General features: G+C 33.8%; 41 protein-coding genes, 2 tRNA genes and 3 rRNA genes (2 of these 46 cut by a window edge). 34 read left to right on the forward strand and 12 right to left on the reverse strand.

Annotated features, from left to right (window positions below):
- From C8C88_RS07950 to queA, 12 genes are all read left to right on the forward strand, one after another.
- Nucleotides 1–679, forward strand: partial view of a prephenate dehydratase gene (locus tag C8C88_RS07950; protein WP_121337592.1) — the 3' portion only. Its footprint begins 149 nt before the window's first position; the window shows 679 of its 828 coding nt (coding positions 150–828); its start codon lies off the left edge, out of view; the stop codon is at nucleotides 677–679.
- Between the two features lie 50 nt (nucleotides 680–729).
- Nucleotides 730–1,875, forward strand: a complete 1,146-nt coding sequence (locus C8C88_RS07955) for an aminotransferase class I/II-fold pyridoxal phosphate-dependent enzyme (RefSeq protein WP_121337593.1) — start codon at nucleotides 730–732, stop codon at nucleotides 1,873–1,875.
- A 49-nt stretch (nucleotides 1,876–1,924) separates the two neighbouring features.
- Nucleotides 1,925–2,782, forward strand: coding sequence for a prephenate dehydrogenase (locus C8C88_RS07960; RefSeq protein WP_121337594.1), 858 nt, complete (start codon nucleotides 1,925–1,927; stop codon nucleotides 2,780–2,782).
- A 9-nt stretch (nucleotides 2,783–2,791) separates the two neighbouring features.
- Nucleotides 2,792–3,874: a bifunctional 3-deoxy-7-phosphoheptulonate synthase/chorismate mutase type II gene (locus tag C8C88_RS07965; protein WP_121337595.1), complete on the forward strand. Its 1,083-nt coding sequence runs from the start codon at nucleotides 2,792–2,794 to the stop codon at nucleotides 3,872–3,874.
- 108 nt (nucleotides 3,875–3,982) lie between these two features.
- A complete protein-coding gene (locus C8C88_RS07970; RefSeq protein WP_121337596.1) occupies nucleotides 3,983–4,654 on the forward strand; it encodes a hypothetical protein in 672 nt (223 codons plus the stop codon).
- 198 nt (nucleotides 4,655–4,852) lie between these two features.
- Nucleotides 4,853–5,830 (forward strand): ribosome small subunit-dependent GTPase A, encoded by a 978-nt coding sequence (rsgA, locus tag C8C88_RS07975; RefSeq protein ID WP_121337597.1) that lies wholly within the window; start codon nucleotides 4,853–4,855, stop codon nucleotides 5,828–5,830.
- Between the two features lie 19 nt (nucleotides 5,831–5,849).
- Nucleotides 5,850–6,302, forward strand: coding sequence for a D-aminoacyl-tRNA deacylase (gene dtd, locus C8C88_RS07980; RefSeq protein ID WP_121337598.1), 453 nt, complete (start codon nucleotides 5,850–5,852; stop codon nucleotides 6,300–6,302).
- A gap of 52 nt (nucleotides 6,303–6,354) precedes the next feature.
- Nucleotides 6,355–8,262 (forward strand): DUF3857 domain-containing transglutaminase family protein, encoded by a 1,908-nt coding sequence (locus tag C8C88_RS07985; RefSeq protein ID WP_121338615.1) that lies wholly within the window; start codon nucleotides 6,355–6,357, stop codon nucleotides 8,260–8,262.
- An 8-nt stretch (nucleotides 8,263–8,270) separates the two neighbouring features.
- Complete coding sequence (locus C8C88_RS07990) at nucleotides 8,271–10,292, forward strand: DUF3857 domain-containing protein (RefSeq protein ID WP_121337599.1); 2,022 nt, start codon at nucleotides 8,271–8,273, stop codon at nucleotides 10,290–10,292.
- Between the two features lie 57 nt (nucleotides 10,293–10,349).
- Complete coding sequence (locus tag C8C88_RS07995; RefSeq protein WP_121337600.1) at nucleotides 10,350–10,676, forward strand: nucleotide pyrophosphohydrolase; 327 nt, start codon at nucleotides 10,350–10,352, stop codon at nucleotides 10,674–10,676.
- A gap of 114 nt (nucleotides 10,677–10,790) precedes the next feature.
- A complete protein-coding gene (locus tag C8C88_RS08000) occupies nucleotides 10,791–12,014 on the forward strand; it encodes a 3-phosphoshikimate 1-carboxyvinyltransferase (RefSeq protein ID WP_121337601.1) in 1,224 nt (407 codons plus the stop codon).
- Nucleotides 12,015–12,119: 105 nt separating this feature from the next.
- On the forward strand, nucleotides 12,120–13,169 hold the full coding sequence (gene queA / locus C8C88_RS08005) for a tRNA preQ1(34) S-adenosylmethionine ribosyltransferase-isomerase QueA (RefSeq protein ID WP_121337602.1): 1,050 nt from the start codon (nucleotides 12,120–12,122) through the stop codon (nucleotides 13,167–13,169).
- A 264-nt stretch (nucleotides 13,170–13,433) separates the two neighbouring features.
- On the opposite strand, the gene C8C88_RS08010 is transcribed toward queA, so the two are convergent.
- Nucleotides 13,434–15,251, reverse strand: coding sequence for a hypothetical protein (locus tag C8C88_RS08010; protein WP_121337603.1), 1,818 nt, complete (start codon nucleotides 15,249–15,251; stop codon nucleotides 13,434–13,436).
- Between the two features lie 121 nt (nucleotides 15,252–15,372).
- The gene (locus C8C88_RS08015; protein WP_121337604.1) at nucleotides 15,373–16,008 is read right to left on the reverse strand and encodes a flavin reductase family protein; all 636 of its coding nucleotides are present in this window, start codon (nucleotides 16,006–16,008) and stop codon (nucleotides 15,373–15,375) included.
- A 170-nt stretch (nucleotides 16,009–16,178) separates the two neighbouring features.
- On the opposite strand from C8C88_RS08015, the gene C8C88_RS08020 reads away from it, so the two are divergent.
- The 8 genes from C8C88_RS08020 to C8C88_RS08060 all read left to right on the forward strand — a co-directional run bounded on the left by C8C88_RS08020 (nucleotide 16,179) and on the right by C8C88_RS08060 (nucleotide 25,501).
- Nucleotides 16,179–18,563 (forward strand): penicillin acylase family protein, encoded by a 2,385-nt coding sequence (locus C8C88_RS08020; protein WP_121337605.1) that lies wholly within the window; start codon nucleotides 16,179–16,181, stop codon nucleotides 18,561–18,563.
- 377 nt (nucleotides 18,564–18,940) lie between these two features.
- Nucleotides 18,941–19,759, forward strand: coding sequence for a MotA/TolQ/ExbB proton channel family protein (locus C8C88_RS08025; RefSeq protein WP_121337606.1), 819 nt, complete (start codon nucleotides 18,941–18,943; stop codon nucleotides 19,757–19,759).
- A 73-nt stretch (nucleotides 19,760–19,832) separates the two neighbouring features.
- Entirely contained in the window at nucleotides 19,833–20,450 is a 618-nt protein-coding gene (locus tag C8C88_RS08030; protein WP_121337607.1) for a biopolymer transporter ExbD, read from the forward strand.
- Nucleotides 20,451–20,469: 19 nt separating this feature from the next.
- Complete coding sequence (locus tag C8C88_RS08035; RefSeq protein WP_121337608.1) at nucleotides 20,470–21,033, forward strand: biopolymer transporter ExbD; 564 nt, start codon at nucleotides 20,470–20,472, stop codon at nucleotides 21,031–21,033.
- Nucleotides 21,034–21,072: 39 nt separating this feature from the next.
- Nucleotides 21,073–21,870: an energy transducer TonB gene (locus C8C88_RS08040; RefSeq protein WP_121337609.1), complete on the forward strand. Its 798-nt coding sequence runs from the start codon at nucleotides 21,073–21,075 to the stop codon at nucleotides 21,868–21,870.
- Nucleotides 21,871–22,103: 233 nt separating this feature from the next.
- Nucleotides 22,104–23,033 carry a PstS family phosphate ABC transporter substrate-binding protein gene (locus C8C88_RS08050; protein ID WP_121337611.1) on the forward strand — a complete coding sequence of 310 codons (930 nt, stop codon included), beginning with the start codon at nucleotides 22,104–22,106 and terminating at the stop codon, nucleotides 23,031–23,033.
- A gap of 16 nt (nucleotides 23,034–23,049) precedes the next feature.
- Nucleotides 23,050–24,717: a tetratricopeptide repeat protein gene (locus C8C88_RS08055; protein ID WP_121337612.1), complete on the forward strand. Its 1,668-nt coding sequence runs from the start codon at nucleotides 23,050–23,052 to the stop codon at nucleotides 24,715–24,717.
- Nucleotides 24,718–24,868: 151 nt separating this feature from the next.
- On the forward strand, nucleotides 24,869–25,501 hold the full coding sequence (locus C8C88_RS08060) for a 7-carboxy-7-deazaguanine synthase QueE (protein ID WP_121337613.1): 633 nt from the start codon (nucleotides 24,869–24,871) through the stop codon (nucleotides 25,499–25,501).
- A 53-nt stretch (nucleotides 25,502–25,554) separates the two neighbouring features.
- Here the strand turns inward: C8C88_RS08060 and C8C88_RS08065 are convergent, their stop codons facing one another.
- The gene (locus tag C8C88_RS08065) at nucleotides 25,555–26,097 is read right to left on the reverse strand and encodes a YfiT family bacillithiol transferase (protein ID WP_121337614.1); all 543 of its coding nucleotides are present in this window, start codon (nucleotides 26,095–26,097) and stop codon (nucleotides 25,555–25,557) included.
- 33 nt (nucleotides 26,098–26,130) lie between these two features.
- Nucleotides 26,131–26,835: a bifunctional 2-polyprenyl-6-hydroxyphenol methylase/3-demethylubiquinol 3-O-methyltransferase UbiG gene (locus C8C88_RS08070; RefSeq protein ID WP_121337615.1), complete on the reverse strand. Its 705-nt coding sequence runs from the start codon at nucleotides 26,833–26,835 to the stop codon at nucleotides 26,131–26,133.
- Between the two features lie 89 nt (nucleotides 26,836–26,924).
- Between C8C88_RS08070 and C8C88_RS08075 the strand changes: the two genes are divergently transcribed.
- On the forward strand, nucleotides 26,925–27,419 hold the full coding sequence (locus C8C88_RS08075) for a YkgJ family cysteine cluster protein (protein ID WP_121337616.1): 495 nt from the start codon (nucleotides 26,925–26,927) through the stop codon (nucleotides 27,417–27,419).
- Between the two features lie 32 nt (nucleotides 27,420–27,451).
- Here C8C88_RS08075 and C8C88_RS08080 read toward each other — a convergent pair whose 3' ends face one another.
- Nucleotides 27,452–28,753 carry an exo-beta-N-acetylmuramidase NamZ domain-containing protein gene (locus C8C88_RS08080; protein WP_121337617.1) on the reverse strand — a complete coding sequence of 434 codons (1,302 nt, stop codon included), beginning with the start codon at nucleotides 28,751–28,753 and terminating at the stop codon, nucleotides 27,452–27,454.
- A 98-nt stretch (nucleotides 28,754–28,851) separates the two neighbouring features.
- On the opposite strand from C8C88_RS08080, the gene C8C88_RS08085 reads away from it, so the two are divergent.
- From C8C88_RS08085 to C8C88_RS12980, 10 genes are all read left to right on the forward strand, one after another.
- Nucleotides 28,852–30,087, forward strand: a complete 1,236-nt coding sequence (locus C8C88_RS08085; RefSeq protein WP_121337618.1) for an ABC transporter permease — start codon at nucleotides 28,852–28,854, stop codon at nucleotides 30,085–30,087.
- A 916-nt stretch (nucleotides 30,088–31,003) separates the two neighbouring features.
- A 16S ribosomal RNA gene (locus C8C88_RS08090) occupies nucleotides 31,004–32,517 on the forward strand.
- A 128-nt stretch (nucleotides 32,518–32,645) separates the two neighbouring features.
- Nucleotides 32,646–32,719: transfer RNA gene (locus tag C8C88_RS08095), tRNA-Ile, on the forward strand.
- A 92-nt stretch (nucleotides 32,720–32,811) separates the two neighbouring features.
- Nucleotides 32,812–32,885, forward strand: a tRNA-Ala gene (locus C8C88_RS08100).
- Nucleotides 32,886–33,074: 189 nt separating this feature from the next.
- Nucleotides 33,075–35,956: ribosomal RNA gene (locus tag C8C88_RS08105) — 23S ribosomal RNA — on the forward strand.
- Nucleotides 35,957–36,095: 139 nt separating this feature from the next.
- Nucleotides 36,096–36,205 (forward strand): 5S ribosomal RNA (gene rrf / locus C8C88_RS08110).
- Together the 16S, 23S and 5S rRNA genes with 2 tRNA genes alongside form the textbook arrangement of a ribosomal RNA operon.
- 392 nt (nucleotides 36,206–36,597) lie before the next feature.
- Nucleotides 36,598–40,734, forward strand: coding sequence for a gliding motility-associated C-terminal domain-containing protein (locus C8C88_RS08115; protein WP_121337619.1), 4,137 nt, complete (start codon nucleotides 36,598–36,600; stop codon nucleotides 40,732–40,734).
- Between the two features lie 60 nt (nucleotides 40,735–40,794).
- Complete coding sequence (locus C8C88_RS08120) at nucleotides 40,795–41,712, forward strand: type IX secretion system membrane protein PorP/SprF (protein ID WP_121337620.1); 918 nt, start codon at nucleotides 40,795–40,797, stop codon at nucleotides 41,710–41,712.
- Nucleotides 41,713–41,731: 19 nt separating this feature from the next.
- Nucleotides 41,732–42,481: a tol-pal system YbgF family protein gene (locus C8C88_RS12975; RefSeq protein ID WP_233549320.1), complete on the forward strand. Its 750-nt coding sequence runs from the start codon at nucleotides 41,732–41,734 to the stop codon at nucleotides 42,479–42,481.
- A 56-nt stretch (nucleotides 42,482–42,537) separates the two neighbouring features.
- Nucleotides 42,538–43,608 (forward strand): OmpA family protein, encoded by a 1,071-nt coding sequence (locus C8C88_RS12980; RefSeq protein WP_233549321.1) that lies wholly within the window; start codon nucleotides 42,538–42,540, stop codon nucleotides 43,606–43,608.
- 89 nt (nucleotides 43,609–43,697) lie between these two features.
- Here C8C88_RS12980 and C8C88_RS08130 read toward each other — a convergent pair whose 3' ends face one another.
- Nucleotides 43,698–44,279 carry a tRNA-(ms[2]io[6]A)-hydroxylase gene (locus C8C88_RS08130; RefSeq protein ID WP_121337621.1) on the reverse strand — a complete coding sequence of 194 codons (582 nt, stop codon included), beginning with the start codon at nucleotides 44,277–44,279 and terminating at the stop codon, nucleotides 43,698–43,700.
- Between the two features lie 111 nt (nucleotides 44,280–44,390).
- Between C8C88_RS08130 and C8C88_RS08135 the strand changes: the two genes are divergently transcribed.
- Nucleotides 44,391–45,635 (forward strand): glycosyltransferase, encoded by a 1,245-nt coding sequence (locus C8C88_RS08135; RefSeq protein WP_121338616.1) that lies wholly within the window; start codon nucleotides 44,391–44,393, stop codon nucleotides 45,633–45,635.
- 54 nt (nucleotides 45,636–45,689) lie between these two features.
- Here C8C88_RS08135 and C8C88_RS08140 read toward each other — a convergent pair whose 3' ends face one another.
- The 5 genes from C8C88_RS08140 to porU form a co-directional block, all read right to left on the reverse strand.
- On the reverse strand, nucleotides 45,690–47,312 hold the full coding sequence (locus tag C8C88_RS08140) for a pyruvate dehydrogenase complex dihydrolipoamide acetyltransferase (RefSeq protein ID WP_121337622.1): 1,623 nt from the start codon (nucleotides 47,310–47,312) through the stop codon (nucleotides 45,690–45,692).
- Between the two features lie 6 nt (nucleotides 47,313–47,318).
- The gene (gene pdhA, locus C8C88_RS08145; RefSeq protein ID WP_121337623.1) at nucleotides 47,319–48,317 is read right to left on the reverse strand and encodes a pyruvate dehydrogenase (acetyl-transferring) E1 component subunit alpha; all 999 of its coding nucleotides are present in this window, start codon (nucleotides 48,315–48,317) and stop codon (nucleotides 47,319–47,321) included.
- Nucleotides 48,318–48,460: 143 nt separating this feature from the next.
- Complete coding sequence (gene cdd, locus C8C88_RS08150) at nucleotides 48,461–48,943, reverse strand: cytidine deaminase (protein ID WP_121337624.1); 483 nt, start codon at nucleotides 48,941–48,943, stop codon at nucleotides 48,461–48,463.
- Between the two features lie 84 nt (nucleotides 48,944–49,027).
- On the reverse strand, nucleotides 49,028–50,215 hold the full coding sequence (porV, locus tag C8C88_RS08155; protein WP_121337625.1) for a type IX secretion system outer membrane channel protein PorV: 1,188 nt from the start codon (nucleotides 50,213–50,215) through the stop codon (nucleotides 49,028–49,030).
- A 39-nt stretch (nucleotides 50,216–50,254) separates the two neighbouring features.
- Nucleotides 50,255–54,085: a type IX secretion system sortase PorU gene (gene porU, locus C8C88_RS08160; protein WP_121337626.1), complete on the reverse strand. Its 3,831-nt coding sequence runs from the start codon at nucleotides 54,083–54,085 to the stop codon at nucleotides 50,255–50,257.
- Nucleotides 54,086–54,293: 208 nt separating this feature from the next.
- Here porU and gldJ point away from each other — a divergent pair, with 208 nt between their 5' ends.
- Complete coding sequence (gene gldJ / locus C8C88_RS08165) at nucleotides 54,294–55,979, forward strand: gliding motility lipoprotein GldJ (protein WP_121337627.1); 1,686 nt, start codon at nucleotides 54,294–54,296, stop codon at nucleotides 55,977–55,979.
- A gap of 68 nt (nucleotides 55,980–56,047) precedes the next feature.
- Nucleotides 56,048–57,328 (forward strand): UDP-N-acetylmuramoyl-tripeptide--D-alanyl-D-alanine ligase, encoded by a 1,281-nt coding sequence (murF, locus tag C8C88_RS08170; RefSeq protein ID WP_121337628.1) that lies wholly within the window; start codon nucleotides 56,048–56,050, stop codon nucleotides 57,326–57,328.
- Between the two features lie 57 nt (nucleotides 57,329–57,385).
- On the opposite strand, the gene C8C88_RS08175 is transcribed toward murF, so the two are convergent.
- Nucleotides 57,386–57,671 carry the end of a triple tyrosine motif-containing protein gene (locus C8C88_RS08175; protein WP_121337629.1) on the reverse strand. 2,576 nt of this gene lie beyond the right edge of the window, so only the last 286 of its 2,862 coding nucleotides appear in the window; its start codon lies beyond the right edge, outside the window — the gene reads right to left on this strand; it ends in the stop codon at nucleotides 57,386–57,388.

Consider the following 57,671-nt stretch of genomic DNA (forward strand, 5'->3'; position numbering starts at 1 on the left):
GGTTATGGCAATTGAGAATTCTATTGCTGGTCCAATTATCCCTAATTATGCCTTAATTGATAAGAATAATTTACATATAATTGGAGAGCATTACATGGATATTCATCAAAATTTAATGGCTCTGAAAGGTCAAAAAATAGAGGATATTTTAGAAGTTCATTCTCATCCAATGGCATTATTGCAATGTATGGAGTTCTTGAAAAAATATCCAAATATTAAAATAGTTGAGGATAAAGACACTGCTGAAACAGCAAGAAGAATACATGAAAAGCAATTAAAGGGTATTGCTGCAATTGCTAGCAAAACGGCTTCGGAAATGTATGATTTAGAAATTTTGGCGCCAGAAATTCAGACGATTAATAATAATATGACACGATTTGTTATTATTAATAAAGAAGATAATTTTGTTTCAAAAGAAGAGATAAACAGAGCTTCTATCAAGTTTGAATTGGATCATAAACGCGGAAGTTTAGCAGCCGTATTAAATGTAATGAGTGATTGCAAATTGAATTTAACTAAGATTCAGTCCTTGCCGAAAATAGAAACGCCTTGGAAATATTCGTTTTTTGTGGATGTTACTTTCGATAAATATGAAGATTATGCTAAAGCAAAATCATTGTTAGAGATTATGGCAGAGTATTTTAAAGTATTAGGAGAATATAAAAATACAAAGCCGTAAGGAAATCAAAAGTTGGGAGATAAAAACCGCAAGAATTTTAAAATAAAAAAATGATTACAACAGCAAAACGTCTGGATATAATTGAAGAATACTATTTTTCATCAAAACTTAGAGAAGTGAGACAACTGGCTTCTGAGGGAAAACCAATCATTAATATGGGAATTGGTAGTCCAGATTTGAAGCCTTCTCAAGAGGTAATTGATGCGATAGTTTCGGCTATGCAAGATGAAAATGCACATCAATATCAGAGTTATCAAGGATTGCCAGAATTAAGAAAGGGAATGGCTGATTTTTATCAAAATAACTTTGATGTTCAGTTGAATCCGAATACTGAAATTTTGCCTTTGATGGGTTCTAAAGAAGGAATTATGCATATTTCATTGGCTTTCTTGAATGAAGGGGACCAAGTTTTGATTCCAAATCCAGGATATCCAACCTATACTTCGGTGACGAATTTAGTAGGAGCGGTGCCCGTTTATTACGATTTGAAAGAAGTTAATAATTGGGAGCCTGATTTTGAAGCTTTGGAAAAATTAGATTTATCTAAAGTTAAAATTATGTGGATTGGTTATCCACACATGCCAACAGGCGCAAGAGGAAGTTTACAATTGTTCGAAAAATTAGTGGCTTTCGCCAAAAAACATAACATTTTGTTAGTTAATGACAATCCATATAGTTTTGTTTTGAATGACAATCCGATGAGCTTGTTACAAGTTGAAGGAGCAAAAGAGGTAGCTTTAGAATTGAATTCTTTGTCTAAAACCTTCAATATGGCAGGTTGGAGAGTTGGAATGGTTTTAGGAAATGCAGCTTGTATTGATGCCGTTTTGAAAGTAAAAAGCAACATGGACAGCGGAATGTTTTATGGAATTCAAAAAGGAGCAATCGAAGCTTTAAAAAGTGAGCAATCTTGGTTTGATTCTATGAATGCCGTTTACCAAAAAAGAAGAATTTTAACGGAGCAATTGGCCGAGAAATTAGGTTGTGAAGTTTATAGAGAAGGAGTTGGATTATTTGTATGGGCGAAATTGCCAGAAGGAGTAACTTCAGCAGAAGATTTTATTGATAAAATATTATACGAAAAATCGATTTTTATCACGCCAGGTACAATTTTTGGTAGTAATGGAGAAGGATATATTCGATTTGCACTTTGTGTGAAAGAAGAAAAAGTTCAAGAAGCAATAGAAAGGTTTTAGATTATAATTGTCATTGATTTTTGCAATTGACATTGATATTGAATGAAATATGAATATACACGTAATAGGAATAGGATTGATAGGAGGTTCAATGGTATTGGACATAAAAGGTCTGTATCCTGAAGCTAAAATATATGGAATTGATAGTAATGAAAATCATTTACAACAAGCCATTGCTATAGGCGTGATTGATGCAGGAGCTACTTTTGAAAATTTGGCGGAAGCCGATTTTGTAATAGTTTCAGTTCCTGTAGATGTGGCTTTAACAGTTTTGCCAAAAGTGTTGGATGTAATCGGAGAAAAAACAATTGTTTTTGAAGTAGGTTCAACAAAAACACCTATTTGTGAAGCAGTTGCAAATCATCCTAGAAGAAGGAATTTTATTGCTACACATCCTATTGCAGGGACAGAGTTTTCAGGGCCTTCAGCAGCAATAAAAGGATTGTTTCAAGGTAAAACAAATATTATTTGTGAAGTAGAAAAAACGACTTTCAAATTACAAGAAAAAGCATTGCAGCTTTTTACAGCCATGGGAATGAGAATCCGATATATGGATCCAAAATCACATGACAAGCACATAGCTTATGTTTCACATTTGTCTCATATTAGTGCTTTCATGCTTGGGAAAACTGTAATTGATAAAGAAAAAGACGAGCAGGATATATTTGATATGGCAGGTTCTGGTTTTGAAAGTACGGTGCGTTTGGCCAAAAGTTCACCAGCTATGTGGACACCAATTTTTAAACAGAACAAAAAACAAGTTGTAAAAACATTAGAAGAATATATCTCTAATTTGTCCAAATTTAAAGAGTTATTAGAGAACGAAGATTACGATGCTATTTACAACGAAATGCAAAGTGTGAATAAAATAAAAGAAATATTAAACGGAATAAACATTAAAAAATAATTAGAAAAGATGGAAAACAAGAAAGAAATGAGAAATTGGTTGAATGAATTCAATTTGACTCATCCATTTGTGATTGCAGGACCTTGTAGTGCTGAAACAGAAGAACAAGTATTGAAAATAGCTCATGAGTTAAAAGATTCAGATGTAAGTGTATTTAGAGCAGGAATCTGGAAACCAAGAACACGTCCAGGAGGATTTGAAGGTGTAGGTGAAATTGGTTTGAAATGGTTGAAAAAAGCAAAAGCTGAAACAGGATTGCTAATGGGAACGGAAGTTGCTACAGCTGCACACTGTAAATTAGCTTTAGAAAATGATATTGATGTATTATGGGTTGGTGCTCGTACAACTGCAAATCCATTTGCGGTTCAAGAGATTGCTGATACGCTAAAAGGTACAGATAAAATTGTATTGATCAAAAACCCAGTAAATCCTGATATGGCTTTATGGTTAGGTGGTGTGGAACGTTTGTATGCTGCTGGAATCAAAAACTTAGGAGTGATTCACAGAGGTTTTTCTACTTATGAAAAAACTAAATACAGAAATATTCCAGAATGGCAAATTGCTATTGAGTTGCAAAATAAATTCCCTGATTTACCATTAATCATTGATCCATCTCACATTACAGGAAACCGTGATATGATTCTTGAAGTAACGCAAGAGGCATTAGATTTGAATTATGATGGTATGATTATCGAAACACATAATGATCCTGATAATGCATGGTCTGACGCTGCTCAACAAGTAACTCCAGATGCATTGAAACAAATTTTCAAAGATTTGAAAGTTAGAAAAGTAAGTGGTGATACAGCTGATTTTGATCAAAAAATGACAAAATTAAGAGCTAATATCGACGTGTTAGACGCTAATTTATTAGAGTTGCTAGGAAAACGTATGAAAGTAGCTGACGAAATTGGTCAAGTTAAAAAAGAAGCTAATGTTGCAGTTCTTCAAAACAACCGTTGGAATGAAATCCAAGAAAAAATGGTTATTGAAGGTGCTAAAAAAGGATTAACAGAAGAATTTATCGTAAAATTATTCAAAGGAATCCATCAAGAAAGTATTGAACACCAAGAGAAAATATTAAACTCTTAATTCTTATTTTTTATAAAATCAATCTCCACAGTTTTCTAATTGTGGGGATTTTTTTGTGTATTATTGCATCATAACAATAAAACAGTATTAATTTTTACACTAAACTTAATGAAAAAACAATTGTCATTTACTTCTAAAAATAATTTTAAAGGAATTTTAAGTGTGCTTTTTTTAATGTTTTTCTTTTTGGGAAAAGCTCAAGATAAGCAAATATTTGAATCTCCAAATTTGAAAGAAATTATTAAAACTCATAAAACAGTTGCGATATTACCTTTTAATGCAACCATAAGTTATAGAAAACAACCAAAAGACTTTGATGCTGCAGCAAATAAAGAAGCAGAACTGAAGTTAGGTACTGACATGCAAACTGGAATGTACACTTTTCTCCTAAGAAAATCTTCTGATTACTCAGTAGTGGTTCAAGATGTTGAAAAAACAAATGCACTTTTGAAAAAGAACGATTTAATAGATAAATTATCCGAAACTTCACCAGAAGAATTAGCTAAACTATTAGGGGTGGATGCGGTAATAAAATGTTCTTATTCTTACCAAAAAACTAAAAGTGAAGGAGGGGCAATAGTACTTACATTATTAGTAGGTTTTGGCACAGGCAGTGTTGCAACAGGTGCTTTAACTATGCAAATAAACGATGGGAAAGATGGTAGTTTGGTATGGAGGTTTTACAAACAAATGGCTGAAGATGTTATGAGTTCTCCTAGTGCGATGATGGAAAGAATGATGAGAAAAGTAGGTAGAAATTTTCCATATGAAAAAGAATAATTAGTCTGTTAGGAATTCAAAAACATTTTAGAATACATAGTGTTTTTTGATGTTTCTAAATTCTTTTTTTAAATAATAATCCTCAAGGCTTCTATCGTGAAGTCATGAGGATTTTTTTATTTAACAGTATTTTTAAAAAAATTAAACTTTATACCGAAGTGTCAGGATAAACTTAAAACAAAATTTTACCTTTGCAGTATGACAGGACTAGTTTACAAATCTACAGGGAGTTGGTACACCGTAAAATCTGAAAGTGGCGATTTTATAGAGTGTCGTATGAAAGGGAAGTTTAGGATGAAGGGCATTAAAAGCACAAATCCAATAGCTGTCGGCGATGTTGTGGATTATGAATTGGAGGAAACATCAGATGCTATTACTGGAACTATTAATAAAATTCATGATAGAAAGAATTATATTGTTCGAAAATCAGTGAATTTATCGCATCAGATGCACATTATTGCTTCAAATATTGATTGCGTTTTTTTGTTAGTTACCATTAATAATCCTCCAACAACTTTTAATTTTATTGATCGATTTCTGGTAACAGCAGAAGCATACGGCATAGAAACTATTTTGGTTTTTAATAAAATAGATACTTTTGATGATGCTACTTTAGATGAACAATTGTATATGCAGCATGTGTATCAAGAAATTGGATATAAATGTCTGCGCGTTTCATCAACTGAAATGAAAGGAGTTGATACCTTGAAAGAAATGATGGTTGGAAAAGTAAGTATGTTTTCTGGACATTCAGGTGTGGGAAAATCTACTTTGGTCAATGCGATGGAACCTACTTTGCATTTAAAAACAAAAACAATTTCTGAGGCCAGTAAGCAAGGGCAACATACTACAACTTTTGCAGAAATGTATGATTTGTCTTTTGACGCTAAAATTATTGATACTCCTGGAATTAAAGGTTTTGGAATTGTTGATATGGAAAAAGAAGAGATAAGTGGCTATTTTCCTGAATTTTTCAAGTTGAAAGGCCAATGTAAATTCAACAATTGTTTGCATAAAGATGAGCCACATTGTGCTATAAAAGCAGCATTGGAAAAAGACGAAATTGCTTGGTCGCGCTACAGAAGTTACCTTAAAATCCTAGAAGGTGATGATGAACATTACCGTACCGATATTCATAATGAAGACCGAATAATTAGCGATAAAACTAGGGAGTAATTTATAATTTATAATTATTTTGAAAACTGTAATTCAAAGAGTTTCTTCTGCCTCTGTAACTATTGATAATAAAATTGTAGCTAATATTCAAAAAGGATTACTAGTTTTAGTCGGAATTGAAGATGCTGATGATCAAGAAGATATTAATTGGCTTTGCCCCAAAATAGCAAATCTTCGTATTTTTGGCGATGAAAACGAGGTGATGAATCTTTCGGTAAAAGATATTGATGGCGAAATCATTGTTGTTTCACAATTTACACTTCAAGCTTCGACCAAAAAAGGCAATCGACCATCCTATATAAAGGCTTCTAAGCCTGAAGTTGCTATTCCACTTTATGAGAATTTTGTAAAAACATTAGAAAAGGAACTTGACATAAATGTTCAGACTGGTGTTTTTGGTGCTGACATGAAAGTTGCATTAGTCAATGATGGACCAGTAACTATACTAATTGATACTAAAAATAGAGATTAACTTTTATTTAGCAAAAATTTTCTTGTATTTTTACTTAAAAAAAGAAGGTTTTATGGGATTTAAATATGGTTATCTTATAATATTGTTATTCACAACTTTTGTTTTCTCACAAAAACTAGAATATTCAACTTTATCAATTCCAGACAGCTTAAAGCAAAATGCCAATTCTGTTGTCCGTTTGAACCAAATTGATATTGGTATTGTTTCACAAAGAAACATGACAGTCAAGACTAAAAGAGTTGTTACGGTCCTTAATGAAAAAGGACTCGGTGCTATAGATGCTGCCGAAAGTTATGACAAAAGAACAACTATTAAAGCTATTGAGGCAACGGTTTTTGACTCTGACGGAAAAGAAATTAAAAAAATTAAGCGAAAGGATTTTAAAGATCAAAGCGCTGCGGATGGTGCCACCATATTTTCGGATAATCGCTATCTGTATTTAGACTACACACCTATTCAGTATCCATTTACAATAGTTTATGATAGTGAAATTGAAACTTCTACAACTGCTTTTATACCACAATGGTTTCCTGTAACAGATTATTTTGTAACTGTTGAAAAAAGTGTTTTGAATGTCAATTATCCCGATAATTTGGGTTTTAGAAAAATGGAATTCAACTTTTCAAACTTTAAAATAAAAAAAACGACTGATACAGCTACACAACTATCTTACATAGCAACTAATATTCTAGCGCAGAAAAACGAAGACTACAGCCCTGCTTTTAGTACTATTTTTCCAAAAGTAATGATGGGACTTGAGCTTTTTCATCTAGAAGGAGTTGATGGAAAAGCAAAAACTTGGAAAGAATTTGGACAATGGTGGTTTGATGAAATTTTAGCAGGAACGGAAGTAATTCCTGAAGAAACTAAAGCCAAAATGAAACTTTTGGTAGGGGAAGAAAAAGATCCGATTAAAAAAGCAAAATTGATCTATGATTATGTTCAAAAGAAAGTTAGATATGTCAGTATTCAAGAAGGTATCGGAGGGTGGAAGCCAATGCCAGCAGCTGATGTAGATCGATTAGGGTATGGAGATTGCAAAGCTTTGACAAATTATACTAAGGCATTACTTACTGCTGTAGATGTGCCGTCTTATTATACTAAATTATACGGAAGTAATTATAAAACGGATATTATTTCTGATTTTGTTTCGCAACAAGGGAATCATATTATTTTGGCTATTCCTATAGGTAACGGATATACTTGGCTAGAATGTACGAGTCAAGATGACCCTTTTGGTTATCAAGGGACTTTTACAGACGACAGAACCGTTTTAGTAGTTAAGCCAAGCGGAGGAGAAATTGTTCGAACAAATGTATACCATGATGAAGGAAATACGCAACAAGATTGGGGTACCTATACTTTGTCTACAAATGGGGATTTGTCTGGAAAAATTACTATTGTTTCTCAAGGTTCACAATATAGCAGAAAAGCACCTATTCAAAATTGGAATCCAATAGAGAAAGAGTCTCATTATAAAGCTTATTGGGATAACATAAATAACTTGAAATTAGGAAAGATAATCTTTTCTGATGATAAGGAAAATATAAAATTAGCAGAAAATATTGAAATAAATGCGGTAAATTATGGAATAATTTCTAACGGAAAAATGATGTTTGCTGTAAATGTTTTTAATCAATATACAGGGAGTATAAAAAGAATTAGAAACCGTAAAAATCCTTTTGAAATACAAAGAGGTTATGTAGATACCGATGAGATAAATATTGTGCTTCCGCATGGATTTTCTATTGAATTTTTACCTGCTAATTTTGAACTTAACAGTAAATACGGAGCATATAAAACGGAGATTATAAAAAAAGACGCTTCCAATTTGATATACAAGAGGACTTTATTCGTAAAAAAGGGATTGTATTCAAACAAAGAATACGATGAATACCGCCTTTTTATGGAGCAAATTTCAAAAAACGACAATGCCAAAATTATTCTAACCTTAAATTAATTACAGATATGTCATTCAAAAAAACACTACTTTTTTTATTGCTATTCGTTACCTTTTTAAATAGTACAGCCCAAAATTTCGAATTGGGTAAAGTTTCAATTGATGAACTTCAACAAAAAGTGCATCCAACAGATACATCTGCTGTGGCTGCCATTTTATTTGAAAAAGGGAGGAATACTTATGAGTATTCTCAAGAAAATGGGTTTGTTATGATTACCGAAGTTAAAACTCGTATTAAAATATATAAAAAAGAAGGTTATGATTGGGCTAATAAAAAAGTGCAATACTACATAGGCGATAATTCAAAAGAGATTGTTTCTTATTCGGATGCGATAACCTATAATTTAGTGGGTGGGAAGATAGAAAAAACTAAATTGAAAAGTGATGGAGAATTCGATGAGAAGCTAAATAGATATTGGGGTCAAAAAAAGATAGTTATGCCAAATGTAAAAGAAGGATCGGTTATAGAGTTTAAATATGCAGTGCGATCCTTTAGCATAGGAAGTCCAAGAGGATGGAATTTTCAAACAAGTATTCCAGTAAATTATTCAGAATATAAAACTTTTGTTCCGGAGTATTTTGTTTATAATACAAATCAAAAAGGATATATTTTTCCTAAGATTACAGAAGAAAAAAAACAAAAAGTAGTTAGATTGTCAAGTTTAGAAAGGACTAATGGGACAGGGTTATCTGGTTCAACTAGTACATTTGTTCAAGATCAATTAGAGTATCAAGAAACGATAACTACATACATTGCTGAGAATTTGCCGGCAATGAAAGATGAATCTTATGTGAATAATGTTGATAATTATACTTGTAGTTTAGTACAGGAATTATCAATGACTAAATATCCGGGCAAACCTTATAAGACTTTCTCAACGGATTGGGGAGCAGTGGTGAAAACCATATATGACTATGATGATTTTGGACCTGAATTAAGCAAAACAGGCTATTTTGAAGAAGATTTAAAAGGAGTTCTTGCAGGACTTACTTCGCCAGAAGAAAAAATTAATGCAATATTTAATTTTGTTAAAACCAGAGTAAAATGGAACGATTATAATGGATACAGTTGTAATGACGGTGTAAAAAAAGCTTATAAAGATAAAACTGGAAATATTGCCGAAATTAATCTAATGCTTACCGCAATGTTGCGTTATGCAGGATTAACTGCGAACCCAGTTCTGGTAAGTACCCGATCTAACGGGGTAGCTATATTCCCTAATAGAAATGCATTTAATTATGTAATTGCAGCCGTTGAAAACGGAACCGATTTAACCTTATTAGATGCCTCAGATGCATACTCAACTCCAAATGTTTTGCCTTTTAGAGCCTTAAACTGGGTGGGAAGATTGATTCGAAAAGATGGCACTTCAATTGAAGTGGATTTAATGCCAAAAACATCTTCCAATGATTTGATTGCAATGAATTATGCGATTGATGGGACGGGATTGGTTTCTGGTAAATTGAGACGCCAAAGAACTGACCATAATGCTATGATTTTTAGAAAAAAAATTGAAGATATAAAAGAAGAATCGTACTTGGAAAAATTAGAAAATGATAATGATAAGATTGAAGTGAAAGAGTATTCCAGAACGAATGAGAAGGAGCTGAAATTACCAGCAATAGAAATATTTTCATTTATTGGTTCTAATTTAGTTGAGAATATCGGTGGAAAAATCTATGTGAATCCAATGTTGTTTTACACCGAAAAGCAAAATCCTTTTAAACAAGAAGTAAGAGAGTATCCAGTAGATTATGGATATCCGTTTATGGATAAATATTCTATAAATATTCAAATTCCTGAAGGATATAAGATAGAGACACTTCCTGAAACTACTATTTTATCGATGCAAGATAATTTGGGGATGTTTAAATATTTGACTAATACTTCAGGAAATGCAATACAAATATCGGCGGTTTACCAAATTAATGCGGCGATTATTTCATCGGAATATTATTCGATGCTAAAAGAGTTTTATCAAAAAATGATTGAAAAACAAAACGAGAAAATCATTTTAACGAAAATTTGATAACAGAATACAAATATTATATTTACAATCCTTGAAGGGTTAAATAAACAAAGAATAATGAACTTAAAAAATTCCCAGCTAGAAGTAGATACTTGGATTAAAGAACACGGTGTACGTTACTTTAATGAGTTGACTAACATGGCGCAACTTACAGAAGAAGTAGGTGAAGTGGCCCGAATTATAGCTCGCCGTTACGGAGAACAATCCGAAAAGGAAAGCGATAAAAACAAAGATTTAGGTGAAGAATTAGCAGATGTAGTTTTTGTGGTTTTATGCTTGGCTAACCAAACTGGAATTGATTTGCAAGCTGCTTTTGATAAAAAAATGGATCTGAAATCTGTTCGCGATAAAGACCGTCACAAAAACAACGAGAAACTTAAATAATTTATCAGTTATGAATTATGAATTGTGAAGGAGGAGTGGTAAATTGCGTCCCTAAATTATTTGAGTCAAAAGCCCAAGGCTATAACTCATAATTCATAACCGATATTTAAAAACATGAATTTACTGTTACAAACTTCCCAATCTAATTTACAAGCTCAAATTGCAGTTACTGGCTCTAAAAGCGAAACCAATAGGCTATTACTTTTGCAAGCTTTGTTTTCTAATATTACTCTTGCAAATACATCTAATTCTGATGATAGCGAAGTAATGCAAAAAGCTTTAAAAGGAAATGAAGAAGTTGTAGATATTCATCATGCAGGAACTGCAATGCGTTTTCTTACTGCCTATTTTGCGGTAAACGAAGGTAGAGAAGTTGTTTTGACGGGTTCGTCTAGAATGCAGGAACGTCCTATCAAAATTTTGGTAGAAGCCTTAGAACAATTAGGAGCAAAAATAACCTATGAAAAAGAAGTAGGCTATCCGCCAATTAGAATTAAAGGTCAAAAAATAACAGCTTCGAAAGTTACAATGGCTGCTAATGTGAGTAGCCAATATATTTCTGCATTGTTATTAGTGGCGCCAAAATTAGAGAATGGTTTAGAATTGACTTTAGAAGGAAGCATTACTTCTATTCCTTATATTAAAATGTCCTTGGCATTGCTAAATGATTTGAATATTCAAACTAGCTTTGAAGGCAATGTTATCAAAGTATATCCAAAGCCAGAAGTTGATTCAAAAGTAATGACGGTAGAGTCTGATTGGAGTTCGGCATCTTATTTTTTCAGTTTGGTAGCTTTAGCATCGCAAGCTTCAGTTTCTTTGACTAGTTACAAAGAGACAAGTTTGCAGGGTGATTCAGCCTTAGTCGAAATCTACGCAAAAATGGGAGTGGAAACTCATTTTGATGAAAATAAAATGACACTAACTAAAAAGGAAAATTTCAATTTTGAGGATGTGAAATTTGATCTAAATAACACACCAGATATTGCTCAAACTATTGTTGTAACTTGTTTTGGTTTAGGAATTGGTTGCCATCTGACAGGACTTCACACTTTAAAAATTAAAGAAACAGATAGATTGGAAGCTTTATATGTTGAAATGACTAAGTTAGGTGCTAATATTCAAGTGACTAACGATAGTTTAACGCTAGTTGCTTCAAATCAAATCAATTCTAATATTTCGATTGCTACTTACAACGATCACAGAATGGCGATGGCATTTGCACCATTAGCTTTAAGAGTTCCAATAATCATTGATAATGCGGAAGTGGTTTCTAAATCGTATCCTGATTTCTGGAAAGATTTAGAGCGCTTAGGGTTTAAAACTTTCGAGTTATAACATCATTAAAGAGCAGTGAATTAGCAGGTTTTGAAAATAATCATCAAAACACTTGACAACGCCTATCTCACAATCGTATATTTGCACCCTAAATAAATAGACTACATGAAATTATCTCATTTTCAATTCAATTTACCAAAAGAACTTCTTGCAGAATACCCAGCTGAAAACAGAGACGAATCTCGTCTTATGGTTATTGACCGTAAAAAACAAACAATAGAACATAAAATGTTCAAAGATGTTATCGATTATTTTGATGATGGAGATGTTTTAATTCTAAATAACACTAAGGTTTTCCCAGCTCGTTTGTACGGAAACAAAGAAAAGACTGGAGCAAGAATCGAGGTTTTTTTGCTTAGAGAATTAAACGCAGAACAAAGACTTTGGGATGTATTAGTTGATCCAGCTCGTAAAATCAGAATTGGTAACAAACTATATTTTGGTGATGACGATTCGTTAGTTGCTGAGGTAATTGATAATACAACTTCTCGTGGAAGAACATTGCGTTTCCTTTACGATGGTTCTTATGAAGAATTCAGAAACAAATTGACAGAACTTGGTGAAACACCAATTCCAAAATACATCAGTAGAGACGTGACTCCAGAAGATGCAGAACGTTACCAAACAATCTATGCAAAAGAAGAAGGGGCAGTAGCGGCACCAACAGCTGGTCTGCATTTCTCAAAACACTTGTTGAAAAAATTAGAAATTAAAGGAATTAAGTTTGCTGAAGTAACACTTCACGTAGGTTTAGGAACTTTTAATCCAGTTGAGGTTGAAGATTTATCGAAACACAAAATGGATTCTGAAGAACTAAAAATAACACAAGAAGCTTGTGATATTGTTAATGACGCAAAATTGAAAAAGAAACGTATTTGTGCAGTAGGAACAACTTCTATGCGTGCAATTGAAAGCTCAGTTTCTTCACAAAGAACTTTAAATCCGTTTGAAGGTTGGACTAATAAATTTGTTTTTCCACCTCACGATTTTAGTGTGGCTACATGTATGATTACAAATTTCCATACGCCAAAATCAACTTTATTAATGATGATTTCAGCTTTCTGTGGTCATGATTTAATGAAGAGAGCGTATGAAGAAGCAATCAAAGAACAATACAAATTCTATTCATATGGTGATGCTATGTTAATCATCTAATTATATTAGAATAAGCAAAAAAAATCTCGCTACTACTAGCGAGATTTTTTTTCGGTAATTATTAATGAATTATCTCATTTTGTTTCTCTTTATTTTAATGGATGGATCAACAACAAAACACAGTTTTGAGCAAAGACTAATTCAAAATTTTTGTGTTTCCTTAATAGCACTTAATATCTCAGATTTTACCACTATCATTACGAATTAAGTCTGTTAAGTTTTACTATGTTTTGTTGTTTACCAAATCTAAATTTAGGATTAATTTTATACCATTTGTAATTTTGGAACTTCAATTTCAGCTAATTCCATTTTATAAAGGTTTAAATAATTTTGTATTTCTTTTAATTTGTTTTCAAAATAGGAAGTTGATGAAAACAATGTTTGATAATATTCAATTCCTTCTAATAAATTATTTTTGAAAGCATTCAATTTTTTCATTTGTGGCGCTGTAATTTCATCTGCCACTTCTTTAATTTCATTTTTGAAATAATCCACATACATTTTCAATTCTTTTACAAACATATTAGGACGATCTGCAATGGTGAGTACCGAATAATTTCCGTAGATATGTTGCACCATTTCAGACAGTGAAACTTCTTGGTCAAAATAAGCCATATTAGGTCCTGGACAAATTACAACTCCTTGAGCTTGTCCTTTTATTTTAATGTCATTTTCTAAATAAGAGGCGTTCGCTAAACCAACACAAAGGCATGATTTTTCAGTAATGCTATCTTTTAACTTAGTGTAAGTCTCTGTTGAAACAGAGTCTTTTTTAGCTTCTAATTCTTCTAATTTTACATCTTGATATTTTTTAGAAGCTGTACAAATGGCATTACCATCAGCATCTTTATTCAAGGCAAGAAATTTCTTTGGACAAGAACTTCCAGCTTTGTTTTCATGAATTCTTCTTTGTTTCATAATCTCATTAGTCGTGCCTCTTAAGGTATTAAAAGGAACACCTAAAGGTGAAATATGGCTTAAGTACAAATCAGATTCTTTAGCGTTAGCTAATAATTTACGAGTAGCATGATCAACTGAAGTTGCTTCAGGAACTAAAAGAAATGGCGAACCCCAACCCACAGAATCCACTTTATATGATTCTAATAAAAAGTCGTGTTCTTCAGCAGTTCCAACACCACCTTGTACAGTGATTTTTAAATCTAAAGGTTTTTCTGGAACATGCATTCCTTTTTGCTCTAGTGCTTTTACCATTAAATTATGTGCTGACTCGATTAATTGGTCTTTTTTCTGTTTAAATTCTTCTAAAATAGGACCTAATAAAAAACCATCGGTAGCAAAAGCGTGTCCACCACAATTTAATCCAGATTCAATTCGGTATTCTGAAACCCAAAGTCCTTTTTTAGCTAGAAAATTTCCTTGAATCATTGCAGAACGGAAATCGCTTACTTTTAAAGTTATTTTCTTTTGTAATTTATTGGTTGTATCAGGATAAAAAACAGGAAAATTTTCGAAATAGCTGTACAATCTAGGATTCATTCCTGCCGAAAGTACCACTGAAGATTCTAATGTACTATTAGCAAATCCTCTAAGAGCTGCATGGGCATCATTGAACGCTACAGGTAATTGTTCTTCTTTTATGAAGTTATCCTTGTCTAATTTAGTCATGATATTGACGTCAATATCACCTGGAGTCAAATGACTTTCTAGATAATTTTTGATATTTTCTTTGAAAGCTATTCCATCTTCAACTAAACTTTGTAATCCTTTTTTAATTTCAGATTTATTAGGCAACATTGCAATATAGCTTTCTAATGCTAGTTTGCTTTCTGTTAATTCAGTTTTGAAACTTTCGAATTTTTCTTTTACAATTTTATCGACTAAATTTAAGTACGAAGTAATACGTTCAGCACGATAATCATGCATTTTTTGCGTTATTTCTTGATAAGGAATATCAAATTTTTGATGATAAAAAGTATTCATCTTTTCTATCAATTCATCATCGGCAATCGATATCACAGAAGATATGCCATATTTAGCCACACGAATTGGGCTATCTATCGTATACGCCAATCCCATAACCGGAATATGGAAAGTATGTATTGGTTTTGTGTTTGTTGTCATGTAAATGAATTCGTTTTTATAAGATGCAAAGGTTGAAATAAACATCCGTTTAAAACCTGATAAATGTCATGACCCATCTATCCTAAGGCAATTTTATTGAAGAATATGTAGTTTTATGCTTTTAGAAAAATGATTTAGTAGGAATTTCTTTTCTTGCATATTGAAAACGGTCCACTAATTTTGGTAAACAATATCCATCAAGGCCATTTAGTGCTATTACATTTCCTTTGTCAATTTGAAGCCAACCATCTTTGTGTTCTAAATCTTCATTAAAAAACAGATGCTCAATTGAGGCTATAATGTGGATGGTGTCGTTTTCTTTGATATAATATTCATTTATATGTTTACAGTATAATTGTACTGGACTCCCTTTTACAAAGGGCACGTCTATATTATTTTTATATTCTTCTTCAAGATTTGTTTTGTCAAATTCAGATACTCCAAGATCATAATTTGCAGAGGTATGATGGGCATCGGCTATCATATCAACGGTTATGTGATTCACTGTAAAATAACCTGTTTGTCTTATATTTTTATAGGTGTCTCTCGGAACAGTCGTTGGTCTCATAATAAATCCAATAAGAGCTGGATCACTACCTAAATGAGTAACACTACTAAAAATAGCAACATTGGATTTTCCATCAATTGATTTTGTGGCAATAAGGTTGGCTGATTTATAACCCGTACAAGAATTGATTAGGTTGAGTCTTTCCACTTTTTCCATTTGGGAAATTGCATCTTTTGAAATGTGTTTCATCTTTTTTAATTTTAAACAAAGGTATTTATTTTGTTTAATAAATTTATAAATTTATTAAACAAAATAGACGTATATTTCTCGGAAAGTTTTCTTCAGAAGTATTATCCAGAAAATGAATGATTTAAATAACTTCTAATTCTTATATATTTGTTAATCAAAATGTAATCAAAATGGGAAAAATCAAAAAAGTACTTCTAGTATTATTTTCAATAGTTATTCTTTTGTCTGTAGCATTAATTGCGTATGGTTTTTATTTAAAGCCAAAGTATGAAGGCGAAGTTGAACTTAAAAATATTCAGAATAAGACCACCGTTTATTTTGATGAATTTGGAGTTCCTCATATTTATGCAGATAATTCGAAAGATGCCATGGAAGCTTTGGGATATGTACATGCTCAGGATCGATTGTGGCAAATGGAATTAATGCGCCGAATAGCACCAGGAAGATTGTCAGAAATTTTTGGTTCGGTTGCTTTAAAAAACGACAAGTTTTTTGCGGGATTGGGTATCGAAGAAGCTTCGGAAAAAGCAATTGCAACTTTGGATAAAAATAGTCCCAGTTATCAATTGACTTTAGCATATTTAGACGGAATCAATCAATATATTGAAGAAGGGAAAACACCTGTCGAATTTCAATTAATTGGCATTAAGAAAGAGAAATTTACGATAAAAGATGTCTACAATATTTTTGGATACATGTCATTTAGTTTTGCGATGGCTCAGAAATCAGATCCCTTATTGACGGATATTCGGAATAAATATGGGATGGAGTATTTGAAAGATTTTGGAATTGACGGATCTTTTAATACGACCAGAATTAGAAATGCGAAACAACAACCGCAAGAATATGTAGCTATTGCTAAGTCTATAGCTTCACTTTTGGAGCAATCGCCAATTCCTCCATTTGTAGGAAGTAACAGTTGGGTAATTGCTCCTGAGAAAACTAAAAATGGCAAAGTGATTTTTGCAAACGACCCGCATATTGGATTTTCACAACCAGGAACATGGTATGAAGCTCATTTAGTAACACCTGATTTTGAGTTGTATGGTTCTTATTTGGCTGGAACTCCATTCCCTTTGTTAGGGCACAATAGGGAATATGCTTATGGTTTGACAATGTTCGAAAATGATGATATTGATTTGTATCAAGAGGAAAACGATCCTTCAAATGCTAAGAAATACAAAACCCCAACTGGTTTTAAAGAGTACCAGCAGATTCAAAAAATCATAAAGGTTAAAGATACTTCGGATGTAGTTTTAAATCTAAAAGTGAGTCGTCATGGTCCTATTATGAATGATTTGATAGAAGGATTAAATGTAGATAAACCAGTAGCACTTTCTTGGATATATACCCAACAACCAATTCAGATTTTGGATGCAGTTTATATTCTTTCTCACTCAAAAAAAATGGAAGATTTTCAGCGAGGAGTTTCCCTTATTGCTGCGCCAGGATTAAATGTTATGTATGGTGATGCTAATGGGAATGTAGCTTGGTGGGCAACAGGAAAATTGTATAAGCATAATACAGACGTGAATACTAATTTTATTTTGAATGGAGCGAGTGGGGAAGATGATATTAAAGAATATTTGGATTTCTCCAAAAATCCGTCGGCAGTAAATCCAAAATGGAATTATGTTTATTCTGCAAATAATCAACCGGAACCTATAGATGGGTATTTGTATCCAGGATATTATCTGCCAGAGGACAGAGCAAAAAGAATTGATCAATTATTGGCTCCAAAATCCAATTGGGATAAAGAAGCAGTTAGTAAAATGATTTTTGATAATAGGTCATCAGTTGCTACAGATGTAGTTAGAAATTTGCTTTCAGAAGTTGATTATAAAACATTTTCAAAAAACGAAAAAGAAGCTTTGACGGTTCTAAAATCTTGGAATGGTTCCAATAATATAGAAGATATAGGCCCGACAATTTATAATAAATGGATTTATTTGTATTTGAAAAACACTTTTGAAGATGAGATGGGAGAGGCTAATTTCAAGCAATTTCTAGGAACACATATCATGAAGCAAATAATAGCTAAACAAATGGCTAATAAAGAATCGCTTTGGTGGGATAATGTTGAAACTAAAAATAAAAAAGAAACTAGGAATCAAATTCTAACTATGTCTTTCAAACAAGCAATTCATAGTTTAGAAGATCAGCTTGGCAATTTGGTAACAGCGTGGACTTGGAGTAAAGTGCATACAGTAGAACATCAGCATCCTTTAGGAAAAATTGCGGTTTTAAAGCCATTTTTTAATTTAGGCCCTTTTGAAGTTTCAGGCTCAAATGAAGTGATTAACAACTTGTTTTTTGATTATACTAATGATCGAAGTTATATTGTAAAGGGAGGACCGTCAACAAGAAGAGTTATCGATTTTTCGGATATTGAAAACAGCTGGAGTGTTTTGCCAACAGGACAGTCAGGAAATCAAATGAGTGCACATTATAGTGATCAAGCGGTTCTTTATAATTCAGGAAAGTTTAGAAAGATGAAATTGAACAAACAAGAAATTATTAAAACATCAACAAAACTGATTTTTCTTCCGCATTAAATTTCTTGTTTTATAATTCGTCAAAACCCCTGTTAAACTTTCGGTTTTTAAATGCTTTTTTGTGATAATAACTAATTTTACATCGATTTCTTTAGAACAAATAAAAATATTTTATTTCTACTCTTTGTGTCGGTTTATTGTACTATTATTCTAATTAGAGTATAAAGTATGTGTTTTTTTCATTAAATAATTAATTTGTTTGTTTTTTTTTGAAACAAATGAGATGTAAAAAAAAAATGTTTTATTCCTTGAATAAAATTAACTATAATTAAATTAAAAAAAGTTTTTTTATTTGAACTAAAAATATAAATTTGCTCCACTACAAGTTTATTTAAACATAAAATTAAAATTATTTAAAACTATTAAAATTAAAAAAAATGGCAAACGTTAAAAAAGAAAGCAGTTCAAACGGAGGAGGAATGATTTCAGGAATCATCATTGTAGCATGTATTACAGTTGGATGGGTAATTTGGAATTTCATCATGGGTGCAGGGTCTAATTTTGAAGGCGGAGTAAATACAGGTCACCCACTACCAGGAAACTATTTAGCAATGGTATACAAAGGAGGACCAATCGTACCAATATTATTAGGATGTTTATTAATGGTAATTGTTTTTTCTTTCGAAAGATATTTTGTTATCTCTAAAGCTTCTGGAAAAGGAAATTTAGATGTTTTCATGAAAAAAGTACAAGGAAGTATCAATGGTGGTCATATTGACGAAGCTATTGAAGCTTGTGACAAACAACAAGGATCAGTTGCAAACGCAATTAAATCTGCTCTTGTAAAATACCAAGATGTGAAAAAAGAAGGTTTTGATAGCGAACAAGCTTCAGAAATGATTCACAAAGAAATCGAAGAGGCAACTTCATTAGAAATGCCAATGTTAGAAAAACACATGACTATTCTTTCTACTTTAGTTTCTTTAGGAACTCTTGCAGGATTATTAGGAACAGTAACAGGTATGATTAAAGCGTTTGGTGCATTAGCATCTTCTGGAACTCCAGATCAAGCGATGCTTGCAAATGGTATCTCTGAAGCACTTATTAATACAGCTACAGGTATCTCTACTTCTGCTTTAGCTATCATCATGTACAACTTATTTACTTCAAAAATCGATACTTTAACTTATTCTATCGACGAAGCTGGTACAGCAATTGTAAATACTTACAGAAGATACAGAGGAAGTTTAAAATAATTAATAATAGTTTGTTAGTCAATCAATACTCTTAAAGGGTATGATTGCTTAATGAATATTAAAAAAACAATAAATGGCTAAAATAAAAATGTCCAAAAAGGCAGCGTCAATTGATATGACTGCCATGTGTGATGTAGCTTTTCTATTGCTTACTTTCTTTATTTTGACTGCGACAGCTAAAATACCTGAAGCATTGCCGGTAGATACGCCGCAATCTACAAATAGTGCAAAATTGCCAACCTCAGATTTGGCTATTATCACTATTGGTAAAGGAAAAGGGGTAGTGTTTTATGATGTAAAAGGAAGAGAAGTTCGTAAAAGAGCTCTTGAATTGATGGGTCAAAAATATGGAGTTACTTTTTCAGAAGATGAGTCAACTAAATTTGCGTTAATGGATGATTTTGGTGTTCCTGTGGAAAGCCTAAAAATCATTATTGCAATGAAAGCTGCAGATAGAAGTAAAGCAAATCAACCTGGTATTCCAAAAGATTCATTAAATAATCAATTGGCAGACTGGATTCAGAATTCTCGTATTGCAAATATTGAGTTGAACGATAAAGAATTGCAAATTGCCATCAAAGGTGACGCTAAAGAAGAATATCCAGCAATCAAAAAAGTGATGGATATTTTGCAAAATCAAAAAATCAATAACTTTAATCTGGTTACTGGTTTAAGATCTAAGAATTTTTAATTAAAAAAAATACACTAAAATGGCTGAATTAAATACCGGCGACGGTGGTGGTGGCAAAGGTGGAAAAGTAAGAAGTAAAAAGCAAAATTCAAAAGTAGATTTAACTGCTATGGTGGATTTGGCATTCTTATTGATCACATTCTTTATGCTTACTACTACGTTGTCTAAACCTCAATCCATGGATTTAGCTTTACCAGATAAAGAAGATAATCCTACGGCTAAAAATGACGTTAAAGTTGATGAAAATCGTACGATGACTATTTTGATGGGTGCTAATAATAAATTGATTCGATACGTAGGTATATTGGCTACTCCTGTTGCAGGAGGAGCTCCTAAAGATTTTGCTTATGGTAAAGAAGGGATTCGTAAAGAATTAATTTCAAGAAAGAAATTAGTTTTGGAATACTCTGCTGCTAAAGGAAAACCAAAAAATGGAATCATTGTAATTATCAAACCAAGTAAGAAATCAAACTATCGTAACTTGGTAGATGTATTAGATGAAATGGCAATTGTTGGAGTTGATACTTATGCAATTGTTAATGAAATTACACCAGAAGAACAGAAATTGTTAGAAGGAAAATAAGAGCAATCTTATGACTCAATAACCTAATAACTAATAAAAATGAAATTAGATATATATAAAAAGCAGTGGCTTGATATCGTATTTGACGGACGTAATAAACTTTACGGAGCTTATGAGTTGCGAAAATCAAATCCAAAAACGATGTGGAGATCACTTGCATTAGGGTCTTTGGTTTTTGCTCTTTCTGTAAGTGCGCCAATGATTGCTAGTTTAATTCCAGATTCATCTGCTGATGATGAGGCTTTAAATGTAAAATTAACTGCAATCAAATTGCCACCTAAGAAAGAAAAACCGAAAGAAAACCTTCCACCACCTCCACCACCTCCACCAAAAGTGGATCAAGTGAAATTTGTTAAGCCAGTAGTGGCTAAAGCTGAAGAGGTAACAGAAGATCCACCAAAAATTACTGAAATAAAAGACAAGAAAATTGGTAGTGAAACTATAAAAGGTGACCCAGATGCTGAATTAACTGTTGAACCAGTAGGTACTGGAACTGCAGCTGTAGTTGAAGAAGTTGATAACACTATTTATAATACTGCAGGTATTGAAGTGAAACCTGAATTTCCAGGTGGAATGGAAAAATTCTACTCGTATGTAGGTAAAAATTATCAGGCTCCAGAAGAAGAAGGTTTGAAAGGTAAAGTTTATGTGACTTTTGTTGTTGAAAAAGACGGGTCTTTAACAGATATTAAAGTAATCAGAGATATTGGTTATGGAACTGGAAAAGAAGCAATTCGTGTTTTAAACAAATGTCCAAGATGGAATCCAGGAGAACAAAATGGTAAAAAAGTTAGGGTTCTTTACTCTCTTCCTATTACTATACAATCTGCGGAATAATGATTAAAAACTTAATTGATAGTTTTCAGAAGAAATCGCTTAAAGAGCGATTTCTTCTCGTTATAGGAATTTTGTTTTTTCTTGTTTATTTAGTTTTAGGTTTATTTATTATCTTTATGAAGAATTTCCCTATTCAAATGCAATCTAGCTATAGAATTGCTTTTGGCGTTGTTCTTATTGTATATTCATTTATTAGGTTTGTACGAATTATTAATGATAATAATAATTAGACTATGAAAAATTTTGCAAAACTTCCGTATTTTATTTTTATTTCTTTTATCGTTTTATTTTTTGCTTGTAACCAATCTAATGGACCAAAAAGCAATAAAGAAACAATACTTAAAGGATCAACAACAATTTTGGTAGATGAAACATTGAAGCCAATTGTTGAAGATCAGATAGAAGTGTTTGAAAGTCGTTACGAGGCTAAAATTAAACTAGATGCTAAATCTGAAAGCGAAGTTATTCGTGCTTTTGTTAAAGATACTGCTAGTATAGCTGTTTTGTCGAGAACGTTGACTAATGAAGAAATGAAAGTTTTTGATAATAAAAAGATTGCTCCAAAAGTAACTAAGTTTGCTATTGATGCTATTGCATTTATTACCACTAAAAACGATAATGATACTTTAATTGCTTTACAGGATGTAATTGCATTCATGAATGGTAATTATAAAGGAACAGCTATCAAAGGATTAGTTTTTGATAATCCAAATTCAAGTACTGTTCGTTATATGAATACTCTAGCGGGACTAAAATCAATCCCTCAAAAAGGAGTTTTTTCATTTAAAACAAACGACGAAGTAATTAAATTTGTTTCTCAAAACGAAGGAATGGTTGGTATTGTTGGAGTTAACTGGTTGTCGCAACCTAGTCCAGCGATGCAAGAATTTGTTGAAAAAGTTACTATTTTAAGTGTGAAAGGTCTTTCGGACTCAAAATACTATTCGCCTACTCAGAATAATATTGCTGAGGGTAAATATGCTTTGGCACGTGATTTGTATATAATCAATTGTCAAGGATATTCTGGTTTAGGAATGGGGTTTGCATCTTTCGTAGCGGGTGATATTGGTCAAAGAATAGTTTTGAAATCAGGATTATTACCAGTTAAAATTCCTCCTAGAAAACTTAATATCAGAAAACAAATCAACAAGGATAAAAAATAAATTAATTATATTAAAGATGAATAAATTTAAAATTTTTGGGATAGCTCTAATAGCATCGGTTTCAATTAGCCATGCTCAGGATATAAACCAAGCAAAAAAAGCAATTGATGCCGAAAAATTTGAAGAGGCAAAGTCGATCTTAAAATCGATTATTCAAACAAAACCATCTAATGGAACGGCTTCGTTTATTTTGGGAAATATATATCTTACACAAAGTGTTGAGGATTCAGCATCAATCTACTTTCAAAAAGGATTGACTGGTAATGAAGGAGCTAAGCTAAATTATATTGGTTTGGCGCAAATGGATTTAGAAAAGAGTGACCTTGTTGGTGCTCAAGCTAAATTTGCTTTGGCAACAAAAGATATGCGTAAAAAAGACGTTGAAGAATATGTTTATATTGCTAGAGCTTATATGAATGTTTCTAAACCAGATTATAAAAGTGCTATTGCAACTTTAAATCGTGCGGTTATAAACAATCCACTAGATGCTCAAGTGCAATTAGCTTTAGGAGATGCTTACTATGGTGATAGCAAACAAAATGAGGCTTATGTTGCTTATAGAAATGCATTTCAAGCAGACAATTCATTGTTAAGAGCAAAAATGCAATTAGGTGTTTTGTTAAAAGGTGCTAAATCTTATGACGAAGCTTTAAAAGCTTATAACGAAGTTATTGCTATTAATCCTAACTACGGTCCTGTTTACAGAGAACTAGCTGAAACATATTATAAAATAGCAAGAAATAAGCCTTCAAAAGGACCTGAGAATTTAAAAACAGCTATTGGATATTACGAAAAATACATGAGTTTGACAGATTATTCTATTCATTCTAGAATGCGTCGTGCGGATTTCTTAATACTTGTTAAAGATTATGCTGCTCTTGAAGTTGAAGCAAACAAGATGAAAGAATTGGATAAAGTAAATCCTAGAATTTTCCGTTATTTAGGATATTCTGCTTATGAGAATGGTAATATTGATGTTGCTATTAATTCTTTGGAAACTTTTACAAGTAATCCAGCAAATAAAATAATTGCAAAAGATTTCTTATATCTAGGTTTGGCAAAAATTAAAAAAGGAACAAGTGCTGATGGTTTGTCTATAGATCCTATTGCATTTAATGCAGGTTTTGCTGATATCAAAAAAGCTATTGACATGGAGCCTTTAGCAGTTGAAGACTTAAATGAAATTGGTAAAAAATTATTTACTCAAAAACTATACAAAGAGGCTGCTTCAATTTTTGAATTAGGTACTGCTAATGTAGATTCTAAAAATTATTTAGATGACAATGTATATTTAGGATTAGCACTTTATTATGCAAACAACAAAAAAGATGTAAAACCAGATCCTATTGCTTTACAAAAAGCAGATGATGCTTTTGCTAAAGTTTTGGTTGCTTCTCCAACATATTATGAAGCATATCTTTTTAGAGCAAGAACTAATAGTTTGCTTGATAACGATCCATTAACTATAAAATTCTATGATGCTTATGTGGCAGCCGTTACTGAAAAAGGTGCTGATGAATTAGCTAAACCAGCGGTAACTAAAAAAGTTATAGAAAGCTATAATACTATTGGAGCTAGTTATGCTAATACTGATAAAGTTAAAGCAATTGAGTATTTCAATAAAACATTAACTATTGATCCTACTAATGCGTATGCAACTGCATCGTTGAAAACGTTGAAATAGTAATATTCAAAATTTTTTAATAAACCGATAGTCTTATGGCTATCGGTTTTTTTTATAGAAATAATCAAGAGTTATTATTCATTAGAATTATGTTTATTCATATTCCATAAGCATTTTGTAATTGACTATCTTTGCGCTTTAAATTATTAGAATGTTATCAAAAGAAATACAATTAGAGGTTAATAAAGGAGCTATGCTTCCTTTGATGGAAGAATTTTATACCATTCAAGGTGAAGGATTTCATACAGGAACAGCGGCTTATTTTATTCGTATCGGTGGTTGTGATGTAGGTTGTCATTGGTGTGATGTTAAGGAAAGTTGGAATGCAGAATTGCATCCTCCAACAAGTGTTGAAATGATTGTTGCTAATGCAGATAAGTATGCAGATACTATAGTTGTTACTGGTGGAGAACCTTTGACTTGGGATATGACGTTGCTTACGCAAAAATTAAAAGATAAGAATTTAAAAGTTCATATTGAAACTTCAGGAGCCTATCCGCTTTCTGGTACTTGGGATTGGATTTGTCTTTCGCCAAAGAAAAACAAATTACCAACACCTACTGTTTACGAAAATGCAGATGAATTGAAAGTGATTATTTATAATAAACATGATTTTATTTTTGCTGAGGAGCAAGCTGAAAAAGTCAACAAAAATGCTATTCTATTTCTGCAACCAGAATGGAGTAAAAAGGATGAGATGACTCCGTTAATTGTTGATTATGTAATGAATAATCCGAAATGGAGAGTGTCCTTGCAAACTCATAAATATTTGAATATTCCCTAATAAAAAATCCCAAACATTTGTTTGGGATTTTTTATATAAATCAGGATTGATAATTACCAGCCTTTTCTATTTTTTAATTCTGTAATATGAGCTAAATGATGGTTACCATGCCAAGCATAAGTACCAATAATTTCTTTTAATTGATATTCTTTGTTGTTTTCAGGATGAATAAAAGATCTGTTTAAGTCTGACTCAGAAAAGCTTTTCATTAAATAAGCCAATCTAAAATGCAATCCCTCCAAAAAAGATAATGTAGGTTCAATAGGCATAGTTAAATTGTCATGTAACTCAGCCCATAGATCTTCGTGATAAAATTTTATTACAGGTTTGTTTTCTGTCAATGCCCATTTAATTCTAATGAAGCAATTCATGTGGCTATCTGCACAATGATGAATTACTTGTCGAATAGTCCATCCATCTTCACGATATGGTGTTTCAAGTTGTTTAGGTGTTAATTGAAATACTTCTTTTTTTAGTCTTTCTGGAAAAGACTCGATTTCTGCTATTCTTTCCGATAAATAAGCTGTGGAATAATTTTCAGGTGCTATAAATTTTCCAATTGGGTATTTAAGTTTTTCTAATGCGGAATTTTCCATATTGATTTTTCTTAGGGTGTATTTAATAATTTTTTATAATGATAATTTAGCTAAATAATCATAATGTTCTCCTTCAAGAATTAATTCGCATTGTAAACCATTTGCAAAAGCAGCATTTTGTAATGTATTATAATCAAGATAAAGCCATGGAAATTCATCCTCAGTTTCGTTTTTGTAGCGTATTTTAAAAGTTAATTCTCCATAGTAATTGTCGCCTGGAATCCATTTTCCACCATCTTCATCATTGTCGAACATATAAATTATATCTGATGAGTCAATTAGTATTTGGCCATTTGGGTTCAATAGACTTTTTAGCTTTTGTAAGTAGTTGGCAGTTTCTTTTAAGGTACCAAAGATGCCTGTGCCATTCATTAACAATAAAATGGTGTCAAATTTTTCGTTTTCTAATGAAAGAATATTTTGAACTTTTACTTTTTCTAAACCTCTAAGGGTACAAGCTTCTATTGCATTTTTTGAAATGTCTATCGCTGTGACATCAATGTTTCGCTCATTTTGTAAATACAAGCTATGGCTTCCTGCTCCACAACCTACATCTAATGTTCTCCCTTTTGCAAGTTGCAATGCTTTTTGTTCCAATTTTGGCATTTCATTATAGGAACGAAATAAATAGGCTACTGACATTTCATCTTCTTCCGAAATAGAGGTTTCAGTAATTAAGTCTTCAGGAGAATTATTAGTTTGATAATCGAGTATGGCTTTTCCAAAAAGGTCTTTCATAATCATTGCGAGGAACGAAGCAATCGCTCCATATTTTAGTTATTAATATAGAAGTTGTTTACTTTTGCATAATATTTTAAACCTGAAACTTGAAACAAATTTTAAACAATCTTCCTAAAGAGGCCAAAGATAAGCATATCGAAAACAAAAAGTATTTTGATAAGTTAAAAAAGAAGACGCCTAAAAATATTGATTACGTTATGCAAGAATTGCATGAAGCAGAATTCAAAAAAACGGATTGTTTGAAATGTGCCAATTGTTGTAAAACAACGGGGCCATTATTTACTTCTGCAGATATCGAACGTATATCAAAACATTTGAGACAAAAACCGCAACAGTTTATTGCGCAGTATCTGCGTATTGATGAAGATAAAGATTATGTTTTACAATCTGTGCCTTGTACTTTTCTAGATGCAGATAATACTTGTTTTATTTACGATGTTCGCCCGAAAGCTTGTCGAGAATTTCCACATACGGATCGAAAAAAGTTTCAACAGATTACGGATATAACTTTGAAAAACGTAGCAATTTGTCCAGCTGCTTTTAATATTGTAGAGAAAATGAAGAAAAAAATGCCATTATAAACAGTGTAATAGAACTAGTTTGCTACTATGATTTAATATATCAAATATTTCTTTCTGATTTCTTTAAACGTTTCAAGTCCTAGTTTCCAGCTTTTTCTTATTTTTCTTTCTGACATGCCTTCTTCGATTTGTTGTTGAAGTGTTTTTGTTCCGGCTAATTTTGTAAAAAAGGGATTAAAGAACTTTGTCTTGTCTTCGGTTGAGTTATATGCTTTTAACAACCATTTTAATTCTAATTCATGCAGTTTCGAATGTGAGGATAAATCTTCCCCAAAACATTCTATTCCATTATATACTGGATTTTTTGCACCTTGATTTGGACTTGGAGTAAAACTAAAGTTGCTTTTTGGTAAATAAGGCGAACCGTAAATCTGAAATTGTTTTTCTGTACCACGACCTACACTAACATTTGTCCCTTCAAAAAGGCATAAGCTAGCGTAAAGATTTATGGATTGATCATTTGGTAAATTTGGAGAAGGCTTGATTGGTAAGTGATAAAACATATTTCTATTGTAATATACACAAGGAATTATTGTTAGATTACATTGAATGCTGTTTTTTAGCCATTTTTCACCATTTATCATTTGGGCATATTCACCGATAGTCATTCCGTATAAAACGGGAACTGGATGCATTCCTACAAAACTTGTATATATAGGTTCTAGTATAGGTCCATCAATACTACTTCCGTTCGGATTAGGTCTATCAAGTATTAGTAAAGGAATGTTGTTTTCTGCACAAGCTTCCATTACATAATGTAAGGAGGAAATATAGGTGTAGAATCTGGCTCCTACGTCCTGAATGTCAAAAACCATGATGTCTATTCCTTCTAGTTGAGAAGGTTTTGGTTTTTTATTATCGCCATAAAGAGAAATAATTGGCAGGCCAGTTTTAGAATCTTTACCATCTGTTATTAATTCACCTGCATCAGCAGTTCCTCTAAATCCATGTTCAGGGGAAAAAATAGTTTGAATTTGTATTTTCTTTTCTAAGAGGAAGTCTACAAGGTGTATTTGAGTTTTTTTGTATGCAAAAGCATTCTTGTTGTTGTAGTCTGTTATTGTAATAATGCCTGTTTGATTTGTTACAACCCCAATTTTTTTGTCTTTCAACAGTGGGAGGTAAGCATTATAATTGTCAGCTCCAGTTTTGCTGCTTAAAGTAAAATTTGTTTCGCTTTTTAGTAATTCTTCTTTTGAATAAACAGTAGTGGCAATTGTGTCCGAAGTGGAGCTCCAGTTTGGTTTGGTTTTTTTATTCAAAGAACTGGAACAAGAAGTTGAGGCGATTATCAAAAAGGGGAATACTAATATTTTTTTTAAAAATGAGAACATATGGAGTTATTAATAAAATTAATGTTGATTAGTGTAATTCGTGTTTTAACTGTATTTTTGGAGCAAGCAATTAAACCCCAAATTAGAAAAGTAATAACTTGAATTTAGAATACTTCATAGCTAAAAGACTTATAACTGCTAAAGATTATAAAAGTAGTATATCTGCACCAATTATAAAAATTGCTATTTCGGCAATTGCTATTGGTATGATTATGATGATTGTCTCAGTTGCAACAGGTGTTGGATTGCAACAAAAAATCCGAGAGAAAGTTTCAGCGTTCAATGGTCATATCATTATTTCTAATTATGACAACAACCAATCTGAAGTTACATTAGTCCCAATAGCCAAGAATCAAGATTTTTATCCAAAGTTCAAATCAGTCTCTGGTATAAGTCATGTTCAGGTTATTGCTAGTAAAGCTGGAATTATTAGAACAGAAAATGCTTTTGAAGGAATCATATTCAAAGGAGTGGATAAGGATTATCAATGGGATAATATAAAAGAGTACCTGATTTCCGGAAAACTTCCTGATTTTTCTAAAGGAGTTAATTCTGATGTTCTAATTTCGCAGTTCCTTGCAGATAGACTTAATCTTAAAGTTGGGGATTCATTCAATACTTTTTTTATAAAAGAAGATCAAGGGCAATTGCCCAATATCAGAAGATTTAAAATAACGGGTATATTTAATTCCGGATTTCAGGAATTTGACGCAACCTATATAATAGGAGATATTCGTCATATTCAACGAATAAATAAATGGAGTCCTAACGAAGTAGGCGCATTTGAGGTTTTTGTTTCTGATTTTAATAACATCAAAGCTAAAGGGGAAGAAGTATACGAACAAACATCTTCGACTTTAGATACAAAAACGATAATCGAAAAGTATAGCTACATCTTTGAATGGCTTCAATTATTCGATTTTAATATTATTATCATATTAGTGGTGATGATTTTGGTAGCTACTATAAATATGGTAGTAGCATTATTAGTGCTGATTTTAGAACGAACCCAAATGATAGGGATACTCAAAGCATTAGGGGCTAATAATTGGTCAATAAGAAAAGTATTTTTATACAATGCGTTTTATTTAATCATAAAAGGACTATTTTGGGGAAATCTTATCGGAATCTCTTTACTGTTAATTCAGCAATATTTCGGATTAATTAAACTCAACCCCGAAAACTATTATGTCAATCAAGCGCCAGTTTACTTTAGCCTAGGATATATTCTGCTTCTTAATTTATTGACGGTTGCAGTTTGTTTCCTAGTATTATTGATTCCTTCCTATATAATTACAAAAATTTCTCCAGTCAAAGCAATACGCTACGATTAATTATTATTGCGTTCCTATATATAAGGTAAAGGCTAATCTTTAAAAAAGGATTAGCCTTTACCTTATATATAGGTCGGGCTATTTGCTACAAGTCCTCGTCAAGTTTCGTTTCTCTTCACTTTCCTGTGGGCTTTTCGCTGCTATCCCTAACGCGAATCGGTATTTATCTACAAATTTTGCTGCCAACGTTAGTTTTTTCGGGCTTTGGTATGAATTAAAAGCTTAAAACAGGTTTGGATTATCTCGTTTTGCAATGCGGTAAAGAGTTGTGTTTTCAATCCGAACAGGATTATAATTGGCTATAAGTAAGAAAGTCTTTACTGAAGCCGAAAAAAGATTACATTGCAAAAAACGAGTAATCAGGGAGTTAAGGATAAAGGATTAAAAAGGGCAAAAAAAAGGTTTTAAAAAGCTTGTAGAAGTGAATAAGTATTGTACTTTTGCACCCGCAAACAAGTTCACTGAACACTTATAACAATAAGAATATGGTGAAGTAATGACGCAGACGTTCTTCGATAAAATGACAAGATTGATTAAGAATTTAAATTTCGAAAGAAATAAAAAAAAGATTAAAAAAAGCTTGTGGAATTAGAAAAGAGGTTGTAGTTTTGCACCCCGCTAAAGTAGCGAAGTTCATTGAAATGCTGATAAGAAAAAGAGGAGAAACGAAAAATAAAATTTTTCTAAAAAAACTTCAAAAATTTCTTGCCAGTTAAAAAAGAATTTCTACTTTTGCACCCGCTTTGAGATACAAGCGAAACAATAAGAAGACACGTTCCTAGACATATTGAATTGACAGCCGTTTTGAAAGAGATTTCAAGACAAATAATAAGAGTAATAGAATCGTAAGATTAGAATTAACCACTAGAGATTTGAGTCGCATAATACTTAGCTTAATTTATTAAGCAAACAATATACGATGAAGAGTTTGATCCTGGCTCAGGATGAACGCTAGCGGCAGGCTTAACACATGCAAGTCGAGGGGTATAGTTCTTCGGAACTAGAGACCGGCGCACGGGTGCGTAACGCGTATGCAATCTACCTTTCACAAAGGGATAGCCCAGAGAAATTTGGATTAATACCTTATAGTATATATGAATGGCATCATTTATATATTAAAGATTTATCGGTGAAAGATGAGCATGCGTCCCATTAGCTTGTTGGTAAGGTAACGGCTTACCAAGGCTACGATGGGTAGGGGTCCTGAGAGGGAGATCCCCCACACTGGTACTGAGACACGGACCAGACTCCTACGGGAGGCAGCAGTGAGGAATATTGGACAATGGGCGCAAGCCTGATCCAGCCATGCCGCGTGCAGGATGACGGTCCTATGGATTGTAAACTGCTTTTGTACAGGAAGAAACAGTTCTACGTGTAGAACCTTGACGGTACTGTAAGAATAAGGATCGGCTAACTCCGTGCCAGCAGCCGCGGTAATACGGAGGATCCAAGCGTTATCCGGAATCATTGGGTTTAAAGGGTCCGTAGGCGGTTAGATAAGTCAGTGGTGAAAGCCCATCGCTCAACGGTGGAACGGCCATTGATACTGTCTGACTTGAATTATTAGGAAGTAACTAGAATATGTAGTGTAGCGGTGAAATGCTTAGAGATTACATGGAATACCAATTGCGAAGGCAGGTTACTACTAATGGATTGACGCTGATGGACGAAAGCGTGGGTAGCGAACAGGATTAGATACCCTGGTAGTCCACGCCGTAAACGATGGATACTAGCTGTTGGGCGCAAGTTCAGTGGCTAAGCGAAAGTGATAAGTATCCCACCTGGGGAGTACGTTCGCAAGAATGAAACTCAAAGGAATTGACGGGGGCCCGCACAAGCGGTGGAGCATGTGGTTTAATTCGATGATACGCGAGGAACCTTACCAAGGCTTAAATGTAGTTTGACCGTTTTGGAAACAGAACTTTCGCAAGACAAATTACAAGGTGCTGCATGGTTGTCGTCAGCTCGTGCCGTGAGGTGTCAGGTTAAGTCCTATAACGAGCGCAACCCCTGTTGTTAGTTGCCAGCGAGTCATGTCGGGAACTCTAACGAGACTGCCAGTGCAAACTGTGAGGAAGGTGGGGATGACGTCAAATCATCACGGCCCTTACGCCTTGGGCTACACACGTGCTACAATGGCCGGTACAGAGAGCAGCCACTGGGCGACCAGGAGCGAATCTACAAAACCGGTCACAGTTCGGATCGGAGTCTGCAACTCGACTCCGTGAAGCTGGAATCGCTAGTAATCGGATATCAGCCATGATCCGGTGAATACGTTCCCGGGCCTTGTACACACCGCCCGTCAAGCCATGGAAGCTGGGGGTGCCTGAAGTCGGTGACCGCAAGGAGCTGCCTAGGGTAAAACTGGTAACTAGGGCTAAGTCGTAACAAGGTAGCCGTACCGGAAGGTGCGGCTGGAACACCTCCTTTCTAGAGCTTGAATGTTAGTTACTCAAGTAACACTTTCAAGAAAGAAGACAAAAAATTGAAGTGCATTTAATAGTGCGTTATATTACTCTTGCTGTTAGTTCAAATAATACAAATTTTAAGTAAAACAGAGTCTCGTAGCTCAGCTGGTTAGAGTACTACACTGATAATGTAGGGGTCGGCAGTTCGAGTCTGCCCGGGACTACTATTTAACTTAAGATAAACGGAAATTTTAGAAGTATGAGTATGAATTACCATTAATTCAAAATTCAACATTCATAATTTAAAATTAGAAATGGGGGATTAGCTCAGCTGGCTAGAGCGCCTGCCTTGCACGCAGGAGGTCATCGGTTCGACTCCGATATTCTCCACGATTTTAGTCATAAAGCCTAAAGTCATAAAGTTCAAAGTGTTTCACTTGACGACTTTCGACTATTGACATTCGACTAAAAAAAGTTCATTGACATATTGAGATAAGAAAATATTAAAAAGTAGAAAGCAGATTTACTATTTAATAGTAAATCGAAACAAAACGGTCGTAATTGATTTTACGATTGGTACAATAAGCAAAATAAGGGCGTATGGGGGATGCCTTGGCTCTCAGAGGCGATGAAAGGCGTGATAAGCTGCGAAAAGTTACGGGGATTGGCACACACGATACGATCCGTAAATACCTGAATGGGGCAACCCACTATGTTGAAGACATAGTACACCGATAGGTGGGCAAACCCGCTGAACTGAAACATCTAAGTAGGCGGAGGAGAAGAAAACAAAAGTGATTCCGTAAGTAGTGGCGAGCGAACGCGGATTAGCCCAAACCAATGTTGTTACGGCAATGTTGGGGTTGTAGGACCACGACATTTCTTGCACAAAGAATTAGAATCTACTGGAAAGTAGAGCCAAAGAGAGTGATAGCCTCGTATAAGTAATAAGTGTAAAGGATAGTGGTATCCTGAGTAGGGCGGGGCACGTGAAACCCTGTCTGAATTTGGCGGGACCATCCGCTAAGGCTAAATACTCCTGAGAGACCGATAGTGAACCAGTACCGTGAGGGAAAGGTGAAAAGAACCGTGAATAACGGAGTGAAATAGATCCTGAAACCATACGCTTACAAGCGGTCGGAGCCCTTTCGTGGGGTGACGGCGTGCCTTTTGCATAATGAGCCTACGAGTTAACGTTGCTGGCAAGGATAAGTGGTTAAGCCACGGATCCGTAGCGAAAGCGAGTCTGAATAGGGCGCTTTAGTCAGTAGTGTTAGACGCGAAACCGTGTGATCTACCCATGGGCAGGATGAAGCTGTGGTAACACACAGTGGAGGTCCGAACCGGTTGACGTTGAAAAGTCTTCGGATGACCTGTGGGTAGGGGTGAAAGGCCAATCAAACTCGGAAATAGCTCGTACTCCCCGAAATGCATTTAGGTGCAGCGTTATGCGTAAAGTTATATAGAGGTAGAGCTACTGATTGGATGCGGGGGCTTCACCGCCTACCAATTCCTGACAAACTCCGAATGCTATATAATGTTTCATAACAGTGAGGGCTTGGGTGCTAAGGTCCAAGTCCGAGAGGGAAAGAACCCAGACCATCAGCTAAGGTCCCCAAATATATACTAAGTTGAAAGAACGAGGTTTGTCTGCCCAGACAGCTAGGATGTTGGCTTGGAAGCAGCCATTCATTTAAAGAGTGCGTAACAGCTCACTAGTCGAGCGGACGAGCATGGATAATAATCGGGCATAAGTATATTACCGAAGCTATGGATTTGTAATTTATTACAAGTGGTAGGGGAGCATTCTAACAGGGTAGAAGGTGTATCGTAAGGTATGCTGGACTGGTTAGAAAAGAAAATGTAGGCATAAGTAACGATAATGCGGGCGAGAAACCCGCACACCGAAAGACTAAGGTTTCCACAGCTATGCTAATCAGCTGTGGGTTAGTCGGGACCTAAGGCGAACCCGAAAGGGACAGTCGATGGACAACGGGTTAATATTCCCGTACTACTGTTAACTGTGATGGGGTGACGGAGTGATGAAAGTACCGCGAACTGACGGAATAGTTCGTTAAAGCACCTAGCTATAGGCTCTATAGGCAAATCCGTAGAGCTTGGTGAAATGCGATAGTACTCGGCGTCTTCGGACAAAGAGATAGTGTACCTAAGGGCTTCCAAGAAAAACCTCTAAACTTCAGGTTAATAGTACCCGTACCGCAAACCGACACAGGTAGTCGAGGAGAGAATCCTAAGGTGCTCGAGAGATTCATGGCTAAGGAATTAGGCAAAATAGACCTGTAACTTCGGGAGAAAGGTCGCCAGCGCAAGCTGGCCGCAGTGAAGAGGTCCAGGCGACTGTTTATCAAAAACACAGGGCTCTGCAAAATCGTAAGATGAAGTATAGGGCCTGACACCTGCCCGGTGCTGGAAGGTTAAGAGGAGATGTTATCTTCGGAGAAGCATTGAATTGAAGCCCCAGTAAACGGCGGCCGTAACTATAACGGTCCTAAGGTAGCGAAATTCCTTGTCGGGTAAGTTCCGACCTGCACGAATGGTGTAACGATCTGGACACTGTCTCAGCCATGAGCTCGGTGAAATTGTAGTAGCGGTGAAGATGCCGCTTACCCGCAGTGGGACGAAAAGACCCTGTGCACCTTTACTATAGCTTAGTATTGACCTTGGATAAATGATGTGTAGGATAGGTTGGAGACTGTGAAGTGGCGTCGCTAGGCGTTGTGGAGTCATTGTTGAAATACAACCCTTTGTTTATCTGAGGCCTAACCCCGTAATTCGGGGGACATTGCTTGGTGGGTAGTTTGACTGGGGTGGTCGCCTCCAAAAGAGTAACGGAGGCTTCTAAAGGTTCCCTCAGTACGCTTGGTAACCGTGCGTAGAGTGCAATGGCATAAGGGAGCTTGACTGAGAGACATACAGGTCGATCAGGTACGAAAGTAGAGCATAGTGATCCGGTGGTTCCGCATGGAAGGGCCATCGCTCAAAGGATAAAAGGTACGCCGGGGATAACAGGCTGATCTCCCCCAAGAGCTCATATCGACGGGGGGGTTTGGCACCTCGATGTCGGCTCGTCACATCCTGGGGCTGGAGAAGGTCCCAAGGGTTGGGCTGTTCGCCCATTAAAGTGGCACGCGAGCTGGGTTCAGAACGTCGTGAGACAGTTCGGTCTCTATCTACTGTGGGCGCAAGAAATTTGAGTGGATCTGATTCTAGTACGAGAGGACCGAATTGGACAAACCTCTAGTGTATCTGTTGTCCCGCCAGGGGCACCGCAGAGTAGCTACGTTTGGAAGGGATAAGCGCTGAAAGCATATAAGCGCGAAACCCACCACAAGATGAGATTTCTTTTAAGGATCGTGGGAGATGACCACGTTGATAGGCTATAGATGTAAAGGCAGTAATGTCATAGTCGAGTAGTACTAATAATCCGTAAGCTTATGTACGCTTTTCCCCGGGGTAACCCGGGGGAGAAACTTTCTAACTAATTTTTTTCTTTATCTCAGTATGTTAAGATATTATTTTAATTATGAATTATCAATTGTTAATTATTAATTAAAAAGTTACCTCAAGTAACAACGACCTTAAGGTGGTTATTGCGGCGGGGCTCACCTCTTCCCATCCCGAACAGAGTAGTTAAGCCCGCCTGCGCAGATGGTACTGCAATTTTGTGGGAGAGTATGTCGTCGCCTTTCTTTATCGAACCCCAACCTTTTCAGGTTGGGGTTCTTTTTTTTTATCAGTACGACCTGTTCGCAAGCTCGGTTCGTCGCCTTTCTTTAAAATCCCCTTCATCAAGCCATGAAGGGGGTTTTGTTTTAATGCTATTTATTCTCTTGAGAGGAGAAATAAATATATGTTTATTTTTATTCAATAATGTACTCACCTCTATTTCTGTTTTTCAAATATTACTTAGTATAATTTTTTGCTAGTAATTTATTACAATTTTGTATTGAATTTGAATAATTACATAGAAAAATAATAATTCTATTAAATTTTAGTAAGTTTTATCGGGATAAAGTTATATTTTTATTTTTTTTAAATTATCAGGCGTTTTTTTTAAATTATTAATCTTTAAATTCATTTTATGAAAAATAAATTACTTTTATTCTTGTTGTTTAATTTTTTAATAGGAAATAAATTAATTGCAAAAAATTTAGAGAATGATAAGAAAGTTATTGAAGTTGATATAAATAAAAACACACATCGTTTTATTTGGGATACAATAAAAAAGAGTACTAAAAAAAATAGAACATCAAGAACATCAAGAATATCGGCAATATTACCATCGCCTATAGTATTTGCTGGAAGTTCTTGTGGTGATGGAGTAACATCTGTACAAGTTAATCTTTATGCAAATGGTTTAAATAACACAGAAACTATAGAGTGGTTTACTAGCCAAACAACCATAAAACCAGTATTTACAGGTACTAATTTTAGCCCAAGTATTAGTAAAACGATTACTTATTATGTACAAAGTCGTTTAGGAAGTGATGTTAGTATTCGTGTCCCTGTAGTAGCATCCGTTTATGTGGCTCCTCCAGCGGTTACTTTGACATCTTCTCCTGCAAACAATGAGTCTACTCCATTATGTGTTGGTACGCCAGTTACTTTTACAGCAACAGGTGGCGGTGATTTATTTGAGTTCTCTGTTGATGGAGTTGTAATGCAATCAATGTCAACCAGCAAAGTATTTACAACAACTACATTGACAGATGGTCAAGTGGTTCGTGTTCGCTCAAGATATAAAGTAAATTTTGATGGTGCAATTTCAGAAAGTGCATGGGGAACAGCCGCTTTAGAGGACAATGTTCTATCCGCTCCATTATCTGTAAATGCTTTGGGCGGATATATAAATTCCATTAAAATAAGTCCGACAGAGGATAAATTAGTCTTTGGTATAGCTGGAAGAATAATTAATAATAGAAAAATTTTATTATTTCTGGACACAAAGTCTGGTGGTTTTAACATTTCAAATTATGGTGATGAAAATGGATCGCTTCCTTTTGTTAATGCCTTTAATTTCTTCAATGATAATCCAAGTACTTTTGATTCTTATTTTACTGCGGATTATTGTATTGCTATTTCGACAGATGTTGGTGAAACCACTTTTTCTGCAGATGTCATTGAACTAAAAACGGGTAATTCCATTAAGACCTTTTTAGGTAATGCAGTCACTGGTATACCAACTGCTGTAATGGGAGTAAATAAAAATAACACAGGGATTAATGATTATAATCTTGGCTTTGAAGTAGAAGTTTTGAAATCATTAATTGGTTATACTAATGGTGATATTAAATTTTTTGCCTTAACAATGCAAGATGATGATGGTAGTAATTATAATGTTACTAATTCTTTTTTAAGTCCAGAAAGAACATCTAATTTAGATTACGGAAGTGCTGCGATTGATTATAATACTAAGGACCCAAATCCAGTTGTTGTATCTTCATCTGCATTGACACCATGTTATTCTGAGTCAAGTATTACAATGAATTTTGTCGAAAAACCGACTGTAGCAACTGTTGGTACAAGCCAATTCAACTGTACATTGACTAGTAGCTCACTTGGTGGAAACACTCCAGTAATTGGTTCGGGGAAATGGACATTAAAATCTGGTTCTGGTACAGTACTATTTAGTGATGCTAATTCTGGATCTTCTATAGCAACAGTTAGTGCAGCAGGTTCTTATGTTTTTACTTGGACAATATCAAATGGTTTATGTGATCCCTCTTCAGCTGATATTAATGTAGATTATGCGGTAACACCACCACCAATTGTTGCTTCAGTCAAACAGCCAACATGTTCTGTTACTACTGGAAGTGTTTTGTTTTCAGGACTTCCTTCAATAGGAACTTGGACAATAACTCCCTCGGTAGGAACTGCTGTGACAGGATCAGGGACATCTTATGAATTTGAAAATTTGTTAGCAGCAACAAGTTATTCCTTTACTGTTACTACTGAAAACACATGTGTTTCGGTTCCCTCGGTTCAAGTAACTATTAATGAAGTACCGCTTCCTCCAGTTGTTCCAACTACAATTAGTGTCGTGCAGCCGACTTGTTTAGTGCCTTCTGGAACAATTTCGATAGCAACACAAACAGGGGTTGAATATAGTTTAAACGGTACTACTTATCAAAACTCAAATATATTTTCAGGATTAACTCCAAATTCATATACTTTATATGTTAGAAAGCTTGCTGATGCAACTTGTTTAGCACAATCTGTTTCTGTAACAACTATTAATCCATTGCCAGTGCCTCCAGTTGCGCCAACGACCTCAAGCATTGTACAACCAACTTGTGCTATACCATCAGGAACCATTATTATAAATACTCAATCAGGAGTTGAGTATAGTTTGAATGGTATAAACTATCAAAGCTCTAATACGTTTTCAGGATTAGCTCCTAATTCTTATACTTTATATATAAGAAACCTAGGTGATACTACTTGTGCTATACAATCAGCATCAACAATAACCATTAATGCTTTACCAATTCCACCTGTTGTTCCAACTAGTTCAAGTGTTGTACAACCAACTTGTTTAGTGCCATCTGGGACTATTGTTATAAATACACAAACAGGAGTTGAATATAGTTTAAATGGTACAATCTATCAAAGTTCAAATACTTTTTCAGGATTAACACCTAATACTTATACTCTTTATGTTAGAAATATTGCAGACGCAACTTGTGCTATGCAATCGATATCTGTAACAACTATTAATGCAGTCCCATTAGTTCCTAATATTCCAATGGCAATAAATGTTGTGCAGCCTAATTGTGCAACCCCATCTGGAACAATTACTATTGAAACTCAAACAGGAGTTGAATATAGTCTGAATGGAACTACTTACCAATCTTCAAATATTTTTTCAGGATTAGGGCCAAATGATTATACTTTGTATGTTAGAAACATTGGAGATGCAACTTGTATGGTTTCTTCGGCATCAACAACAAAAATTAATTTACTTCCATTAGTTCCAATAGTTACAACTACAAGTATTGTGCAGCCAACCTGCGCCATACAATCAGGTACAATCGTGGTCACGTTACAAAACGGAATGGAATATAGTTTAGATGGAGTGACCTATCAAGCCTCAAATGTTTTTTCTGGTTTGGTACCTAACGATTACTTATTGTATGTTAGAAATACGGCTGATTTTAGTTGTTTAGCCATATCTACATCAACAATAAAAATTAATCCAATACCGACGCCACCGCTTATTCCAACCTTGTTAAGTGTAGTTCAACCTATTTGCGAAAAGCCATCTGGAACAATTACAATCAATACGCAGGTTGGGGTTGAATATAGTTTGAATGGAATAAATTATCAAGCTTCAAATGTTTTTGCAGGATTATCACCTAACACATATACATTATATGTTAGAAATAGTGCCGATCATACATGTTCAGCTCAAAGTAGTTCAGTAATAATAGTTGATCCGCTACCTTTGTTGCCATTAACGCCTACTTTATTATCCGTAAATCAGCCAACATGCTTTGAGCCTTTCGGTAAAATAGTAATTAATGAGCAACCAAATGTTCAATATAGTATTGGAGGAGTCTATCAGGATAGCAATATATTTGAAAATGTAGCACCAGGAAATTATGTATTAAGTGTACGATTTAAAAGTAGCATAGCCTGTATATCTATAGGTGCAAGCCAAACAATCAATCCTATTCCAATTGAAATTCAGTTTGAAATCTCAGGTGATTGTGTGAATAAAGAATATATACTTACGGCTAATCCATTAGTGAATTCATATAATCCTAATGCTGTAAGTTACCAATGGAAAGATAAAGATGGGTTGACTGTAGGGACAAATAGTAATGTGCTTAATGTGTCTAATCTGATTTCATCAAATGTTGTTAACGATATTGTATTTCCGATTTCATATACCCTAAAAATTACTTCAACAGATACAGGATGTGAAACATCTAGTAGTGCTACTGTTGAATCTATTTATTGTAATATTCAAAAAGGAATTTCGCCAGATGGCAATGGATTAAATGAATATTTTGACCTAAGGTTAATGAAAGTTGAAAAACTTGAAATATTTAATAGATATGGAGTGAGGGTTTATGATCAAAGTAATTATACAAATCAGTGGAAAGGACAATCTAATAATGAAGAAGAACTTCCAGATGCAACATATTATTATGTTATAAAAATGGATAATGGGCAAACAAAAACAGGTTGGATTTATTTAATTAGAGAAAAATAATAAATACTATTTTATATATAGCCACAGGGTTTACTTGTAAAATGAATAAAACAAATAGATATGAATAAAATATTTTTAACTTCTCTTTTAGTTTTTATATGCTGTAGTGGTATAAAAGCGCAGCAAAATCCTCATTATACTCAATATATGTATAATATGAATCTTGTAAATCCAGCTTACGCAGGATCAAAAGAGAGTATTTCTTTTGGACTTCTATATAGAAAACAATGGGTAAATATAGAAGATGCTCCAACTTCTTTTACTTTTTCTGGTCATTCTCCAGTGGGAGATAATGTTGGGATTGGATTGTCTTTACTCTCAGATAAAATAGGACCTGTAACGGAACAAAATGTATTTGGAGATTTCTCTTATACCTTAAAATTAGGAGCCACTCAACGATTGGCCTTCGGAGTAAAAACTGGCGTGTCCTTTCATAAAGTTGGTTTGAGGGATATTCAATCTAGTTTACCAGACCCAACAGACGGTATTTTTGGAACCGATATAAATGATGCCTCATTTAATTTTGGAACAGGAGTTTTTTATTACGCCGATAAATATTATGTTTCTTTCTCGTTGCCTAATTTAATTAAAACGGCACATTTAGATTATAACGGAAGAGAATATGGTACTGATGTTTCTCATTATTTTTTAACCGCTGGATATATTTTTGATATTAATAGCGACTTAAAATTTAAACCTTCTTTTATGCTTAAATCCGCATTTAAAGTATCTCCATCATTAGATGCATCAGCCAATTTTTTATACAAAGAAAAATTTGAAATTGGAGCTACCTATAGATTAGGGGATAGTTTTGGAGGTATGATAAATTTTGCAATTGCTCCTGAATTGCGCATTGGATATGCATATGATCATGTCGTTTCTGATTTAAGATATACATCGTCATCATCTCATGAATTTATTCTTTTGTATGATTTGTTTTCTGCGAAAAAAGTATCACGTTCTCCAAGATTTTTCTAATATTTAACAATCAAGAATAATGAAAAAAAATACCATTTTATTGATTTTTGTTTTAGTAAGTATTTCGATTACTGCTCAAAATAAAAACACAAGTAAAGCAGATAAATTATTTGATAGTTATGAATACACGCAAGCTGTAAATGAATATCTCAAATTGGTTACAAAAGAGGATTCTGATGTGTATGTTAGTAAACAACTCGCGGAATGCTATTATAATATGTATAATACGGTAGAAGCAGAGAAGTGGTTTAGAAAAGTAATTCAATCTCAATCTAAGCAAAATCCAGATACTTATTATAAATATGCACAAGTGCTTAAATCTAATGCTAAATATGTAGAGTCTGATGAGCAAATGAAAATATTTTCAGGAATGACAGCTAATGATCAAAGAGCTATTAATTTTAATAAAAATCAAAATTATCTACAAGAGTTAAATAATAAACAAAGACTTTTTGATGTAACTGAAATTTCAATTAATTCTCCAAAATCCGATTTTGGAGCTGTTCTTTATGGTGATGCGCTTTATTTTGTTAGTTCTAGGAATGAAAGCAATAAATTATATGGATGGAATAATGAGCCCTTTTTAGATATTTATAAATCAACATATAATGCAAGTAAAGGTTCTTATTCGTCACCTACTTCTGTTGATGAATTAAATACAAAGTTTCATGAAGGGCCAGTTTCTATAACTAAAGATGGGAACGTAATCTATTTTTCAAGCGAAAGTTTTAATGAAAATCTATTCAACAAAGACAAAGTAAAAAAATAAAATTTGGGCAGGTAAATATTTATAAAGCTAGTAAAGAAAATGGCAAATGGGGATCCATGACTTCGTTGCCTTTTAATAGTAAAATGTTTTCTTCAGGAAATCCTTCAATAGACAGTGATGGTAAAACGCTTTATTTTGCTTCAAACATGCCCGGCTCAATTGGAGGAACTGATATTTGGAAAGTGACTATAAATAATGATGGGACTTATGGGAATCCAGAAAATTTAGGAAATAAAATCAATACAGTTGAGAACGAGAATTTTCCATTTATAGCGGATAATAATGTTCTTTATTTTTCTTCAAATGGTTTAACGGGTTTTGGTGGATTTGATATTTTTTCTGTGGACTTAAATAAAAACGGAATGCCTAATAATCTTGGAAAACCTGTCAATACGGAGAAAAATGATTTTGCATTTTCATATAATAAAGAAACTAATATTGCTTTCCTTTCTAGTAACCGTTCTGGCAAGGATCATATTTATAGTGCGGTTCCAATATGTAAAATGGAAATTTTAACGGTTGTAAAAAATGCCAAAACCAAAACTACATTATCAGATGCTAGAGTTGTAATTCTAGACGCTATGGGTGCTACTTTAGATACACAGATGTCAAATGCCAAAGGAGAAGTCTCCTATTTGGTTGATTGTAATAAAGCATATTCTGTAAAATTTTTTAAAGATGGGTTTGTTTCTAAAACAATTCCTGTAGCTAAAACTAATGAAGCAAAGGTTACTATAGAGGCTTCAATAGAACCAATTGAAGTTGTAGTTACTGAAACAGAAATTATCTTGAAACCAATTTATTTTGAGTTTAATAAAAGTAATATAACAAGTCAAGGAGCTGCAGAGCTTGATAAATTAGTATATGTAATGTCTCAAAATGATAAGCTTATTATCTTTGCTAAATCACATACGGATTCAAGAGGAACTGATGAATATAATTTGAAATTATCAGAAAGAAGAGCTGAGGCTACTGTTCAATATATTGTTTCTAAAGGTATTTCTGCGGATAGAATATCAGGAAAAGGATTTGGAGAATCTGAACCTAAAGTAAATTGCACAGCGGATTGTACTTTTGCAGAGCATGCAATTAATAGAAGATCAGAGTTCTTGATTATTAAAAAATAATCGATTTAATATTTTAGCAAAAAAGGATAGTAAATACTATCCTTTTTTTGTTTTTGGTAACCTTATGTTTTATTTTTTTGAAAAGAAGTTTAACCGTGAACCGTTTCTTTTTTTCCATAATTTATGATGATGGAGGTTTCGAATTCAATCCATTCTTGCCAACGTTTATCAACATCAATATTATCAGCATATTTTCTGGCAAAACCAAGAAAGGTCGTATAATGTCCCGCTTCGCTAATCATTAAATCACGATAGAATTTAGCTAATTCTGGATCAGTAATGTTTTCAGATAGTACTTTAAAACGTTCGCAACTACGGGCTTCAATCATAGCTGAGAATAATAATCGGTCGCAAAGAGCATCTTTTCTACTCCCATCTTTTTTCATGAATTTAAAAAGTTCATTTACGTAATGGTCCTTTCGTTCGCGTCCTAAGGTGAGTCCTTTCTTTTTTATTAATTCATGAACGAGTTGTAAATGATCAAGTTCTTCTTTTGCAATAATTAGCATTTCAGTTACTAATTCTTCTAATTCAGAGTTGTAGGTAACCAAACTAATAGCATTTGATGCTGCTTTTTGTTCACACCAAGCATGGTCAGTCAAAATTTCCTCTATATTCGATTCGACTATGTTTACCCAGCGTGGGTCAGTAGCTAATTTTAATCCTAACATGATTTTGCAATTTATAGAATCACAAAATTAGTGTTTTCTAATCTATTTTTTGCTTCAATGGTACAATTGCCATTAAAATACCATTATTTTGCAATTGAAATTATAATTTTTATGAATCAAATTAGAAAACTTCTTGTTATTGGTTTTGTTTGGCCAGAGCCTAACTCCTCAGCAGCTGGAGGAAGAATGATGCAATTAATATCTTTTTTTAATAATCAAGGATACCAAATTACATTTTCGAGTCCTGCTTTGGATAGTGATTTTATGGTTGATTTAAAAGATTATAATGTTGATAAAAAATCAATTGCCTTGAATTGCGCTAGTTTTGATTTGTTTATAAAAGATTTAAATCCTGATGTTGTTTTGTTTGACCGATTTATGATTGAAGAACAATTTGGATGGCGAGTAGCTGAAAACTGCCCAAATGCTCTCCGAATTATTGATACAGAAGATTTACATTGTTTACGATTAGCGCGCCAAAAAGCATTCAAGGAACATCGAAATTTTATTCCTGCTGATTTGCTTTCCGAAGAGGTTGCCAAAAGAGAAATAGCAAGTATTTTGCGTTGTGATTTAGCGTTGATGATTTCTGAATATGAGATGGAATTGCTTGAATCTGTTTTTAAAATTGATTCTGCTTTGTTGTTTTACTTGCCTTTTTTATTAGAACCGATTTCAGAAAGTATTTTAGAAGATTTGCCTTCATTTGAAGAAAGAGAAGATTTTGTTTTCATTGGTAATTTTCTTCATGAGCCCAATTGGAATGCGGTTCAGTATTTAAAAGAAACGATATGGCCTTTGGTTAAGAAAAAATTACCAAAAGCTAACATGTCTATATACGGAGCATATCCGTCTCAAAAAGTGTTGCAATTGCATAATCCAAAAGAAGGTTTTTTCATAAATGGAAGAGCTTTAAGCGCTTCAGAAGTAGTTTCAAAAGCGAAAGTGGTTCTAGCTCCGTTGCGTTTTGGAGCGGGTTTAAAAGGGAAATTAGTTGAAGCAATGCAATGTGGAACTCCAAGTGTGACGACCTCAATTGGTGCAGAGGCAATGTCAGGTGATTTAGTTTGGAATGGCTTTGTAAATGATGATGCTTTTGATTTTGCTGAATCAGCAATACAATTGTATCAAAACAAAATAATTTGGCTAAAGGCCCAGCAAAACGGAATAGTGATAATTAATGAACGTTATTCTAAAAAAAATCACGAAGAAAATTTTGCTAAACAACTAGAATTTTTATTGTCTAATTTGAAAGAACATCGATTGGCTAATTTCATGGGTGAATTATTACAGCATCATACTCTGAAAAGCACAAAATATATGTCGAAATGGATAGAGGAAAAAAATAAGAAATAAAAAAAGTCCCGTTTAATTCAAAACGGGACTTTTTAGTATGTATAAAACTATTGATTAAGCCAGCATAGTAACTGGGTTTTCAATATATTGTTTTAATGTTTGTAAAAATTGTGCTCCAGTTGCACCATCAATAGTTCTGTGGTCACAAGCTAAAGATAACATCATCGTATTTCCTACAACGATTTGGCCATTTTTCACTACTGGTTTTTCAACAATAGCACCTACTGAAAGGATAGCAGAGTTAGGTTGGTTGATGATAGAGTTAAATTCAGTAATACCAAACATTCCAAGGTTAGAGATAGTAAAAGTACTTCCTTCCATTTCTGATGGTAATAATTTTTTGTTTTTAGCTCTTCCGGCAAGATCTCTAACGCTACCGCCTATTTGAGATAAGCTCATGCCATCTGTAAATGGTAATACAGGTACAACAAGTCCATCTTCAACAGCTACTGCCACACCAATATTTACATGGTGGTTGATGATGATAGCATCTTCTCTCCATTGAGAGTTTATCTTTGGGTGTTTTTTTAATGCAATTGCACAAGCTTTAATCACCATATCATTGAATGAAACTTTAGTATCAGGAACACTATTAATAATAGCTCTTGATTTCATTGCTTCGTCCATAGTTACTTCAATTACTAAGTTGTAATGAGGTGCTGTGAATAAAGATTCAGCCAAACGTTTCGCAATGATTTTACGCATTTGCGAATTTTTGATTTCTTCTGTGAAAACTTCGCCAGCAGGAACGTAAGGTTTTGGAGCGACTACAGTTTCAGTTTTTGCAGGTGCAGCAGCTACGTTTTGTGCAGTAGCTTGTGGTGTAAAGTTTTCAATATCACTTTTCACGATACGTCCGTTTTCACCAGAACCTTTCACTTGATTTAATTGAATTCCTTTGTCGCTAGCAATTTTCTTAGCTAATGGTGATGCCAAAATGCGTTGACCATCAGTTGATGCTTCTTGAACAATTGGAGCAGCGGTAGTAGCAGTTGCTGCTTTTGCTTCTTCAACAGGAGCTGCAGCTTGTGGAGTTCCACCTGCAGTATAATTTTCTGCAATACCACTAATGTCTGTTCCTGCAGGTCCAATTATAGCTAAAAGGCTGTCAACTGGTGCAGTACTTTCTTCTTGAATTCCAATATATAATAAAGTTCCTTCGTTGAAAGACTCAAATTCCATTGTTGCTTTATCTGTTTCGATTTCAGCAAGAATATCACCTTCGGCAACTGAATCACCTACTTTTTTCAGCCAAGTTGCTACCGTTCCTTCTGTCATAGTATCACTCAAACGAGGCATTGTTACTACAACAACTCCTTTTGGTAATGCTGCTATAGCAGTTGGAGCAGGTGCTTCTTCTTTTTTAGCTTCTGTTTTTGCCGGAGCTTCAGCAGTGGCAGGAGCAGAACCTCCAGCTATTAAAGCTGAGATGTCTTCGCCTTCTGTACCAATAATTGCTAATAATGAATCAACTGGTGCAGTTTCTCCTTCCGGTATGCCTATGTATAAAAGTGTTCCTTCGTTGAAGGACTCAAATTCCATTGTTGCTTTGTCTGTTTCAATCTCTGCAAGGATGTCACCTTCGCTGATTTTGTCCCCTACTTTTTTTAGCCAAGTCGCTACCGTTCCTTCAGTCATTGTATCGCTCAAACGAGGCATTGTTATTATTGTCGCCATAATTGATTATAGTTTATGAGGTAAAAATGGATAGTTTTCTTGTGCGTATACTACGTCGTATAATTGTTGTACGTCTGGGTAAGGAGATTCTTCAGCGAATTTTACACATTCTTCTACTAAATCTTTTACTCTTTGCTCTATAGCTTCAATTTCTTCTTCTGTAGCGTATTTTTGATCTTTAATCACATCTAAAACTTGTGTAATTGGATCTATTTTTTTGTATTCCTCAACCTCGTCTTTTGAACGGTATAATTGAGCGTCAGACATAGAGTGTCCTCTGTAACGATAGGTTTTCATTTCAAGAAATGTTGGTCCATCTCCACGGCGTGCTCTTTCAATAGCTTCGGTCATAGCTTCGGCAACTTTTACAGGATTCATTCCGTCAACTGGTCCGCAAGGCATTTCATATCCTAGACCTAGTTTCCAAATATCAGTATGGTTTGCAGTTCTTTCTACAGAAGTTCCCATTGCATACCCGTTGTTTTCAACTATAAAAACTACTGGAAGTTTCCATAACATAGCCATATTGAAAGCTTCGTGCAAAGAACCTTGACGTGCTGCTCCATCACCAAAATAAGTCATAGTAACACCACCAGTTTCAAAATACTTGTCTGCAAAAGCTAATCCAGCTCCTACAGGAATTTGTCCACCTACAATACCGTGCCCACCATAAAAACGGTGTTCTTTAGAAAAAATATGCATAGAACCACCCATTCCTTTTGATGTTCCTGTTGCTTTTCCTAAAAGTTCTGCCATAACACGTCTTGGATCAACTCCCATGCCAATAGGTTGAACGTGATTTCTATAAGCAGTAATCATTTTGTCTTTTGTCAAATCCATAGCATGCAATGCACCTGCTAATACGGCTTCTTGACCATTGTATAAGTGTAGAAATCCTCTAACTTTTTGTTGTATGTATAATGCTGCAAGTTTGTCTTCAAACTTTCTCCAAAGTAGCATATCTTCATACCACTTTAAATAAACCTCTTTTGTAACTTCTTTCATCTGAATAATTCTTTTGCTAAAGTGTTATTGTGTTATCAATTGGTACCTATAACGCAAAATAGTTTCCTCCCACAAATTTGCGAAATGCAAAAATAAGACATTCCAAGTAAGAACTAAAATTTATAAGCTAATTTTTAGAACTTTTACAAGAAGTTTTTGTCAAACATAAAGGGAAGTAGGTTTTTTAGGGATGCAGATTTGTAAATAGCGCCTATTTCTCCCATAAAATAGATTTCTATAGGGGTGTTTTGTTTAATTTCGTATTCAGCTATAGATTGCCTGCAAGAACCGCAAGGAGGAATTGGAGCGCTAGTTTTATTATTGTCAGAAGCTGCTGTAATTGCCATTTTTAAGATTTTGGCATTTGGATAGATGGCTCCGGCTTGAAATATTGCGACACGTTCTGCGCAAAGGCCAGAGGGGAATGCTGCGTTTTCCTGGTTTGATCCCAGTACAATTTGGCCGTTATCTAATAAAATGGCGGTTCCTACTTTGAATTTTGAATAGGGTGCATAGGCGTTTTTTCTAACTATAACGGCTTGTTCCATTAAATCTTGTATTTCTGACGGTAAGTCTGATAGTAAGTCGAATACAGAAAATCGGGTTGTTATTGATATTTCTTTCATGTTTTTTTATGGAAAAAAATCCAAATTTCAATCTCGAAGTTTCGGGATTGAAATTTGGATTTTTAATTTTTAAATTAGGTAATACTAATATTCATCGTATTTGTCGCCAAAATTAAAGGTAAGCGAAAATCGAAGTGTGTTTTCTAAAGGGTTTCTTACTTTGGATGCCGAAAATAAATAGGAAACATCTACTTTGATAGTAGTGTATTTAAATCCTGCTCCAAGAGAGAAAAATTGTCTTGCTCCTTTTTCTGGACTTTCATGAAAATAGCCCATACGCATTGCAAATGAATCCTGATATAAGTATTCTGCGCCAATGGCATAGGTTACTTCTTTTATTTCTTCGCTAAAACCATTTGGAGCGTCGCTAAAAGATTTGAAAATACCAGGTGCCCATCCTATATTATTGTAAGCTGCATTATTTTGTGAGATTCCATTCTCTAATGCATCACTAGTATCTCCGTCATTATTTAAATCTACGGGAACTGGAATTTGTGGTGTAGGAACTAATAATTTGTTGAATTCAACATTTACAGCAATTTTATTGTAATCGTCAAAAATAAAATCAAATCCAGATCCGATTTTTAAATTTGAAGGTAGAAAATTTGAGCCGTTGTTTGATTGTGTCAGATCGTAATTTATTTTTGGACCAAGATTTTGGAAATTAAATCCCCATCGCCATCTTCCATTAAAATCATTATAGGCTATTTCTTCGGATTGGTAAAAACCAGATAAATCAAAGGCGAATGATGATGCTGATGAATTGCTTTGTCCTTCAGTGGTTATGCTTAAATTAGAATTAATATATCTTCCACCTACAGACATTGAGAATAATGGGCTTAATTTTAAGGAGTAAGACATGTCTATAGCAAATTCTGAAGGTTTGACTATTCGCGCTGGGTCTAAAGCATTATCTCTAAGCTCAATTTGTCCTAAACTAAAATAACGTATACTTCCGGCAAAAGCACTTCTTTCATTTATTTTATTGTAATAAGTAAGCTGTCCTAATGAAATATCGTTAACCAAGTCTGTTAAGTAAGGTGTATAGCTAATGGATAATCCTTGCTTATCAGTTGTAAAGGCATATTTTGCTGGGTTCCATTGTTGTGAAAAAGCATCTGGGGAAGTTGCAACACCTATATCTGCCATACCTGCTGCCCTAGCATCTGCGGCAACTAATAAAAAAGGAACACCTGTAGTTATGGCTCTATCTTGCGCTTTTGTTGATGAGATAATGAAAAGGCACGCAATAAATAACAGTATTTTTTTCATTTTAAATAATTATATTTCGTTAACAAATATACTATATTATTAAAGGATTACAAGTTTTTCAAACTTTTCGCTTTTTGTATTCGTCAGGCTTGATGTAACAGTAAGTTTATAAATGTAAACTCCTTTTCCAATTTTATCACCAAAATCATCCTTGCCATCCCAAGTGATTTCTTTTGATAGAAAACCTTCCGTTGTAATTATTTGATTTTTTGTCCAAACGACCTTGCCTGTTATGGTCATGACCTGTACTTGAACTTCTAAAGGTTCAAAAGGTCTGTTGTGATTAAACCAAAACTCGGTATAATTGACAAATGGATTGGGGTAATTTAGAACATGTGTCAATGTTAATGTTTCATTTCCTACAACAACAAATTGTATTTCTACAGTTATGGGATTGTTGTAAACATCCCAAGCTTTGAATGATAATGTGTGTAAACCAGCAGCTAAATTTCGTAATGGAAACCGAAGTGTTCCGTTAGTATAATCATCTAGTTTAGTTTGATAATAATCATTTAATACATATGTGTTATTACTATCTCCGTCTAAAATCGCTATAATATCATGTCCAATGCCACTAGCGGTATTGATGCCACTTTCATCTTCAAGAATAGCCAATAAATAAGGAGATGCATTCGTTGTTCCTCCAGAAACAAAATTTTCACTATTCATATATAACTTAACTCTTGGACTTATATTGTCCACAGTAGCATTTTCGTTTATTCCACCTATTTTTATCGAGTTATTATAGCCTGTTTGATTTTCTAATTGTTGGTTGTTTTTAGCATAAAAGCTAATTCGTCCGTTTGCTAAAGGAATCTGGATATCTCTAGGTACTACAAAACTAAATTCAAATTGTCCATTTGTGACAGAAGCATTTCCTCTGAAAATAGTTTCTCCTAAAACCGTAAATGGGATTGCAGGGCTATGTCCGTCGTTATTTAAGGTTATTCTCGAAACCGTTTTATCAAAAACTGTTGTGGCTATTTCGCCCGTATAATTCGATAATAAATTGTTGTTTTCATCAGTTACTTCGCCTGATAATTTCATTTTTGAAAGTGATTTGAAATCATCTATGGGTTGCGAAATTGGGATGTCATTTACTTTTGTCAGTATTACTTTTGGTTTTGGTATAGCTAACATCAATGCGGGATCGCCAATGTAAAAAATTACATTAGTAGAACTGTTTGGATTACTGTTTTTAGAAATACGTAATGCTTCGGCAATCGATGTGTATTGATTTGTGCCGTAGGATAATAAATTTTTTGCAAGCAAATCATTGAAATTTTCAGCGCTAAGTTGATTAATGGAACGAATGGTTGTAATCATTGCAATAGCACCTCCTTTTGGATTCCAATACGTGTATTCACCCGCAGTTGGTCTGGATGGATTATCAAAACGAGAGAATTCACAGGTGATTGTTATAAATAAAGGATATTTGTATTGGTTGGTTAAGTTTTTTCCGTCAGATTTTTCCCAGATTCGTTCTGCAGATAATCCGTCTTCGCCACCGTGTCCCAAATAATTAAAAATTAAGGCTCCTTTTTCGAAAGCATTAAAAAAATCAGTTCTAGCTTTTGGATATCTAAATCCACCTGCCGAAGCTTCTTGAATATAAGAGTCTAGTATTATTTTGTTGGTGTTTAAAAAAGGTTTTTCAGCGGTAATAACATCAGCGAGATTATTTTGTCTGCTTTGCAAAGTGGCATCGGAGCTGATATCAGAATCATCGCTAATTAATGTAATGTTGTTTCTCCAACTTCCGTAAGATTTTGAATCATTATATTCAATTACTTTATTGACCATTTCATCAGCTTGAAGGTTGTTGTTCACAAGCATTCGCCCAACAGCAATGTCAATTCCTCCAAAAAACGAATTAATATTTCCTTCGTTGTCATCCATTAGTCCGAAAAAGTCATCTGAGGCAAAAGAAGCTTCGCCAGAGGTGTTGCTTATCAAAGAATGGTATATAGGAACGATGTTAGTGTTGTTAGGAATTCGGTTTTTGAAATCATAAGAACTGTCTCCAAAGAGATTGATATATTTAATTCTTTTTTCTTGCGAAGATGCATTGTCATAAATGTACTTGATGCAGTTTCGAATGGCGGAAATATCTTGTTTTCCAGAAGCAAATTCTTGATAAATAGATTCAAGACTAATGACTTTTACATTCAAATTAGAATGTGTTCGATGAAAATTCGCTAATTTCTCGGCTTGATTTGTAAGTATAGCTGGCGAAATAATAACATAATCAATATCTTGAAATTCTCCTTGTTCATTTTTGAAAAGTGTGCCTTTTAAATTTTGATTGCTGATTTTAGTTTTACTTTCTTTTAATGGTGTGTAATAATCTGATTTGTCAATGGCAATGTATTTTCGTACTTCGCCGAGATTTGCTTTGAAAGAAAATGAATTTTGATCTGCATTTTCAATTTTTGTGGCATTATAAATATCTGTCACATCCCATATTTCAGAAATTCCGGATGCGTTGGCTATTTTATAATCTACAATTCCTGAGCTTGAGCTAGATAAATCATATTGAAAATGAAATTGTTTGCCATAACCTTGAAGTTTGCTTTTTGCAAGGAGTTTGATATAGTCAAGATATCCTTTTGAGCCAGGAACTCCATTGTTGTCATAACTTAGTTTTATTTTAATGTTTTCGGTTCCTGTAAATGAAATGTTGTTTGGCAATGAGCCTAAAAAAAAGGCAACATCTGAATTTGGATTCATTGCTTGAAATGGAATTGTTCCTACTTGCTGTCCATTGGCACTTATTTTAAATGCGGTAGGCGTATATGCTGCGGATGCTGTTGTTAGGCTTAATCTAACAGGTGTTGTTGGGTCTAAATTTGGAAAATTAAACTCAAATTCTTGCTCTTGATTTATATCGAATGTTTCTCCAAACCATTGACGGCCTAAATGTGCTATGTTTTCAAGATCTAATTCATGATATTGAGAGGTGTCAAAAGAAGTTAAGCTTAAAGAAGCATTTCCTGAAGGTTGAGTAGCTTCGAGAATTCTTTTTCCATCTTCGCCTTGAATGGTTATATAATAATAGGATTTAGTGTCGTATAAGTTGTTGACGGTTTGGCTTTCGTCATTCCATGTGTCAACGCCTTCTCCGTAGAAAAGGATAAAGTCTTCGTTGTTGAATACGCCGTCACTTTCTCCAGCTATTTCGATAGCATTTTCTACTAAATCAGAAGGGTAGAAATTGCTGTTCGTTAGCGGTAACATTCGGCCACCGTTTCCGAAAATTTTTATTTTTCGAGGGTCAATGTTAGTTGGATTAATACCTAATTGTTGTAAAAAATCTCGCGATATTTTATAAACACCTGATTTTTCAATGTAAAAACGATACCATTCACCACTTGCTAAAACAGAATTTGATAAGCTGCTTTTGTTTCTGTTGGATTCAGAAGTCTTAGCAGTATTTTCTTTTATAGTATAAGAAAAGGATTTTATTCGTTGGTATCCAAAATCAGTTTTGATTATTGGAGAAACAGTTAGAAAGGATTGTTGAATATCCCTTGAGAGGATTGTTCGCAATAACGGATTTGGGGTTTTGGGAATATTTTGGATGTTTAAATCGCCTAGTTCGGATGCTTGAATTGGTTCATAAACTATGTTGCTAATTTGAATGTTATTCTCGTTAACTGATTTCGATCCTTTTATTTCAAGAGTGTAAAAAAGAGTTTTTTCGGCAGAGTCAAAGTGATAATTATTCCCTGAAAACTGAGGGATGTTTATGGAGTAATTGCCAAAAGAGATCTCTTTTTTTTCAAGCCATTCAATAGTGATGCTGCCATTAATTTGAGCAAAAGAAACAAAAGGGAATAAGATTAAATAAACCAGCAGTGTTTTTTTCATTGTTTTTTAAAACGCTATTGAAGTCAAATTAGTATGGATGGTAAAAATAAATTATTTAGTGTAATAGTAAATAATAAATATTATAAATTTGCGTTTGTGTTATATAATTATGGGTTAAACCAAGGAATGAAAATTTATTAAAAAAAATGTCGCTACGGTTAATTGTTAATTATTATATTGCGACACCAATTTCACCTACCAAAAAAGTATGAAAGTAAACAAGATTATGACCTTACGATTGATGTTATCAATGATGTTGATTGTAGGTTTAGCAAGTTGTAGCAAAAAATCCAGTTCGAAAAATGCCTCAAGAGCAACTGGATGGAATGTAGATAGCAAGAAAGCTGGAGCAAATAAAAAGCAAGAAGCTGGCCCAGGTTTAGTCTTTGTAGAGGGAGGGACTTTTACTATGGGTAAAGTTCAAGACGATGTTATGCATGATTGGAATAATACTCCAACTCAACAACACGTTCAGTCTTTTTATATGGATGAAACTGAAGTTACTAATTTTATGTATCTTGAATACTTAGATTGGTTGAAAAAAGTATATCCACCTACAGATGATAATTACAAGAAAATTTATGAAGGAGCTTCGCCAGATACTTTAGTTTGGAGAAACAGATTAGGATACAATGAAACTATGACAAATAATTACTTGAGACACCCGTCTTATGCTGATTATCCTGTTGTAGGTGTTAATTGGATTCAAGCAGTTGAATTTAGCAATTGGAGAACACAACGTGTTAATGAAGCGCTTTTAGAGAAAAACGGTTACCTTAAAAAGAATGCTAAAACACTAGATGTTACAGCAGAAAGTAACTTTGATACTGAGACCTATTTGAATTCACCAACATTAGCTTATGGTGGAAATGAAGAAATTGTTCTTAAAGGTAAAAAAGGAGGTAAAAAAGCGCCTAAAGCTGGTAAAGACGGAAAAGTGATTGAGCAAAAAAATATTTATGCACAACGTTCTTCTGGAATTATCTTACCTGAATATAGATTGCCTACTGAAGCAGAATGGGAATATGCAGCTGCAGCAGACGTTGGTCAAAGAGAATATAACATCTATAAAGGACAGAAAAAATATCCTTGGTCTGGTAGTTATACTCGTTCTGGTAAAAGACAAAACAGAGGAGATCAATTGGCTAATTTCAAACAAGGAAATGGTGATTATGGTGGAATAGCTGGATGGTCTGATGACGGTGCAGATATCACTAATGCTGTGAAAAAATATCCAGCAAATGATTTTGGATTATATGATATGGCTGGTAACGTAGCGGAATGGGTTGCGGATGTTTACAGACCTATCATCGATAATGAAGCTAATGATTTCAATTATTTCAGAGGAAATTTATACACTAAAAATAAAATTGGCGAGGATGGTAAAATCGAAATTGTTACTAAAGACAACATGAAATATGATACCCTAAGTAATGGTAAAATTGTTGCTAGAAACTTTCCAGGTCAAATTGCTAAAGTTCCTGTTGATGAACAAGAAACTTATTTAAGACAAAATTTCGATAAGAGTAATAACATCAATTACAGAGATGGTGATAAACAATCTACAAGATATTTTGATTTTGGATCTTCTGAATCTGAAACAGAGAAGCAAAAACAAGAAAAAATCATGTATAACTCTCCTAAACATAACGTAACAACTGATAGTTTAGGAAGAATGGTTAGAAAATACGATAAGTCAAACAAAAGAACTACTTTGATTAATGACGAAGTAAGAGTTTACAAAGGTGGATCTTGGAGAGATAGAGCGTATTGGTTGGATCCAGCGCAAAGAAGATACTTCCCGCAAGATATGGCTACTGATTATATTGGATTTAGATGTGCAATGTCTAGATTAGGAGCTAAATCTGATAAAAGAAAATCAGCAAGAAATTAAATTTTTTATATAACTTATATAGAAGCCCTTTCATTAGTTAGGGCTTTTATTTTTTTAAACCGTTTCTTATGGATATTTCACACATTCATAGTTTATTTTTAAAATGTAAATCAATTTCTATTGATACTCGGAAAATAGAATCAGAATCATTATTTGTTGCCATAAAAGGGGAAAATTTTGATGCGAATACTTTTGCTAATGAAGCACTGCAAAAAGGCGCTTCCTATGTTATAATTGACAATGATGAGTATTATATTGATCAAAGAACTATACTTGTTGAGAATAGTTTAATTGCTTTGCAGGAGTTGGCTAAATTCCATAGAGCGTATTTAAAAATACCGATAATTGCGTTAACGGGTAGTAATGGTAAAACAACAACTAAAGAGTTGATTCATGTTGTACTCTCCAAAAAATATAAAACAAAAGCAACGAAAGGGAATCTGAACAACCATATTGGAGTTCCATTGACCTTACTTTCGTTTGGTTCAGATACCGAAATCGGGATTGTAGAAATGGGTGCCAATCATAAAAAAGAAATCGAATTTCTATGTGGATTAGCTACACCTGATTTTGGATACATAACTAATTTTGGTAAAGCTCATTTAGAAGGTTTTGGTGGTGTTGAAGGAGTTATTGAAGGGAAAAGTGAAATGTATAATTACCTTTCGGAAAAGGACAACTTAGCTTTTATAAATTTAGAAGATCCAATACAAGTTGAAAAATCCAAGAAGTTAAAATCGTTTACATTTGGCGTAAATAAAGCCGATGCAAACGTAAATATTACTGCAGTGAAAGCAAATCCTTTTGTGAGTATCGAATATAATAATCTAAATATTTCAACCCATTTAATTGGCTTATATAACTCAAATAATATAAACGCAGCACTTACAATTGGTAAATATTTTAATGTAGCCGATTTAGATATTAAAGATGCTTTAGAGAGCTATATACCTGAAAATAATAGATCCCAGCTTTTGACAAGAGGAACAAACGAAATTATTTTAGATGCTTATAATGCAAACCCAAGTAGTATGGCGGTGGCAATAGCGAACTTTATTCAACTTGAAAACCCGAATAAAGTCATGATTTTAGGCGATATGTTTGAGTTAGGTGAAGAAAGTGATTTTGAGCATAAAGCATTAATCTCCTCTCTCCTAAAAGAAGAAACAATTTGTTACTTTATTGGGGCTGCTTTTTTTGCAAATAAAATGGACAAAAATAACTTCTTTTTTTATAAAACCTTTGACGATTTTTCTAATTATCTCAAAGAAAATAAAATGGATAATAGTATTATTTTGATAAAAGGCTCAAGGGGAATGGCATTAGAAAGAACCTTAGAGTTTCTTTAAAAACACTAAATTGTTATTATAAAAAAGGCATGAATTTATTCATGCCTTTTTTGTTTTTTATATACTCATCAAAAAGCCAATTAGATTTTCTTTCTTATTAAGGCCTAATTTTTTTCGAAGTCGGTAGCGCGCTAACTCAACTCCACCGCCAGATATATTCATAATTTCTGCGATTTCTTTTGTAGACATATTCATTAATAAGTAAGTCGATAAATCTAATTCGCGGGGAGAAATTGTAGGATGTTTTTCTTTCAATCGCTTTAAAAATTCAAAGTGAACATTCTTAATGTGTTTCTCTAAATCTTTCCAACTTTTGTCTGTATTAACCTCTTTTACAATGCTT

Source organism: Flavobacterium sp. 123 (genome assembly GCF_003634825.1).
GTDB lineage: Bacteria > Bacteroidota > Bacteroidia > Flavobacteriales > Flavobacteriaceae > Flavobacterium.

Excerpts from the sequence above, each read along its gene's own strand:
- C8C88_RS07955 (WP_121337593.1), top strand. The coding sequence starts at position 730 with ATGATTACAACAGCAAAACGTCTGGATATAATTGAAGAATACTATTTT.
- C8C88_RS07960 (WP_121337594.1), top strand. The coding sequence starts at position 1,925 with ATGAATATACACGTAATAGGAATAGGATTGATAGGAGGTTCAATGGTA.
- C8C88_RS07965 (WP_121337595.1), top strand. The coding sequence starts at position 2,792 with ATGGAAAACAAGAAAGAAATGAGAAATTGGTTGAATGAATTCAATTTG.
- C8C88_RS07970 (WP_121337596.1), top strand. The coding sequence starts at position 3,983 with ATGAAAAAACAATTGTCATTTACTTCTAAAAATAATTTTAAAGGAATT.
- rsgA (WP_121337597.1), top strand. The coding sequence starts at position 4,853 with ATGACAGGACTAGTTTACAAATCTACAGGGAGTTGGTACACCGTAAAA.
- C8C88_RS07985 (WP_121338615.1), top strand. The coding sequence starts at position 6,355 with ATGGGATTTAAATATGGTTATCTTATAATATTGTTATTCACAACTTTT.
- C8C88_RS07990 (WP_121337599.1), top strand. The coding sequence starts at position 8,271 with ATGTCATTCAAAAAAACACTACTTTTTTTATTGCTATTCGTTACCTTT.
- C8C88_RS07995 (WP_121337600.1), top strand. The coding sequence starts at position 10,350 with ATGAACTTAAAAAATTCCCAGCTAGAAGTAGATACTTGGATTAAAGAA.
- C8C88_RS08000 (WP_121337601.1), top strand. The coding sequence starts at position 10,791 with ATGAATTTACTGTTACAAACTTCCCAATCTAATTTACAAGCTCAAATT.
- queA (WP_121337602.1), top strand. The coding sequence starts at position 12,120 with ATGAAATTATCTCATTTTCAATTCAATTTACCAAAAGAACTTCTTGCA.
- C8C88_RS08010 (WP_121337603.1), bottom strand. The coding sequence starts at position 15,251 with ATGACAACAAACACAAAACCAATACATACTTTCCATATTCCGGTTATG.
- C8C88_RS08015 (WP_121337604.1), bottom strand. The coding sequence starts at position 16,008 with ATGAAACACATTTCAAAAGATGCAATTTCCCAAATGGAAAAAGTGGAA.
- C8C88_RS08020 (WP_121337605.1), top strand. The coding sequence starts at position 16,179 with ATGGGAAAAATCAAAAAAGTACTTCTAGTATTATTTTCAATAGTTATT.
- C8C88_RS08025 (WP_121337606.1), top strand. The coding sequence starts at position 18,941 with ATGGCAAACGTTAAAAAAGAAAGCAGTTCAAACGGAGGAGGAATGATT.
- C8C88_RS08030 (WP_121337607.1), top strand. The coding sequence starts at position 19,833 with ATGGCTAAAATAAAAATGTCCAAAAAGGCAGCGTCAATTGATATGACT.
- C8C88_RS08035 (WP_121337608.1), top strand. The coding sequence starts at position 20,470 with ATGGCTGAATTAAATACCGGCGACGGTGGTGGTGGCAAAGGTGGAAAA.
- C8C88_RS08040 (WP_121337609.1), top strand. The coding sequence starts at position 21,073 with ATGAAATTAGATATATATAAAAAGCAGTGGCTTGATATCGTATTTGAC.
- C8C88_RS08050 (WP_121337611.1), top strand. The coding sequence starts at position 22,104 with ATGAAAAATTTTGCAAAACTTCCGTATTTTATTTTTATTTCTTTTATC.
- C8C88_RS08055 (WP_121337612.1), top strand. The coding sequence starts at position 23,050 with ATGAATAAATTTAAAATTTTTGGGATAGCTCTAATAGCATCGGTTTCA.
- C8C88_RS08060 (WP_121337613.1), top strand. The coding sequence starts at position 24,869 with ATGTTATCAAAAGAAATACAATTAGAGGTTAATAAAGGAGCTATGCTT.
- C8C88_RS08065 (WP_121337614.1), bottom strand. The coding sequence starts at position 26,097 with ATGGAAAATTCCGCATTAGAAAAACTTAAATACCCAATTGGAAAATTT.
- C8C88_RS08070 (WP_121337615.1), bottom strand. The coding sequence starts at position 26,835 with ATGAAAGACCTTTTTGGAAAAGCCATACTCGATTATCAAACTAATAAT.
- C8C88_RS08080 (WP_121337617.1), bottom strand. The coding sequence starts at position 28,753 with ATGTTCTCATTTTTAAAAAAAATATTAGTATTCCCCTTTTTGATAATC.
- C8C88_RS08115 (WP_121337619.1), top strand. The coding sequence starts at position 36,598 with ATGAAAAATAAATTACTTTTATTCTTGTTGTTTAATTTTTTAATAGGA.
- C8C88_RS08120 (WP_121337620.1), top strand. The coding sequence starts at position 40,795 with ATGAATAAAATATTTTTAACTTCTCTTTTAGTTTTTATATGCTGTAGT.
- C8C88_RS12975 (WP_233549320.1), top strand. The coding sequence starts at position 41,732 with ATGAAAAAAAATACCATTTTATTGATTTTTGTTTTAGTAAGTATTTCG.
- C8C88_RS12980 (WP_233549321.1), top strand. The coding sequence starts at position 42,538 with ATGACTTCGTTGCCTTTTAATAGTAAAATGTTTTCTTCAGGAAATCCT.
- C8C88_RS08130 (WP_121337621.1), bottom strand. The coding sequence starts at position 44,279 with ATGTTAGGATTAAAATTAGCTACTGACCCACGCTGGGTAAACATAGTC.
- C8C88_RS08135 (WP_121338616.1), top strand. The coding sequence starts at position 44,391 with ATGAATCAAATTAGAAAACTTCTTGTTATTGGTTTTGTTTGGCCAGAG.
- C8C88_RS08140 (WP_121337622.1), bottom strand. The coding sequence starts at position 47,312 with ATGGCGACAATAATAACAATGCCTCGTTTGAGCGATACAATGACTGAA.
- pdhA (WP_121337623.1), bottom strand. The coding sequence starts at position 48,317 with ATGAAAGAAGTTACAAAAGAGGTTTATTTAAAGTGGTATGAAGATATG.
- cdd (WP_121337624.1), bottom strand. The coding sequence starts at position 48,943 with ATGAAAGAAATATCAATAACAACCCGATTTTCTGTATTCGACTTACTA.
- porV (WP_121337625.1), bottom strand. The coding sequence starts at position 50,215 with ATGAAAAAAATACTGTTATTTATTGCGTGCCTTTTCATTATCTCATCA.
- porU (WP_121337626.1), bottom strand. The coding sequence starts at position 54,085 with ATGAAAAAAACACTGCTGGTTTATTTAATCTTATTCCCTTTTGTTTCT.
- gldJ (WP_121337627.1), top strand. The coding sequence starts at position 54,294 with ATGAAAGTAAACAAGATTATGACCTTACGATTGATGTTATCAATGATG.
- murF (WP_121337628.1), top strand. The coding sequence starts at position 56,048 with ATGGATATTTCACACATTCATAGTTTATTTTTAAAATGTAAATCAATT.